This is a genomic window from Actinomyces sp. oral taxon 448 str. F0400, assembly GCF_000220835.1.
GTDB lineage: Bacteria > Actinomycetota > Actinomycetes > Actinomycetales > Actinomycetaceae > Actinomyces.
Genome location: NZ_GL985606.1, coordinates 2066909 through 2124358, shown reverse-complemented (window position 1 = coordinate 2124358; position 57450 = coordinate 2066909). Strand labels below are relative to the sequence as shown.

Below are 57450 nucleotides of genomic sequence, written 5' to 3'. Positions count from 1 at the left end.
GCCAGCTCGGATTCCTCATGGCTGCCATCGGCTCGGCCATCGGTCTGGGCAATATCTGGCGCTTCCCCGGTGTCGCCTACACCAATGGCGGCGGCGCCTTCATCGTTCCCTACATCGTCGCCCTCCTGGCCGCCGGCATCCCCTTCCTCCTGCTCGACTACGCCTTGGGGCACCGCTACCGGGGGTCGGCTCCGGCGGTCTTCCGCCGCCTGTCCCGGCGCTTCGAGTGGCTCGGATGGCTCCAGGTCTTCATCTGCTTCGTCATCATGACCTATTACGCGGTCATTGTGGCCTGGTCCCTGCGCTACACCGTTTTCTCCTTCACCACCGCCTGGGGGAATGATGCCAGCGCGTTCTTCTCCTCCTACATCGGGGTCGGCGAGCTGTCCGGCTCGAGCCCCGCCTACTTCGCGATGCCGGTGAGCGGGGTCGTCATTCCGCTGCTCATCGTGTGGTTCTTCGGCCTGTACACCATCGCGCGCGGCGTCTCCAAGGGGGTCGAGACGGCCAACAAGGTCTTCCTGCCGCTCCTGGTGCTCATGTTCCTCATCCTGGTGGTGCGCGCGCTTCTGCTGCCGGGCGCCACCGACGGCCTCAACGCCCTGTTCACGCCCCAGTGGGGTGCCCTGCTCGACCATCGCGTGTGGATGGCGGCCTTCGGACAGATCTTCTTCTCCTTGTCCATCGGATTCGGCATCATGCTCACCTACGCCTCCTACCTGCGTTCCCGCTCCAACCTCGTGGGAACGGGGCTCGTGGCCGCCTTCGCCAACTCCTCCTTCGAGGTGCTGGCCGGCGTCGGAGTTTTCGCGACCCTGGGCTTCATGGCCTGGGCCCGAGGCGTCGCGGTCTCGGATCTGTCCGGCATCTCCGGTCCATCCCTGTCCTTCGTCACCTTCCCCACCGTGATCTCCGAGATGCCCGGGGGCGCGCTCTTCGGCGTTCTGTTCTTCGGCTCCTTCTCGATGGCCGGCCTGACCTCCTTCATCTCCATCATCCAGGTTGTGGCGGCGGGCTTCTCCGAGAAGTTCGGCTGGTCCACGCCCAGGGCGACCCTCGTGTGCGGGCTGCCCTCCGCGGCGCTGTCCTTCGTCCTGTTCGGCACCTCCTCGGGCCTGTACGACCTCAACGTCGTCGACGCCTACATCAACTACATCGGTGTTGTCGGCGCTGCGATCGTCGCCTGCGTAGGCGTGGGGATCGTGCTGAACAGGCTCAAGGTCCTTCAGCGCCATCTCAACCTCGTCTCCGAGACCCGAGTGGTGGGCATCTGGTGGCGCGTCATGATCGCGCTGGTCGTCCCCGCCCTGCTGGGGGTCATGTTCGTCCAAACGGTGTGGTCCTACGCGACCGCGGGCTACACCTACTCCAGGAACTTCGAAGCGGTTTTCGGCTGGGGGATGCTCCTGCTCGTGGCGGTGGCGACAGCCGTCTTCACGCTCCTGCCCTGGAGGACGCCAGTGGACTCCCACGAGCCCGTGGACCTCGATGTGCTCGAGGGGGTGATGAGATGAGCGCACCCGCCATCATCCTCATGCTGGCCGCCATGATCATCATCTGGGGCGGGCTGGCGGTATCGGTGACCGCCCTCCTAGTGCGCGGGCGGCGGGAGGACAGCGAGGCGAGGGCTGAGGCCTTCGCTCGGGCCCACGCCAACCTGCGTGGGGATCCCGACCGGCCCTGAACCTGTCCCCGCCAGGCTCGCGGGGTCGTCCCTCCGACCGCCGCGGACGCTCTCGACACGCACGGGTGGCGGCGGCTCCACCACCGATCCGTGCGACACAATGCAGCCATGGTTGACACCGCAGACACCGTAGAAGTCCCTGACGCCCTGTCCACGGCCTCGTCCGACATGGTCCCCCGCCTGGTCGCCTTCGACCTCGATGACACCCTGGCGCCCTCCAAGTCGCCTATGCCCGCGCCCATGGCCGCCGCCCTGCGCGCTCTGCTCGACGTCGTGCCCGTATGCGTCATCTCCGGCGGAAGGCTCGGCCAGTTCCGCGATCAGGTCCTGGCCCGTCTCGACGCCACCGACGAGGAGCTGGATCGCCTCCACCTCATGCCCACGTGCGGGACGCGCTACTATGTCCACGCCGCGCCTGTTCCGGCGGTGAATGGGACCGGGGGCGTCCGGACCGAGCACTCCGAGGGGGAGGACGGAAAGGGCGGGATCTGGACACTCGTCTACGCCAACGATTTGACCCCCGCCCAGGTGGAGGAGGGCTTCGCGGTCGTCGAGGCCGAGGCTCGGCGCCTGGGCCTGTGGGAGGAGCGGACGTGGGGGCCGGTCCTGGAGGATCGCGGCTCTCAGATCACTTTCTCGGCGCTGGGCCAGGAGGCGCCGCTGGACGCCAAGAAGGCCTGGGACCCCACAGGGGAGAGGAAGGGGCGGTTGCGCGACGCCGTCGCCGCCCGCCTGCCCGAACTCGAGGTCCGCTCCGGCGGCTCCACGAGCGTCGACATCACCCTCAAGGGCGTTGACAAGGCCTACGGCATGACCCATCTGGCCGCTCAGACCGGCATCGCCTTGGAGGACATGCTCTTCGTGGGCGATCGACTCGACGCCGAGGGCAACGACTACCCCGTCAAGGCGCTGGGCGTGCCCTGCCATGCCGTGACCGGGTGGGAGGACACCTCCGCCTACACGACCGCCCTGGCTGCACGGATCGCTGGGTTCCACGGGAACTGAACCGTGCCCGGGGATCAGGCCAGGCCGATGACGGCGGCGCGCGCATGGCGGTCGGCGGTCGACGCCGTCAGGGCACCGGCCGCTCGGGCGCGCGCCGCCTGCTCGCGGTGGTGGACGGGGCGCACCGTGCGCTTCCGCAAGGTCGTGCGCGCGTCCGTGCTGCTCGCCGTCACCTGCCCGGCCTGCCTGTGCGTCGGCGCGGCGACGGCCACGGCTTCCAGCCCTGTCGGCCCCCATGAGGCCCAGTGGTCGACGACCCTCGACTCGACCGTCACCCTTGACCTGGGCCCCCTGGGACAGGTCGCCCTCGACTCGCCGGCCGGGATCCTGGGGGTGAAGGTGGTTCTAGGGCGGATCCCGGGAGGGGCGGAGCCCGACGCGGCCCGCCAATCCACGCTCGGGCAGGCGCTGAGTTCCGACGGCGCCGCCTATATCGCTCTGGTCACCCATCCCGACCTCACCATCGAGCGGGGAGTGCGGGCTCTCGTCGACGACGCCTTCAGACGTGCCGGATTGATGGAGTCGGTCGTGCTGTGCCTGGTGGCCGCCGGGCGTCTGGCCGCAGGCGGCCGGCTGCGCGACGCCGTACGCGTGACCCTGGCGCACAAGACCTCCTCCGCCCTGCTGACCGTCACGGGCGTTGTAACCGTCGTGGCGCTGCTCGTGCCGGCCCTGCGCTCCGAGCCGGTGACCGGTGGCCGCCTGGAGGTGCTGGCGGGCACCCCGCTGGAGCGGGCCCGCGTCTCCGGGCGCATCGCCGACGTCGTCCAGGCCTACGGCGGGAGGGTCACCGCGTTCCTGGAGGACAACACCGCCTTCTACGATGCCGCCGGCACCAACCTGCGCAACGCCTGGGACGCCTCTCAGGCCACTGAGGGGAGGGCGGGTGCCACGGCCGCGGACGGCGCCGTTGAGACCGAGCAGCTTCACCAACGGACCGGCGGGGCGTCCGCGGCGGCCACGGCGTCCCCCGACGCCTCGCCCCCGACTGATTCCGCGTCATCGGGCGGTGATCCGTCCGGCGGCCCGATTTCCCCGCCGCTCTCGACGACGGCTGCGGACGCCGTGCGCGACCGGGGCGCCATCACCGCGGCCCTGACCACCGATCTGCACTGCAACCTCGACGTCATCGCTTTCGCCGGGCTGCTCGATGCACTGGCGGGCGCTACCGTCCACATGGACGACGGCGACCTGACCATGACAGGTTCTGAGCCCGAGCAGGTGTGCGTCGATGCCCTTCAGGACGCGGTTCCCGACGGCATCGCCCGAGTGGCGACCATCGGCAACCACGATTCGACCTTCACCGCTGAGCGCTTGCGCGCCCTCGGTTGGACGGTGACCGACGGCGACATCGAGCAGGTCGGCGGGCTGCGCGTCCTGGGTGACGTCGACCCGGACCGCAGCCCTCCCGGCGGGACCTTCCAGCGCGGCGAGGAGGACGCCACCGATGTCGGAGCGCGTCTGGCCACCGTTTCCTGCCGGAGGGCGCGCAGGGGCGGGGGGAATGATGGAGCCGATATCGTCCTCATCCACCAGCCGGCGACCTTCGGCCCCCTCGTTGAGGACGGCTGCGCTCCGCTGCTCGTGGCCGGGCACGTCCATCAGGAGCAGGGGATGAGCGTGACTCGGGGCACGAACCTCGACGTCGCCCACCTCGTCTCCGGAGCGGGTAAGGGCGGAACCTCGTTGGGGCGAGTCACGCAGGACGCCTACCTGCACGTCCTGTCCTTCGACGCCGACGGTTCCCTGCTCGCATGGCGCGCAGTGGTGCTCCACCCCGACGCGTCGGTCACCGTGGGCGCTTGGAGGCCGGTGCCCGCCCTGGGTCCCGATGCGGTGGAGGGGACGACCATCGGAGGGGACGATGAGGCACAATGAGACAGCTGCGTTCCCGCCGCACCCGATAACCCGCTGAGACGACCCGGACCACGAGGAGGTACCGATGGCGCGCGTGCCCACCGAGGCGGAGATCGACGCCATGAGCGTCGATGAACTCGACGCCTACCTCGCCGACGCTCCCAGTGGGAGGGGGGCGGTTGACGACGCGACCGGGACCCGCGGGGCCGCGCAGGACGCGGCGCCCGACGAGGCCGGTCGGGCCGCCTGGTCGATCGCCACCGGTGCGGGACGAGGCTACGCCTGGCTGCTCATTATCGGCTCCCTCATCGGGATCGCGGCCTGCTGGGAGCTTATGACCAGTGAGCTGAGACTCATCAGGCAGCCGCTGGCGAATCTGTCGTGCGACATCAACCCGCTCGTCTCGTGCGGCGACTCCCTGAACGTATGGCAGGGCAACCTGCTCGGCGTGCCCAATTCGTTCATCGGTGCGATGGCCTTCGCGGTGCTCCTGTTCGTCGGTGCGCTGCTCGCCTGCGGCCAGCGCCTGCCCCGCTGGGTGTGGTGGGGCCTGACGGCGGGGACTGTCATCGGAATCGGTTTCGTCGTGTGGTTCCTGACTGTCTCGATCCTCGCCTTCGGCAAGCTGTGCCCTTTCTGCATGGTCATCTGGGCGGTGACGATCCCGATCGCCGCACTCACCTGGGGCGAGGCCGCGCAGGGCGGTCATCTGGGCCTGACCGCCCCGGCGGCCCGGCGCCTGCACGGAGCGCGCTGGTATCTGGCCGGCGTCATGTATGTGGCCGTCGTCGTCACGATCCTGATCGCCTTCCGGGACGGCTGGGCGGCGATGCTGCGATGAGTCCCGCCGACGCGGTTCAGACCCCGACGGAGGTCTCCGCTGTGACTCAGGACTACCTCAAGGCAGTGTGGGCCGCCTCCGAGTGGGGCGGGTCGGGGGCCTCGATCACCGGCCTGGCGCGACGGATGAGGGTCGCGCCGTCCACGGCCTCGGAGAACGTGGGTCGACTGGTCGAGGCGGGTCTGCTCGAGCACGAGCCCTACAGGGCCGTCACCCTCTCCCGGCTGGGGTACCGCCTGGCCATGGGGATGGTGCGCCGCCACCGACTCCTGGAAACCTACCTGGTCGAGCGCCTCGGCCTGAGTTGGGACGAGGTGCACGCCGAGGCCGAGGTCCTCGAGCACGCCGTCTCCGAGCGGCTCCTGCGGGCGCTCGACGAGGCCCTCGATCGCCCGGTCCGCGACCCGCACGGCGACCCGATCCCCACCCCCGAGGGCCGTGTCATTCAGCCCGCGCTGTACAGCGTCGACATGATGCCGGTGGGCCAAACCGGCGTCGTGGGTCGCATCAAGGATTGCCCGCGGACCCTGCGCCGTCTCGCCCGGGCGGGCATAGGCCTGGGCACGTCGGTGACAGTGACCGACCGCGGCACCATGTCCGCCGTCGTCCTGGGGGAGAAGCGCCGCAAGGCCACCGTGGTGCGCGCCGCTCGCCCGGCCGGGCAGTCCGCCGATGAGCCCGGCGACGTCGTCCTGCCGATGGGGCACATGTGGGTGCTGGCCTAGGCTAGGGCCATGGCTGCCCCCCGAACCCCCGAGACCTCCGTCTTCACCAGGATCATCAACGGCGACATCCCCGGGCGTTTCGTCTGGGCCGATGACGTGTGCGTCGCCTTCGCCACCATCGAGCCGCAGACCCCCGGCCACGTTCTGGTCGTGCCGCGTATCGTGTTCGACTCCTACGTCGATGCCAATGACGCGACCGTCGCTCATCTGTCGGTGATCGCCAAGCGCATCGCTGCCGCCCAGGTCCGCGTCTTCGACGCCCTGCGTCCGGGCATCGTCGTCCTCGGGCTGGACGTGCCCCACCTGCACATTCACGTGCTCCCGTTGCACGAGGCCGCCGACATCGCCCCGTCTGCCGCGCGGGCGGCCGACGACGCGCAGCTCGACGAGGCGATGACCCGTCTGCGCGAGGGGCTGCGCGAGGACGGGTGGGGCCAGTTCGTGCCCGTGCGGATGGACTCGCCCGCCCTCGCCTGAGCCCCCTCTCGCCGTTCTCTTCTTCTCCGCCTTCGTTCCCGCTCCGATGCCGGCGGCAGCGGCTGGCGGTTGGGTGCAGTTCGCCGTGATCCGTGCCTCACGCCCGCGCCTCGGACGGCGCGGGGCGACGACGCGGATCGGGGATAGGCTGGGCGGCGTCAGCAGGTGCGTTCCCACTCGTCCTGCGCGAAGTCTCGCGGATACGGGCGCACCGCCGGCGCTCGATGCATGTGCATTCACGACCACGGAAGAGAAAGCGCTCCTTCGATGACGGAGAACCAAACCCCCCAGGGCGACGACGCGATGCCGATGCGCTACACGGCGGCCCTGGCCGAGACCATCGAGACCTCCTGGCAGGACCGCTGGGAGGCCGAGGGCACCTTCCATTCCGACAATCCCGTGGGCGCGCTCGCCGGGCCCCGGGCGGCCGAGGACAAGTTCTTCCTGCTCGACATGTTCCCCTACCCTTCGGGCAAGGGATTGCACGTGGGGCACCCGCTGGGCTACATCGCCACCGATGTCGTAGCCCGCTTCACCCGCATGACCGGCAGGAATGTGCTCTACACGATGGGCTACGACGCCTTCGGCCTGCCCGCGGAGCAGTACGCGGTCGCCACTGGGCAGCACCCGCGCGTCTCCACGGAGGCGAATATCGCCACCATGCGCCGCCAGCTGCGGCGTCTCGGTCTGTCCCACGACCCGCGCCGCTCCATTCAGACCATCGACACCGACTACGTGCGGTGGACGCAGTGGATCTTCCTCAAGATTTTCGGCTCCTGGTTCGATCCGGCCGCACCGCGCCGCGACGGGCGCGGCCGTGGTGCCGCCCGACCCGTGAGCGAGCTGGTGGACAAGCTGAAGAGCGGCGAGGTCCCCACACCCGACGGGAGGTCCTGGGCGGAGCTGAGCGCCGGAGAGCGAGCCGATGTCATCGACTCCCACCGGCTGGCCTACGTCTCCTCCGCACCGGTCAACTGGTGCCCGGGTCTGGGCACGGTGCTCGCCAATGAGGAGGTCACGGCCGAGGGCCGCTCCGAGAGGGGCAATTTCCCGGTTTTCAAACGCAACCTGCGTCAGTGGATGATGCGCATCACCGCTTATGCGGACCGCCTGGTCGCGGACCTGGACACGGTCGACTGGCCGGAGAAGGTCAAGCTCATGCAGCGCAACTGGATCGGCCGCTCCGAAGGCGCCGAAGTGGACTTCGCCGTCGAGGGCGCCGGGGCCGGCGGCGCCGTGACGACCCTGACCGTCTACACCACGCGCCCCGATACGCTCTTCGGCGCCACTTTCATGGTCGTGGCTCCCGAGCACCCTCTGCTGGGGGGGCTTCCGGGGGCCGGGGTCGACAACGACGCCGCGGCATTGGCCGTCCCGGCCGCCTGGCCCGAGGGCACTCGCGAAGCCTGGAAGGGCGGCCATGCCACGCCCGGGCCAGCTGTTGCCGACTACAGGGCCGTTGCCGCTGGTGCGACGCAGGCCGAGCGCACCGACGAGAGCCGCGCCAAGACCGGTGTCTTCACGGGTCTGTTCGGCGTCAACCCGGTCAACGGGCAGCGCGTGCCGATCTTCGTGGCCGACTACGTCCTCATGGGCTACGGCACCGGCGCCATCATGGCCGTGCCCGCTCATGACGATCGCGACTGGGCCTTCGCTCGCGCCTACGACCTCGATATCGTCCAGACCATCGGCCCGGCCGATGACCCGCGCGGGGTCGACCTGGCCGCGGGCGCGTTCACCGGCGACGGCGTCGCCGTCGACTGCGCGAATGAGGAGATCAGCCTGAACGGGATGAGCAAGGAGGAGGCCAAGACCGCCATGACCGCCTGGCTGGAGTCCAAGGGCGCCGGCCGTGGTGCGGTGACCTATCGCCTGCGCGACTGGCTGTTCTCCCGTCAGCGCTACTGGGGCGAGCCCTTCCCCGTCGTGTGGGACGAGGACGGTCATGCCCATGCCCTGCCGGAGACCTCCCTGCCCGTCGAGCTGCCCGAGGTCTCCGACTACTCGCCGCGCTCCTACGACCCCGACGACGCGGCTTCCTCCCTTCAGCCGCCACTGGGCAAGGCGAAGGACTGGGTCGAGGTCGAACTCGATCTGGGGGAGGGGAGACGGACCTACTACCGGGAGACCAACACGATGCCTCAGTGGGCGGGCTCGTGCTGGTACGAGCTGCGCTACATCGACCCGACCGACGAGGATGCGCTCGTCGACCCGGCCAACGAGGCCTATTGGATGGGTCCGCGCCCTGAGGCCGGCAACGTCTCCGGGGGCACGGACCTGTACGTGGGCGGCGTTGAGCACGCCGTGCTGCACCTGCTGTACTCCCGTTTCTGGCACAAGGTGCTGTTCGACCTGGGGATCGTCTCCTCCAGCGAGCCGTACCACAGACTGTTCAACCAGGGGTATGTCCAGGCCTACGCCTACACCGACTCCCGCGGCCAGTACGTGCCGGCGGACGAAGTCGAGGAGTCTTCGGCCGGGGACGGCTCCGCCGTGTTCACCTGGCGGGGGCGACCCGTCGCCCGCGAGTACGGCAAGATGGGCAAGTCCTTGAAGAACATCGTCACGCCCGACGACATGTACGCCGCTTACGGCGCGGACACCTTCCGCGTCTATGAGATGAGCATGGGGCCGTTGGATCAGGACCGGCCCTGGGATACCCGGGCCGTCGCCGGGTCCCAGCGCTTCCTGCAGCGTCTGTGGCGCAACGTCGTCGACGAGACCACCGGTGAGACGATCGTCTCGGAGGAGAGCGCCGACGAGGAGACCCGTCGCCTCGTGGCGCGCACCGTCGTGGGCGTGCGTGAGGACTATGAGGGTATGCGGTTGAACACCGCGATCGCCAAGCTCATCGTGCTCAACAATCACCTGACGGGTCTGAAGAAGGTTCCCCGCGAGGCCGTCGAGGCGCTCACCCTCATGACCTCCCCGGTCGCCCCGCACATCAGCGAGGAGATCTGGAGGCGTCTGGGGCACGAGCACTCCCTGGCTTACGAGGACTTCCCGGAGGTCGCCGACGAATCGCTGCTGGTGGCGGAGAGCGTCACCTGCGTCGTTCAGGTCAAAGGAAAAGTGCGCGACCGCCTCGAGGTCGACCCCGGCATCGATGCCGCCGAGCTGGAGAGGCTGGCCCTGGCCGCTCCCGGTGTCGTGCGCGCCCTGGACGGGCGCGACGTGCGCAAAGTGATCGTCAAGGCCCCCCGCCTGGTCAGCGTCGTTCCCCAGTAGCCGCCCGGTGGCTGCGGCGGTCGGTTTTCTCGCCGCCGCGGTCCTCGCTCATTCTCCGCTCTCTGGCCGGGCGGGGTCGGTTCGGCTCCGCGTCATAACGCGGGGATCTCCCATCAGCGCTCGCTGCTGACGGGGGAGAGCGTCGAGCTGGTGGGCGGCGTCGAGGACGTTCTGCTCGCTCATGCCGTGGGCACGGGCCTCGGCCAGCAAGGTGCGCAGGCGCGCGTACCAGTCGGCGGCACGCTTAGCCCTGATGATCGGCAGGCGCACGAGAACCCAGCATGCCAGAGCCGCTCTGATTTGAACGACGACGACTAGGCTCGGCAGGCCGGGTCTGCGGGCGCCGACCTCGCTGAGATGGAACCAGATGAGGAGCGCGATCGCGGCGATCGTGACGGTCGCGCAGATGCGGTGCCAGAGGCGAGTGGCCCGGAGGACGACCGAGTGGTGGATACGGTCGGCGAGCACCGAGACCCCGAAGGGGACCGTATCCCTGGATATGGTCAAAATCGCCCAGAGCAGGACACCGATGACGATGGTCGTCACGACCATCAACGCGGTGCAGGCGAGCGTCGGAGGCCTCCTCACGGACGAGGGACGTCGACGCGACGGGCGGCTACCCCGGCGATGCACTCACCACTGCGTTACTTACATTGTTCACGATAACACAGATAGCGCGGGGCGTCGCCGAACCCTCCCCCGTCGATCGGCGGCGCTCTGTCCTGGGCGTGGAGTGCCATTAAGGACAATCCGATTGTCCTGTTAGTCGGTTTCGCCGTCTGGATGATCCTGTGCGGGATCGGGGTGAACGGCCACTACGAGCTCAACGGAGTGCAGCACAGCTACGGTTTCGCCTGGGGAGCTCCCATCACAATCGTCGCATCGCTGTTCTCCATGATCGCTCTGGCGCATGTCTGTCTGGCGGTCGCCTCGGGACGGCGCGTCACTTTCACGGACTTCGTGACCTTCCCGAACTTCGGCCAGGCCCTCCTGACCTCCTTCCTGACCTACCTGGCCGTGGTCATCGGATCCCTCCTGTGCATCATCCCGGGCGTCGCCGCCGCATTCCTGCTCTTCTTCGCCCGGTTCATCGTCGTGGACCGGGGGACGAGCGCTGGTGACGCGATGGCCTTCTCCTACCGGATCCTGTCGGCCAACGTAGCCGACCTCTTTCCATTCGCGCTTGTGGGGTTCGTCCTCATGCTTCTGGGAATCGTCACCGTCATCGGATGGATCCTCACCTTCCCGTTGACGGCTCTCATGTCCGTTTACGCCTACGTGCGCATCCAGGGGCGTGACGTCGTCCGCTACTGACCACCCCGGTTCGGGGTCGGCGGTCTCCCGCGTGTCCGGCCACCGGAGCGGCGCCGGACGCGCTGCCGGGACGCGCGGTTCGCACGCTCCGGGGCGCGGGGCGACGTAGGCTGAGCCAGCCCAGCGGCTCGTCGCCGAACTCGATCCGAGGAGACCCATGCACCTCCAGTGGTGGTCCGTCCTGCCCTTCGCCACGATGCTGGCCTGCATCGCCGTCCTTCCGCTCGTGCCCGCCACAACCCTCTGGTGGGAGCGCCGCACTAGCCAGTTCGCCGTCGCTCTGGTCCTCGGTCTGCCCGTGGCCGTGTGGATGTGGATCGCCGGAGGCTGGCGGGTCGTGTTCGCCTCCATCGTCGAGTACGGGCAGTTCATCGCTCTGCTCCTGGCCCTCTTCATCGTCTCCGGCGGCATCTTCCTCAAGGGCGACATCGAGGCCACGCCGCGCAGCAATACCGTTTTCCTGGCCATCGGCGCCGTTCTGGCCAGTTTCGTGGGTACGACCGGCGCGGCCATGCTGCTCATCCGGCCGCTGCTCAACACGAACGCCGAACGTCGCTACCGGGTCCACACGGTCCTGTTCGCGATCTTCATCGTGGCCAACTGCGGCGGATTGCTGACACCTTTGGGCGACCCTCCTCTCTTCCTCGGGTTCTTGCGCGGCGTACCCTTCATCTGGACCCTCCGCCTGCTGCCCGAGTGGCTGTTCGTCAATGCGATGCTGTTGGCTGCCTACTTCGCGCTCGACACCTACTATCATGCGCAGGAGCCCGCCGTCTCCGTGCGTCTGGATCGCGCTGAGATCGAGCCCCTCGGCCTGCGCGGGGCCACCAACTTCGTTTGGTTCCTCGTCATCATCCTGGCCGTGGCCTTCGCCCCGTCCATCGATGTCGAGGCCATCGAGGCCGGGAGCGCCACCGTCATGAACTGGGTGCCGCTGCGCGAGATCATCATGCTCGCGGCGGCCGGCGCCTCGTACGCTCTGGGCGACAAGCGGGCGCGTTTCAGGGACAACCAGTTCGAGTGGGGGCCGATCGTCGAGGTCGCCACCCTGTTCATCGGCATCTTCTTGACCATGATCCCGGCCCTGCACTACCTCGACGAGGTGGCCGGCTCGCTGCCGCTGAATCAGGTCACATTCTTCATCTTCACCGGGGGCCTGTCCTCCGTGCTGGACAATGCCCCGACCTACGCGACCTTCTTCGAGATGGCCGGGCAGGTGGCCCATCCCGGGGGAGGAACGGTCGCCGGGGTGCCCGAGGTCTACCTCGTGTCGATCTCGCTGGGCGCGGTGCTGTGCGGGGCGATCACTTACATCGGCAACGGTCCGAACTTCATGGTCAAATCGGTGGCGGAGGGGCGTCACGTGCAGATGCCCTCCTTCGGCGGGTACATCGTCCGGACCTTCACCTATCTCGTTCCCGTCCTGGCCGCGATGGTGTGCTTGTTCATCGCCGGGCCCGGCTGGGCCAAAACGGTCGGCGCCCTCGTGACGGTGGCGCTGCTGAGCAATGACGCGCGCCTGATCCGCGCCGGCCGGCGTCTGGCTCTCGTCGACGACTGAAGTCGGGGTCGTTCGGGCTCGCGCGGGCCCCGGCACCCCGCGGCCGGCCTTCGGCGAGGTCCATCGGGCGCCCGCTCCGGGCGGGCGGGCGGAGGACGATCGACCGCCCTCAGCGCGTGCCCGGAGCGGTGACGAAGTCGATGAGCTCCTCCATGCGCCCCAGCAGGTTCGGCTCGAGATCCTTGTAGGTGCGCACCCTTCCCAGGATCCGCTGCCAGCCGCGGGCGATGTCCGTTTGGGTCTCGTGCGGCCAGCCGAGCGCCTCGAGAGTGCCGTGCTTGATGTCGGTGCCGCGCGGCACGCGGGGCCAGGTCCGCAGCCCCATGCGCTCGGGCTTGACGGCCTGCCACACGTCGACGTACGGGTGGCCGAGCACCAGGACGTTCTCGCCTCCGGGCGCCTTGCGCACGCGCTCGGCGATCCGCGATTCCTTGGAGCCGATCACGAGGTGGTCCACGAGCACGCCCGCGCGCCGTTGGGGACCCGGGCTGAAGGACGTCATGACCTCGGGGAGGTTGTCGATGCCGTCGAGCATGAGGACGACGATTCCCTCATGGCGCAGGTCGTCGCCCCACACCTTCTCCACCAGTTCGGCGTCGTGCCTGCCCTCCACCCAGATGCGCGAGGCGCGCGCGACCTTCGCCCCGCCGTCCTCGACGGCGTAGGAGCCCGACGCCGTGAGCCTGCGCCCGGCGGCGCTGACCGGGCCGCGGGGCGCGCTCGGGAGCGCAGGGGGCGGGTCGACGATGACGGGGCGGCCCTCGAGCCAGAAGCCGCCTCCTAGCGGGAAGCCGCGGCGAGTCCTCCGGCGGTCCTCCAGGACGACAATGTGGCGTCCCCCGGACTTCTCGGCCGCGACGACCGCCCCCACGAAGCCGGTCTCCCGGTCCTCCAGAACCATGCCGCGCTCCAGGACCACATGCGTGGACTCGGGGCGGAGCGCATTCGGACCCACGCGGTGGGGGTCGACGTTGAGCACATCGCCCCCGTAACGGTTCGAACCCGATGGCCGGGCGGGCGGGGAGGCGGTCTGCGGGGCTGCCGAGGGCCGCCCGCCCGAGCTCCCGCGAGCGGCCCGGGCCCGCAGAGCCTTGCGTCGTTCAACGGTCGAGCCGGGCAGGGGGCGGGAGCGGTCGGGCGTCGTGTTCACCCTGGGCACGCTAGGGGAACTTCACGTCACCTGGGCGACTGACCCGCCGGACCTCGGCGTAGGATGGCACTCACACGCCGCGAGTGCTAACCGGTATCGCGGGTCCGCCGATGGGAAGAGAGGGCAGGGAGCATGACCATGGCCGATGATCGCCGCTTGAAGGTCCTCTCCGCCATCATCACGGATTACGTGCGCACCCGTGAACCTGTCGGCTCGCGCGCTCTGGTCGAGCGCTACCGTCTCGGCGTCTCCCCGGCCACGATTCGCAATGACATGGCCGCCCTGGAGGATGAGGGCTACATCCATCAGCCCCACACCAGCGCCGGGCGGGTGCCCACCGAGAAGGGCTATCGCCTCTTCGTCGACGAGGTCGCCCGGATCAAGCCCCTGTCCGCTCCCGAGCGGCGCGCCATAACGGCGCTGCTGGCGGGCGCGGTCGACCTGGAGCAGGTCGTGGCCCGCACCGTGCGGGTTCTGGCTCAGCTCACCGGTCAGCTCGCCGTCGTGGAGTACCCCAGTCTGCGGCGCACCGCTCTGCGCCACCTCGAGCTCGTCGCTCTGGGGCCCACGCGCGTCCTGCTCGTCATTATTACCGACACCGGCCGCGTCGAGCAGCGCACGGTGTCCATGCCGATGGGATGTGCGGTGGACCCGCTCGTCCTGGAATCCCTGCGCACTCGCATGAACGCGGCCCTGGCGGGCCGCGTCGCCGCCGATGTGGTCCCCGTCCTGACCCGCCTGGCTGAGCGTGTTCCCGAGGAGGAGCGGGCGCTGCTGAGCAGCGTGGCCGACGAGCTCATCGAGGCGCTGCGCCCCGACGGCGAAGAGCGCATCGTCGTGGCCGGTACTGCCAACCTGGCCCGTTCCACCCCGGACTTCTCCTCGCTCGGCCCGCTCCTGGACGCCGTCGAGGAGCAGGTGGTGCTGCTGCGCCTGTTCGCCGAGGCCCCCGCTCCCGGGCGGACGCCGTGCTCGACGACCGATGCGGAGATGCGCGTATCCATCGGCAGTGAGAACCACGATGACGCCCTGGCCGAGGCCAGCGTCGTTACCGCCGCCTACGGGGCGGGCGCGGGCACCGCCGTCGCGCACCTGGGCATCATCGGCCCCACCCGTATGGACTACCCGGCGACCATGGCGGCGGTGCGCGCCGTGGCGCGTTATCTATCCCGGTTCCTGACCGGCACCGCCGACACCGCCCCATGAGGCCCACCCCATGAGACGTACCCGAGGGCGCCGCCCGCGCCGGCCTTCGGCCGCGGCGTCAGCATCAGCCGGAGATCGCCCGGCACTCGAACCATCACCGACCAGGGAGCATCAGCAAGCGTGAGCGACTACTACGAGGTTCTCGGCGTGAGCCGCCAGGCCACCACCGACGAGATCAAGCGCGCCTACAAGAAGAAGGCCCGGCGGCTGCACCCCGATGTCGCCGGCCCGGGCCATGAGGACGAGTTCAAGGCCATCAACGTCGCCTACGAGGTTCTCGCCGACTCCGACAAGCGTCAGATGTACGACTTGGGCGGGGAGGAGGCCGTGCACGCGGACGGGGGATTCAACGCCGGGGGCTTCGGCGCCGCCGACTTCGGGGGCTTCGGCGACTTCCTCCAGCAGGCCTTCTTCGGGGGCGGAGCCGCCTCGCGCGGTCCTGCCTCCCGGGCGCGGCGGGGCCAGGATTCCCTGGTGGCCCTCGAAGTGGACTTGACGGACGTGGCCTTCGGGGCGACCAAGAGCCTTCCGGTCGACACCTACGTCACCTGCGGGACCTGCGGCGGGTCGTGCTGCGCCGAGGGGACCAGTCCGGTCACCTGCTCGCAGTGCGACGGGCGGGGCTCCGTCCAGCGCGTGCAGCGCTCTTTCCTGGGCAACGTGGTGACCTCCTCGCCGTGCTCGCGCTGCCAGGGGTTCGGCACCGTTATCGCCTCCCCGTGCCGCGACTGCGACGGGGAGGGCCGCAGGCACGTGCGCACCGCCATCGATGTCAATATCCCGGCGGGCGTATCCACGGGCACCCGCATCCGCATGTCCGGGCGCGGTGAGGCCGGCCCGGCCGGCGGTCCCAGCGGGGACCTGTACGTTGAGATCCATGAGAAGCACGACGACTCCCTCTCACGCACCGGTGACGACCTGTACACCGAGCTGCGCGTGCCCATGACGGCGGCCGCCTTGGGCGCCAGCTTCCCGTTGTCCACCCTTGACGGAGAGCGGATCGTGTCGGTCAAGCCGGGCACTCAGGGCGGCGATGAGGTGGTCCTCTCGGGCCTGGGCGTGGGCCGGCTGCGCCGTTCGGGCCGCGGCGACCTGCACGTGCAGATCGTGGTGGAGACGCCCAGCGGACTCGACGACCGCCAGCGTCAGCTGCTCACCGAGCTCGCCTCCCTGCGCGGTGAAGACGGGTTTGCGCCGGCTCGAGACGAATCCCTGGCGGATAAGGTCTCCAGCCGGTTCAAGGGCGGTAAGAGTCGGGGCAGGAAGCGCCGCTGAGAAGCGTGCGGGCGCGTGAGCGCCCGCACGCTTCTCCGGGTGGTCCCCGCGGAGCGCCCTACGATAGTGGCCGACGAGCGTTCTGCTCAGCTGGCGAGGCCTGCGCCGCTGTGCAGAATGTGCAGGCAGGTCGCCAGCGCCGGGTTGCGGTGACGAGAGAGGTGCACGGCCCGAAGGGTGCGGGGCGGCAGAACGGTCGCGGGAATGGGGGTGGCCGGGCAGCGGCTGACCATCGGTGCGGGGACGATGGCGTTTGCGAAGCCGACTGCGCTCAACCTGAGCAGGAGCCGGATATCGCTGACTTCGGCGGTGACCACCGCGGGGAGATGGAGGTCCTCCATAAGACGGTCGAAGATCTCGCGGAGCCGAGTCCCGCGGCGCAGGGCGACCCAGGTGCGCGCGTCGAGATTCGCCGGAGTAATCGGTTCGGATGGCAATGCCGGACCAGTGAGGCAGAAGGGCTCCTCGCCCACTGCCATGGAGGCCAGCGTCGGATCCGATGGGGGCGCGGTGTCCGCGATCGCCAGGTCGAGGCGGCCGTCGCGCACGTCCTCAACCATGGCGTCGGTGGCCTTCTGAACCACGGCGACCGACAGGTTCGGGTGGGCGCGGCGGACGCGTTCGAGCAGGGAGCAGGGATCGACCGCAGTGAGTGAGGCGATGATTCCCACCCGCAGTTCCACGTGCGTCCCGGCTGCGGCTGCGGTCGCACGCCTGGCTTCGCAGACGGTGGCGAGAGCACAACGTGCGTGAGGCTCGAGAGCCAGCGCCGGCGGCGTCGGGCGCACCGGTCGGCGTGTGAACAGCGTCGTGCCGAGGTCGCGTTCCAGGGCCTGAATCTGCTGACTGAGGCCCGACTGGGTCAGATGGGCGCGCTCCGCGGCCCGGGTGAAGGATCCCGTATCGAGAACCGCCAGGAAACACGCCAGGTGGCGGAGTTCCATGAACGCGAGATTAGAAGTACTGATGCTCGTCTGTCAAAACCGTTGTTGGTCTTATTCCGATGTGTTCGCAAGACTGTGATCGTGGGTTTCAGGAAACGGAGAGCAGCCGACACCGTTACGGGCCGAACCGGATCTTGCGGGGCGGCCCCCGTTCTCGTCGGCGTACAACTTCTTCTGGTCCTGGACACTACCGTTATCACATCGGCGTCCCCGGTCATGTCCCAGCAGCTGCACTCCGGGATCGGACGGGTCTCTCTGGCTCAGGGTGCTTATTCTCTGGTCTTCGGAGGGCTCCTTCTGCTCGGCGGGTGGTGCAGTGATCGCTTCGGGGCTCTACGCGTCCTACGGTGGGCGCTGTTCGGATTCGCCCTGGCCGGCGGGGCGGTGGTGGCGACGAACAGCATCGAGCCGGTCATCGTCGTGCGAGCCCTTCAAGGCTCGTGCGCGGCCCTGGCCGCCCCGGCGAGCCTGGCGCTCCTCATTAGCCTGCCCCCGCCGGCCAGGCGCCGCGGCTTGAGCTGGTTTTCCGCCGTAGGAGCCGTGGGCCTCGCCGCGGGGGTGGGGCTGGGAACCCCTCTGATAGCCTTCTTCGGGTGGAAGGCCGGGTTCATCGGTCCCACTATTATTGCGCTCGCACTTCTCGTTTTCTCCACGGTGATGGGTCGGTCGGGTGCTCGCAGGCGGCGTCCGCCGGCGGAGCGGACCGTCCATCCGCCATTGCTCCTGAGCGCGGCTGTAATTCTCCTTCTCGCTGCGGCGGAGACGACCCTGCTCGTCAAGGCCTGGTGGCCTCCCCTCGTGGCGCTGGCCGGGGCAGCGCCCCTGCTGGCGGCAGTCGTGCACGCCGATGCTCATCGGCCTCGCCCAGTCATTCCCCCGGCGATGTTCGATGACATGGTGACGAGGGGCGGGTTGGTGCTGATGGCGGCCTTCGGCGGTTGGCAGGCGGCCGAGGTCCTTCTTCTCGCCGTCCAGTTCGATTCCCTGCGGGCGTCGTCCCCCTGGCTGGCGGGACTGCCCTTCTGGGTCCAGGGCGCTGTAGCGCTCCTGTGCGCCCCCCTCATTCAGCGCATGTGCCGTGCGCCCGGGACGACGTGTTCCGTTATGGCGGTGTCCCCATGGCTCGCGGGGGCCGGATTCCTCGCCATCGGCGCGGGTCGCTCGACGGCGGTGGCCGGGGCCTGTCTGGCGACAGTCGTCTTCGGGATCTCCGCGGTGTCGGCGAGTACCGCAGCGACACTCACCACAGCGGCGGTCCCGGGCGCCCCGCCCGGTCGCGTAGGCGCCATCATGACCTCAGCCCGGCAACTGGGTACCAGCGCCGGGACCAGTGTCGTCGGCGCCCTGCTGAGCGTCCCCGTCGGGTCGCCCGGCGGAGTCGGTGCCCTCACGACTGGGGCGGCGACGGTTGCTCTCGGCTGCGTCCTCATGCGGGTGAGAAGACGGGGGACATGAGAGCGCCCGAGCCCGCGTCCCGTCCCCGTCTCCGGCCGGCGTTCAGCGCGAGGAACGCTCGGGCCAGTACGCCGAGTCGGGCGTCGAGCGCGCCCCGAAGATCGCCTGGCCCACGCGCACGCAGGTGCTTCCGCCCTCGATGGCGAGTTCGAAGTCCCCGCTCATCCCCATGGACAGCTGCCCATCGCTCAGAAGATCCTCCTGGAGAGCGGCTTCGCGCAAGGAGCGCATGATGCGGAAGCATTCGCGGATACGAGCCTCGTCGTCAGTGCGGGCGGCCAGCGTCATGAGTCCCACCACGCGCAGACAGGAGTAGGAGGGAAGCCTCCTCAGGATCCCCATGACCCCGTCGGGCTCGACACCGAACTTGGACGCCTCCCCCGAGGAGTTGACCTGCACGAAGACGTCCAGGCCGCGCCCGGTGGGCTGGAGACGGCGGTCGAGGGCCTCGGCGACGCGCAGGGAGTCCAACGCCTGGAACTCGTCGGCGAAGGCGACCACATCCTTGGCCTTGTTGGTCTGCAAGTGGCCGATGACGGACCAGCGGATGTCGAGGTCGGCCAGGGCGGCGGCCTTGCGCTTGGCCTCCTGCACCTTGTTCTCGCCCATCTGCGTGATGCCCGCGGCGCAGGCGGTGCGTATACGGTCCTCGGGGACGGTCTTGGACACCGGCAGCAGGCGGATTTCGGAGGCGTCCCGCCCGACGCGGTCGGCCGCGGCGGCTATGCGAGCGCGCACGGCCGCCAGGTTGCGACGGAAATCCTCGATGGTAACAGCGGTGGTGCAGGAGGAAGCGGGGCGCTGCGAGTGGGTCATACGTGCGACGCTAGCACCGGCTCCCTCGCGGGCATGCGCGCAACCGTAGGCTGGTCCTGTGAGCGCACCCGTCTTCATCCTCACCCCCGACACCCTCGAGCCGGTCGGCGCCGCGGGTGCGGCCGACCGCGGCGACCTGCTGGCGTTGACCGGTGCTGAGGCCCACCACGCCGTGACGGTGCGACGGCTGAGAGCGGGCGAGCGCGTGGACCTTGTCGACGGCGCGGGCCTGCGGCTGGTGTGCGAGGTGGAGGCCGCCGAAGGGGAGCGGGACCGTCTGATGGTGCGAGTGGCCGAGCGGATCGAGGAGCCGCCGGCGGCCCTGAGGCTCGTGCTCGTCCAGGCTCTGGCCAAGGGGGGCCGCGACGAACAGGCGGTGGAGACGGCGACCGAGGTGGGCGTCGACACAGTCGTGCCGTGGCAGGCGGAGCGATGCGTGTCGGTGTGGAGGGGGCCGAGGGCCGCCAAGGGGCGCGCCCGCTGGCGGGCGACGGCGCGCCGGGCCTCCAAGCAGGCGCGCAGGGCGCGAGTGCCGCGGATCGAGGCGGTCATGACGACAGGGGCGTTGATCGTCTGGGCGCGTGAGGTCGTGGAAACCGGGGGAGCAGTGCTGGTGCTCCACGAGGAGTCGACGGCGCCCATCGGCCGAACGGCCCTGCCGGAGGCCGATGGCGACGAGCCGCCGACGGCGGCCGTGGTGGTGGGCCCGGAAGGAGGGATCAGCGATGCGGAGACGATCGCCTTGGAGAATGCCGGGGCCACGGCGGTGCGGCTGGGCCCGCACGTCATGCGCACCGCCTCGGCGGGCCCGGTGGCGCTCGCGGTTCTGGCGCAGTGCGCCGGCCTGTGGGGGTGAGGCGGCCGTGGCGGGCGGAACCGGATCCGGCCTTACTGATCGCGGGACGCGCCGGGTCCGGCGTGAGAGAATGCCGGCATGTCAAGTCTCCCTGTGCTTCGCGTGTCCCGAGCCAAGGGGCGTTCCGTGTTCGTGATCGCCGGCTCCGCCTGTTTCGTGGTCATCAGCCTCGTTATAACCTACGACGGCCTGTCGTCCCACTCCTTCGGCCTGTGGGCCCTCCTCTTCTCCATCGTTGGTCCCATAGGGGTCATCGTCTTCGGCTTCTTTGGCGTCCTGGGCGTGCGCATGATGGGCCGGCCGGCTCTGGTCGTCGACGACCAGGGCATCTGGGACAACACGTCGGGCCTGTCGATCGGCTTCATCCCGTGGGAGCAGGCTCTCGGATTCCGGCCGGTGTCGTTCACGACGGCGGGGGTGACCAACGACTACATCGCCGTCATCTGGGCCGACGCGCAGTGGCCGTGGGATCACATGGGCTGGCGGGCGCGCTGGATGAACCGGGTCAATCAGAAGGCGGCGGGTGTGCCGACCGGTCCGATCAGCGCGGATCTCCTCCGGGTGACGGGGGAGCAGGCCGCGCTCGTGCTCCTGGCGCAGCGTCGCACGCGTTGTCCTGAGCTCCCCGAGGCGCCCGGTATGCCGTCGACGCAGGGTGTCGGTCTTGAGCTGTGAGTATTCCGCGCATCGGTGTCCCCCCGACCTCGACCCCGATCGGGTTCGCCTGTGCGAGAGGGGCCGCGCGGATTCGACGGGAGCCGCGGCATGAGCACACGCGGGCGACGTCCCGCCGGTAGCCCCGACGCGCGCGAGGCGATTCTCGTCGCCGCCCGCGTCGCCTTCGCCCGTGACGGCTACTCCGCCTCCCTGCGCGGCATCGCCCGCGCCGCCGGTGTTGACCCGGCGTTGGTCCACCACTACTTTCCCGACCGTTCCCGGCTGTTCGTCGAGTCCGTGCTGGGCACCCTGGACGGAGCGCTCGCGGACCCCTCACTGCTCGACGGGGTGCGACGGTTGCCCAAGGCCGAACAGGGAAGAGCCTTCGTTGAAGTCTTCATTACCCAATGGGATCGCATGGGTCAGGATCGCTTCACCGCCGTGATGTGGGCCGCACTCGGCGATCAGGAGGTGGTGGAGCGCATCCGCTCCATGCTCATCGGCGCTCTCGTCACCCCCGTCGTGACGTGCGTGGCTCCCGACCAGGTGGATCTGCGCTCCCAGCTGGTCGCCAGTCAGCTCGTCGGTCTGGGGATGGCGCGGTGGGTAGTCCGTCTCGACGCCGTCCGCGCTGCGGATGCGCAGACACTGGCCGCGGCCGTCGGCCCCACCATCCAGCGCTACCTGACTGAGGATCTGGACTGAGGATCTGGGGATCACCGTCCTCGAGAGCGCTTGAGCATCTCGAAGGGCTATGACGCGATCCTTGCGCAGGGGTTCCCCGCGTCATATATTCATCACATGATGAAAAGTGTGAACGACACCGATTCCGATATTGCGGTACGCGTTGAGAACCTGCGCGTGAGGCGCGGCGGCCACGAGATCCTCCACGGCCTCGACGTCGCCCTGTCCACCGGTACTGTCACCGGTCTGCTCGGCCCCTCCGGCTGCGGCAAGACCACGCTCATGCGCGCCCTCGTCGGCGTTCAGCGCTACGAAGGCGGGGTCGCCGTCCTGGGGCACGTTCCCGGCGCCCCCGACGTACGCGATCGCATCGGCTACGTCACTCAGTCCGCCGCCGTCTACAAGGACCTTACCGCCCGTCAGAATCTGCGCTACTTCGCCTCCCTGGCGGGTTCGCGCATGCAAGGCGTTGACGAAGCCTTGGAGGTCGTGGGTCTGACCGCGTTGGCCGACCGCCGGGTGAGCACCTACTCTGGCGGCGAGGCGAACCGCGTCAGCCTGGCCTGCGCCCTCGTCGCGAATCCCGAACTCCTCGTCCTCGACGAGCCGACCGTCGGCCTGGATCCCGTCACGCGCGAGGACCTGTGGGAGGCTTTCCGCGCTATCGCCGCCCGGGGCACCACGATCCTCGTCTCCAGCCACGTCATGGACGAGGCCTTCCGCTGCGATGCCGTTCTGCTCATGCGCGAAGGCCGCCTGCTCGCCACCACCACCGCGTCCGAACTGCTCGAGCGCACCGGGGGGACCACCCTCGACGACGCCTTTCTCCGCCTCATCCGCAGCGCCGAGAGGACGGCGCGGGCGCCCGACGCCGCTCCGATCATCTCCGGCCGTCAGGAGGTCGCCCGATGAACGCGCGCACCTATGCCGCCACCGTTCGCAGGGTCCTCGCCCAGCTCCTCGGCGACAGGCGCACCGTCGCCCTCATCCTGGTCGTCCCCGCGCTTCTGGTGATCCTGCTGTCCTTCGTCTATCGCGATTACCCGCACGGCGAGCAGCTCTTCGAGCGCATCGCCGTCATCATGATCGCGGTCCTCCCCATGGCTGTCATGTTTCTGGTCACGAGCGTGACCATGTTGCGCGAGCGCGCTTCGGGCACCCTTGAGCGCCTGTGGACCACATCCCTGCATCGCGCCGATCTTCTCACGGGCTACGCCACTGCCTTCACTCTCGTCTCCGTCGGCCAGTCGCTTCTTCTGGTCGCCGTGTGCGCCTGGGGTCTGGGCGTCACCATCGCCGGCTCGTGGGGGTGGATCCTTTTGACGGCCCTGCTCGACGCCTTCGTCGGCGTCGCCCTGGGATTACTGGTCTCCGCCTTCTCCCGCACCGAGTTCCAAGCCGTCCAGTTCATGCCCGTGGTCATCGGTGTCCAGATGTTCCTGTGCGGCCTGCTCGTCGCCCGCGATGAGATGCCCCGGGGTCTGGAGGTGACCAGCCGGCTGCTGCCGATGAGCTGGGCCGTCAACGCCGTCACCGAGATCCGCTCCACCGCGGAGACCACCGCTGGTCTGGTCTGCGACTTCGGCATGCTCGCCGTCATCGGCCTGGTCGCTCTCGCCGTCGCACCCATCACCATGCCCCGACGTACTCGGTGAGGCGGACGGGCCAGACCGCGTGCCCGTGTTTTGCTGACGCGGCGCTCCGCTGGCGTCCGACTGCGTCTAAGGTGACCCTCATGTGGATCCTGCTCGCCTGCGGCTCCGCGTTCTTCGCGGGACTGACCGCGGTGCTGGCCAAACTTGGAATTCGTCATACCGACTCCACCGTGGCCACCGCCCTGCGCACCATCGTCGTGCTGGCCGCCGCCTGGCTCATGGTGCTGATCGTCGGCTCCCAGGATCAGGTGGCCCGTATCGACGGCCGGACGTTTGTCTTCCTCGTTCTGTCCGGTCTGGCCACCGGCGCCTCCTGGTTGTGCTACTTCAGGGCCCTCCAGCTCGGCGACGTCTCCCGGGTGGTTCCCGTCGACAAGCTCTCCACCGTTCTGACCGTCATTCTGGCGGTTCTCCTCCTGGGGGAATCGCTGACCCGGGTGGGCCTGGGCGGGGTGGTCCTCATGACGACGGGCACGTTCCTCATGCTCGACGCCGCGGATCTGCGCGCCCTGCCCCGCGCCGTCGCCCACGGCGGCGGGTGGCTGCCCTGGGCCCTCGGCTCCGCCGTCTTTGCAGCACTGACCGCAGTGCTCGGCAAGATCGGAATCACCGATGTCGAATCCAACCTCGGTACCGCCGTGCGCACCGGCGTCGTCCTCGTCATGGCCTGGATGATGGTGCTCGTCACCGGGAAGCGGGAGCGGGTCCGCCGTGTCCCCCGCGACGAGCTCGGCTGGATCGCCGCCTCCGGTTTGGCCACCGGCGCCTCCTGGCTGTGCTACTTCAGCGCCCTCCAGAAGGGGCCGGCCAGCCTCGTCGTCCCGATCGACAAGCTGAGCGTCCTAGTCACGGTCGTCTTCTGCGTCATCGTGCTGCACGAGCGCCAGGGGAGACGCTCCTTGACCGGGCTCGCACTGCTCGTCATCGGCACTGCGCTCATGGTGGTCGCCTGATCGGCCGCCGGCGGGCGGGGTGGAACCGTCGCGCGTCGTGCCTCACGGCGGCGGTCCTGGGGCGAGACGTCGGACACCGGTAGGCTGATCGGCACGATGACCCAGCCTTTCGCCGCGGCAGCGGCCCACCGAGATGCTTCCGCTGATCTGCGTCGGCGCACTCCCGAGGACGTCGCCCGCAGCCTCGTCCTGCCCGCGGACCTGGCTCCGGTGAACCTGCTCGGTGTGCACGACGAGGTCCTGCGCACCGTCGAGCGAGGGTTCTCCGACGTCGATATCCACGTGCGCGGCGACACCGTCGTCATCACCGGCGAGGAGTCCCGAGTCGATCTCGTCGTCCTCCTGCTGACCGAGCTCATCGACATCGCCCGCGCTGGCGCGTCCCTGTCCCCCGCCGACGTCGAGCGCGCCATCGGCCTGCTGGAGGTCTCGGCCCGCCCCGCCGAGGTCTTTGCCGACGACGTCCTGACCTCCCACGGACGCTCCATTCGCCCCGCGTCGCTCGGTCAGAAGGACTACACCGACGCTATTGAGAGGGCCACCATCACCTTCGGCATCGGCCCGGCCGGGACGGGTAAGACCTATTTGGCCATGGCCAAGGCCGTCGATGCCCTGACGCGCGAACGGGTCAACCGCATCATTCTGACTCGGCCCGCCGTCGAGGCCGGGGAGAATCTCGGCTTCCTGCCGGGCTCGTTGACCGACAAGATTGACCCTTATCTGAGGCCCCTCTACGACGCCCTCCATGACATGCTCGAGCCCGAGGACCTGTCCAAGCTCCTGACCGCCGGCACCATCGAGGTCGCTCCGCTGGCCTACATGCGCGGACGCACGCTGAACGACGCCTTCATCATCCTCGACGAGGCTCAGAACACGTCTCCCGAGCAGATGAAGATGTTCCTCACTCGTCTCGGCTTCGGCTCCAGGATGGTCGTCACCGGCGACATCTCCCAGATCGATCTGCCCGCGGGCCGGTCCTCCGGGCTGCTTGTCGTGCGTCGCATTCTCGAGGGGGTCGACGGCATCGCCTTCTGCGAGCTGGGGTCCGCCGACGTCGTGCGCCACCGGCTCGTGGGCCGCATCGTCGACGCCTACTCCCGCTACGATGCCCAGCGCGCTGCTCAGTCGGCCTCCGCGCCCCGGCGCGACCGCGCTCATGGCGGTCGCCGCGGCCGCACCCCCCAGGACGCCCGTGAGAGGAACCACCCGTGAGCACCGAGGTCGTCAATGAGACCCAGACCGTCGTCGACGGCACCGAATTCGCCGCGCTGGCCGACCACGTCCTGCGCACCCTGCACGTCAACCCCTTGGCCGAGCTCAGCATTCTGTTCGTCGACCCCGAGCCCATGGCCGAGCTCCACGCGCGCTGGCTCGATCTGCCCGGCCCCACCGACGTCATGAGTTTCCCCATGGACGAGCTGCGCCCAGGCACCGCCGAGAACGAGACGCCCGCCGGGACCCTGGGCGACATCGTGCTGTGCCCGCAGGTCGCGGCCAAGCAGGCCATCGAGGCGGGTCACTCCGCTGTGGAGGAGATGCTGCTGCTGGCCACTCACGGCATCCTCCACCTCCTGGGGTACGACCACGCCGAGCCGCAGGAGAAGAAAGAGATGTTCGACCTTCAGCGCACCCTGCTGCTGACCTTCCTCGCGGAGCGGGGCCGGTGAGTGGGGCTCCCGTCGCCCTCCTGATCCTTCTGGCGGTCGTCGTCCTGGTCTTCGGAGCCGTGCTCTCCGCCGGTGAGGCGGCCCTGACGCGCATGACTCGCGCCGCCGCCGAGGACCTCGTCCAGGATGAGCGCCGGGGCGCCGGGCGCGTTCTGACCCTGGCCTCCCGGCGCGCCCAGGTGCTCGGCTCGGTCACGTCGATCCGCGTCGCCGTCGACATGCTCGCGGCCGTCCTGCTGACCCTGGCCGTCTCGGGCATTCTGAGCCGGTGGTGGCAGGTGCTCGCGGTCGCAGTCGTCCTCAACGTCGTTCTGCTCGGCCTGGTCGTCGGCTTCTCCCCTCGTTCGGTCGGGCGCCGCGATCCCGATGCCGTGCTTCTGGTTCTGGCGGGCGTCCTGCTCAGGGTCGACGCCCTGGGCGCCCCGTGGCGCTGGGTCGAGTCCCGCTGGGGGCGTTCGGCGGCCCTGACCGATGCCGAGGCCCGCGCCGAGGTCACCGAGGACCTGCGCGAGATGATCGACGAGATCGGTGAGGCCGAGACCATCGAGGATGAGGACCGCGAGATGATGCGCAGCGTCGTTGAGCTCGGCCAGACCCTGGTGCGCGAGGTCATGGTGCCCCGCACCGACATGGTGACCATTGATGCCGACGAGCCCGCCGCCGCCGCCATGCGCCTGTTCGTTCGCTCCGGCTACTCGCGGGTGCCGGTGGTGGGGGAGGACGCCGACGACGTGCGCGGAATCCTTTACCTCAAGGACGTTCTGCGGCGCCTGTCCGACCACCCCGACCATGAGGGGCGGCCCGCGGCGTCTTTCACCCGCGAAGTCGTCTGGGTTCCGGAGACCAAGCTCGCCGACGACCTGCTGCGTGAGATGCAGACCGATCACGTGCACATGGTCCTGGCCGTGGACGAGTACGGCGGCACGGCCGGATTGGTCACCATGGAGGACCTGCTGGAGGAGGTCGTCGGCGAACTCACCGATGAGCACGACCACGCCGAGCCCGAGGTCGAGGACCTGGGGGACGGCACCTACCGCGTGCCCGTGCGGCTGGGCCTGGACGAGCTCGGCGAGCTGTTCGACCTGGAGATCGACGACGACGACGTCGACACCGCCGGCGGCCTGCTGACCAAGGCCATCGGTCGCGTCCCTCTGCCCGGTGCCTGCGGGAGCGCCCAGGGCGTCGATCTGAGAGCCGAGGAGGCTGTCGGTAGGCGCCGCCAGGTCGCCACCCTCGTCGTCGGTCGCTCCTGCGCGCCCCGACCCACCGACCCCCAGGAATGAGGAGCACCATGACCGATATCCCCATCCGCCCTCCCGCCGACGCCGGACTCGTGGGCGGCTCCGACGCCTTCGCCGGACCCGATGCGCCCGATGGCTCCGGTGCGTCCGGTTCTCCCGATGAGTCCGGTGGCACCGGGGACCGGATCCTCGACGACGAGGGCGGTGCGGGACCCGACGGCGGCACCCCGCCCGCCTCCGTCCGCGCGAGGCTTGTCGTCCCCGCCTCCCAGGAGGACTTCCGAGCCGGTTTCGCCTGCCTGGTCGGACGCCCCAATGCCGGCAAATCCACCTTGACCAATGCTCTGGTCGGCACGAAGGTCGCCATCACCTCCGGGCGGCCGCAGACCACCCGTCACAACGTGCGCGGCGTCGTCCATCGGGAGTCCTCCCAGCTGGTGCTGGTCGACACTCCCGGCCTGCATCGCCCCAGGACCCTGCTCGGCAGGCGCCTCAACGATCTCGTGCGCGAGACCCTCGTCGACGTCGACGCCATCGTCTTCTGCATCCCCGCCAACGAGAAAGTCGGCCCCGGCGACCGTTTCATCGCACGCGACATAGCCGCCTCGCACGCCCCGATCGTCGTCGCGGTCACCAAGGCCGACACGGTCTCCAAGGAGACGCTGGCTGCCCAGCTTCTGGCCGTCGACGCCCTCGGCCGGTGGGCCGACATCGTCCCCGTCTCGGCCCGGGACGGCTACCAGGTCGATGTCCTGGTCGACGTCCTCGCCTCCCACCTGCCCCTGTCCCCGCCGCTGTACCCCACCGGCGATGTCACTGACGAGCCCCGGGCCGTCATGATCGGTGAGCTCGTTCGCGAGGCCGCCCTGGAGGAGGTGCGCGACGAGTTGCCCCACTCCTTGGCCGTTGTCGTCGACGAGATCCTCGACCCCGCCACGGACACCACCGGTTCGCGGGTCAAGGGCGCCGGAGGCCGCCTCCAGGTGCGCGTGAGCCTTGTCGTCGAACGCGATTCCCAGAAGGCCATCATGATCGGGCGCGGAGGCTCGCGCCTGAAGGAGATCGGCATCGTGGCGCGCAGAGGTATCGAGGAGCTTGTGGGCCGCAAGGTCTATCTCGACCTGCACGTGCGCACCGCCAGGGATTGGCAGTCCGACCCGAAGGCTCTGGCCAGGCTGGGATTCTGAGAGGCCTCATGGCCCGTCGTCATCCCCGAAGGGAGCCCGCCCGCCCGACTGCCGCGGAAATGCGCTCGAGCTGGTCCTGGGCGCGCAGTCTCCCTCGGCGCTCCGTCGAGCTCGTGTCCCTCCTGTGGCGCACGGAGCGGCGTCGCACCGTCCTGGGGCTGCTGGCCGTGCTCGTCGGAGCCGGCGTCCTGGCCGCCCTGGGAGCGGGCGGCGAGACGATCTGGGAGATCCTCGCGACCCTGGGTCTGGGCGCCCTCGTCGTGGCCCTGTCGGCTGGGCACCGCACCGTGGGCTCAGTAGTCGTGGCTCTGCTGAGCCTGAGTCTCATCGGCACTCTCGCCGGCCCGCGCTGGACGCCCGAACCCATGTCCGACCCGCTGGCGCCGACCACCGCCGATACCTCCATCGGGGGCGACGCGACCACCACGGTTCCGGGCGCTTACGACGTGGAGACTTCGACGGTCACCGTCACCCAGGCCGACGGGGAGCGGGTGGATGCCCTGTTGCGCCGTCCCGTCGGCGTTCGGGGACCAGCCCCGGGCGTGGTCTTCCTGCACGGCGCCGGCACGCAGACCATTGAGGGCTTCGCCGAGCAGGCCGGAGCTCTGGCCTCCGCGGGAGTGACGACGCTCGTGCCCTCCAAACCCGTGGAGGATTACTCCCTGACGTCCCGCGACTACCCGGCCATGGCCGCTGACTACGGGCGCAGCGTGGACTACCTGGCCGGCCTGGACGGGGTGGATTCGCGGCGGATCGGTGTTTACGCCGAGTCCGAGGGCGCCATCCCCGCAGTGGTGCTGACCGCCGAGGACGCACGCGTCTCATTCCTCGTGCTGGCCAGCGCCCCGGTGGTGCGGCTGCGCGAGCAGATGGCCCTGGCCGTGGACTCCTACATGCGCAACGTCGGTGTGCCCGAGCCCATGCTCACCATGATTCCGCGCGTCCTGGGATCCGCCGATATCCCCGGCGGCGGCTTCGACTACGCCGACTTCGATTCCGTGCCCTATTTGGAGCGGATCACCGTGCCCGTTCTCATGCTCTACGGCACGGCGGATGCCTCCATGCCGCTGGTCCAGGGGCCGACGACGGTGTGGCAGGCCCTGCAGCGCTCCGGCGACGACGATCTGACCGTGCGCTACTACGCGGGCGCCAATCACGGTCTCAAGTCCGGCACCACCACCGACGGCCCTCTGGCCCCCGGCGTCGCCCGCGACCTGACGCGTTGGGTGACCGGCCTGCCCGCGACTGCCGATGCCGCACCGCATGTCGCCGGCGCCGCTCCCACTCAGGCCTACTGGGCGCGCACCCCCGATCCGACCCGCTGGTACGCCTCGGGCGACCTCATGTTCGCCGCCTTCGTCCTGGGCTTCGGATTACTGGCCCTGGCGGTGCTCCTATGGGGGCTCGGGCAGATGCCGCGCCTGCGCGGCCGCCGGGGCCTCCATCTGCCCGATCCCATCGGTCGTTGGACGGTCTCCCTGGCTCTGAGCATCGTGGCCTCCTGGGTGATGTACGCCGCCTACATCCTGGGCGTGGCGTCCCTGGCGATGAGTTACCGCACCAATCATCTGTTCTCCTACGGCGGCTGGATGGTCGTCCAGGCCGTCGCCATGGGCACCGTTGTCCTGGAGGTCAAGCTCACTCAACGCGTCTGGCTCATGCGCGGTCATGTGCACCATGGGCGTGGGGAGGGCGGCCCCTGGCTGACCGTGCCGGCGGCCTGCGTCCTGGGCTCCGCTCTGACCGGCACGGCGATCCTCCTGGCCGCATTGGCCTACTGGGGTCTGTTCCCCATTCTGTACTGAACGTAAGTGGTCCTGCCGACAGTCCCGCATCGAGAGCCTGCGTCGGGTTCGGGAACCGGTCGGTTCCTGTTTCTTCCCACGAGGAAGGCGGCATACGGCACACTTGGAGACGTCCTGTTCTCGACCCAGGAGTGCTACGCATGCCAGCCACCGTCGATCATCCGCTGTCCCACGATATCGAGCGCGTCTGCCCCGAGAATCTCTGGGATCTCGGAGAGAAGGCGACTGCCCGCGCGCGTCACTGGGCCGACGAGTCCGCCTCCCAACCCGTGCCTCGTACCGCTCGACTCCTGGCGCGGATCCTGTCCGACCCCGATGGTCTGAGCTTCACCACCCGCTTCGTCGACGACGTCGTGCGGCCCGCCGACCTCGACGTCGCCAGCCGCGCCCTATCGCGTCTGGCCGCCTCGCGCACCGACTTTCTGCCGGCCTCGCTGGCCGGGGCCCTGGGACTGGGTGGCCGGGCGACCCGACTGGCCCCGCGCACCGTGACCACTGTGGCGCGCCGCGTCTTCCGCGAGCTCGTCGGCGATCTTGTCATCGACGCCACCGACAGGGGGCTGGGTCCCGCCCTGGCCCGGCTGCGCGCCAGCGGCAACCGCCTGAACGTCAACCTGCTGGGCGAGGCCGTCCTGGGGGACAGGGAGGCCGCTCGGCGCCTGGCTGAGGTCTCCCGCCTCGTGGTCCGCGACGACGTCGACTACGTCTCCGTCAAGGTTTCGGCCGTCACCGGTCCCCACAACCCGTGGGGCTTCGAGGAGGTCGTCGCCCATGGAGTCGAGGTGCTCACGCCCCTGTACCGCCTGGCCCGGGATCACGGCACCTTCCTCAACCTTGACATGGAGGACTACAAGGACCTCGATCTGACCATCGCCGTTTTCACCGCCATCCTCGACCAGGAGGACCTGGCCGGCTACGAAGCCGGCATTGTGCTGCAGGCCTACCTCCCGGACTCCCTGGCCGCCATGGAGCGTCTCCAGGACTGGGCCGCGGCCCGTGTGGACGCCGGCGGGTCGCGCATCAAGGTGCGTGTGGTCAAGGGCGCCAACCTGTCCATGGAACGGGTCGATGCCGCCCTCCACGACTGGCGACTGGCCACCTGGCCGACCAAGCGGGCCACGGATACGAGTTACAAGCGCATCCTCACCTGGGCCATGACCCCTGAGCGCACCCGGGCGGTCCGTCTGGGCGTAGCCGGGCAGAACCTGTTCGACATCGCTTTCGCCTATGAGCTGCGAGCCGCTCGGGGCGTGGAGGACAGCGTCGAGTTCGAGATGCTCGCGGGCATGGCCACCGACCTGCAGGAGGTCGTGCGTCGGGAGGTCGGCCGCCTCCTGCTGTACGTGCCCGTGGTCGACCCCGACGAGTTCGATGTCGCCATCTCCTACCTCGTGCGTCGTCTGGAGGAGAACGCGGCGCCGGAGAACTTCATGTCGGGCGTCTTCGATCTGGCTGCGGATGAGGCCGTCTTCGCCCGCGAGCAGAACCGCTTCCTGGATGCTCTAGCCGACCTGGCCCCCGACGCCCCCATCCCGGCGCCCAACCGGACCCAGGACCGGTGCGCCGAGCGCGAGGCGGGTGCGCCCGTCGAGACGACGATGTCCCCCGGGCCCGGCCGTCGGCCCTTCGCCTCGACCCCGGACTCCGACCCCTCCCTGGCCGCCAACCGCCGCTGGGCCCGCGACATCGCCGCCGCTGTCCCCACCTCCGAGCGGGGGATCGCTCAGGTCGAGGCGGGCGCCGCCCGTATGGAGACCGCCGAGGAGGTCGACGCGGTTGCGGAAACGACCGCGGCCGCCGCCGCGGTGTGGCGACGCCGCGACCCCGCGGAGAGGGCCGCCGTCCTGAACCGGGTCGGGGACGTCCTGGCCGCCCGCCGAAACGAGCTCATCGAGGTAGCCGCCTCCGAGACCGGCAAGACCATCGACCAGTCCGACCCCGAGGTCAGCGAGGCCATCGATTTCTGCCGCCACTACGCCGAGACCTCGCTGCTCCTGCACGATTCGGCGCACATGACGGGCGCCCGTTTCGTCCCGGTGGACCTGACCGTGGTCGCCTCCCCGTGGAACTTCCCGCTGGCGATCCCCACCGGGGGCGTGGCGGCGGCGCTGGCCGCGGGCAGTGCCGTCATCCTCAAGCCGGCGCCCCCGGCCAAGCGCTGCGCGGCCGAACTCGTGCGCGCCTTTCACGACGCCGGCCTGCCCGAGGACCTTGTGGTCCTGGCCCCGCTCGACGACGGCGATGTTTCGCGCCATCTGGTGACCCACGAGCGAGTCGACCGGGTGATCCTCACCGGCTCCTACGACACCGCACGGCTCTTCCGCTCCTGGAAACCGGACATGCATCTGCTGGGGGAGACCAGCGGCAAGAACTCCCTCATCATCACTCCCTCGGCCGATCCGGATCTGGCGGTGCGCGACGTCGTCGCCTCCGCCTTCGCCCACGCCGGGCAGAAGTGCTCAGCGAGTTCCCTGCTCATCCTGGTCGGCTCTGCCGGGGCCTCGGAGCGCATTGCCCGTCAGCTGGTGGATGCCACCGCCTCCCTGCGGGTGCGCAGCCCCGAGCACCTGGACTCCCAGGTCGGACCTCTCGTGGTCCCCGACGACGTCAAGGCGTTGCGGGGCTTGACGACGCTGGGCTCCGGCGAGCGGTGGGTGCTGACCCCGCGCGATCTGGGCGATGGCCTGTGGCGTCCGGGCATCCGTGTGGGCGTCACACCCGGCAGCGAGTTCCATCTCACCGAGTACTTCGCCCCCGTGCTGGGCGTCATGCGCGTGGGGACGCTGCAGGAGGCCATCGACGCCGTCAACGCCGTCGATTACGGCTTGACGTCCGGACTGCACACCCTCGATGCCGAGGATCTCGCCGTGTGGTTGGAGGATGTCGAGGCCGGGAATCTTTACGTCAACCGCGGCATCACCGGCGCGATCGTGCGCCGTCAGCCCTTCGGCGGGTGGAAGCGGTCGGCCATCGGGACGACGGCCAAGGCCGGAGGCCCCTCCTACCTGCTCGGTCTGGGCGAGGTCGTGCCGGCCGCCGGTCAGGATCACGAGACCGCCTACGAGGGCCACCACGTTCTGGCGACCACTCTGGATGGCCGTGTGTCCGCTCTCTACGATGCTGTGCGTACCCAGCTGGACCGGCACGACATGACCGAACTGCGTCGCGCCCTCGTAGCCGACGCCGAAGCATGGGACGTCCAGTACGGGGCGGCCCGGGATGTCACCGGGCTCGCCTGCGAGCGCAATGTGCTGCGCTACCGGCCCACGACGGTCGTCGTACGGGCCGGAAGCGGGACTCATCTGGCCGACCTGGTGCGCGTCATGGCGGCCGGTGTGCGCGCGAGCGGTTTCGTGAGCCTGTCCGTGGCCGCCGAGCTGCCGGTCGGATTGGCGGATGCACTGGTCGCCGCCGGCGTCGAGGTGAACGTCGAGGCGCCGGGGGTGTGGAACGCCCGACTGACCGATCTGGCGGCCTCCGGGGCTCTCGGGCTGCGCGTGCGCATCCTGGGCCCGCGCGGGCAGACCGCCGAGTCCCGGTGGCGCGAGGCGAGTCGCCTGATCGGCGGGAGTCCGGACGTTCGCCTGTACACAGGGGCCGTGACGACCTGCCCGCACACTGAGCTCCTGCCCTTCCTCCGCGAGCAGGCGGTATCCGTCACCGCCCACCGCTTCGGCACACCCCTCGACCTGGCCGAAGGTCTCCTGTAGACCGGCATGTGTTTATGGCACCCTGACGGAACCGGGTGACAGCGAGCGGACGTGTGGTGCCCTCTCCGCGTTCCCCGGGGCGTGGCCTGATCGCGTTTAGGACCCGGCCCGGTTCGCCTAGAGTATGAGCCAGGGGGTGACGACCGCTGCTCATGGGTCCGCGGGCGGTTGGCGGATGGTGATCATCGGGGGCGGCGGGTCCGGGCGTGGCCAGTGAGGCGATGCAGACGAGCATCACGGCTCGCCTGCCGATCCGCCTCGTTGCCGATCGACCACAGGCGGCGATCATGGACCTCAGTGCGGGGGCAGAAGCGTGGGCCCCGCCGAGTACGACGCGCATCCTCGGTCTTCAGACATGGACGCTCTGGTTCGGGGAACTCGTCGAGGGAGAAGATCGACTTCACGGGCGCGTCGAAGTGGCGGGCGGGGCCGGTTCGGCCGGCCGCCGTCATGACCGTGAGCCGGGCGAGACGGGCGGACTGAGCGCTCGGAGCGCGTTCGGTGTCGGAGATGTCCGCCGGCCGCGTGTCACCGACCTGCGCCCGGGCGTGGAACGCGGTAACGTCATCCCCGTGCGAGCGACCCCGCGACTCCAGGCGAGTCTGCTGCTTAGTCGCCGCGGCGGGGCCTGACCGGGCCGGCACCCCGACCGCGGCTCATTCGCGTTGCCAGCCACCGGGAGAGCACCCGCCCTGCGGTGCCTCTCGAGCAGACGCTCACCCCTAGGAGAACACCATGCGCACCGCTCACCCCGCACCCCAGCAGCCCTCCGGGATGCCTTTCGGCAAGTACGTGCCCTTCCTCGACACCGTCGACACGTCCCTGCCCGATCGCACCTGGCCGGACAGGCGCATCACCGCCGCCCCCCGCTGGCTGAGCACCGATCTGCGCGACGGCAACCAGAGTCTCATCGAGCCCATGGGGCCGACGGCCAAGCGCGCGATCTTCGACCTGCTCGTACGCATGGGCTTCAAGGAGATTGAGGTCGGCTTCCCCGCCGCCTCTCAGACCGATTACGATTTCGTGCGCTCCCTGGTGGAGGACGACGCCATCCCCGATGATGTCACCATCTCGGTGCTCACCCAGTCGCGCGGCGACCTCATCGACCGCACTCTGGACGCCTGCGTCGGTATGCCGCGCGCCACCGTCCACCTCTACAACGCCCTGTCGCCTCTGTTCCGTCGGGTCGTCTTCCGGATGAGCCGCGACGACATTCGCGAGCTCGCCATCGACGGCACTCGTCAGATCATGGCGCGGGCCGAGAAAGTCCTCACCGACGAGACGATCTTCGGCTACGAGTACTCCCCGGAGATCTTCATCGACACCGAGCGCGACTACACACTTGACGTGTGCGAGGCCGTCATGGGCGTGTGGCAGCCCGCGGACAACCGCGAGATCATCCTCAACCTGCCTGCGACCGTGGAGCGAGCCACCCCCAACGTTTACGCCGACCAGATCGAGTGGATGAATCGCTCCCTCTCCCACCGCGAGAACGTCTGCCTGTCCCTGCACAACCACAATGACCGCGGCTCCGCCGTCGCCGCCGCCGAGCTCGGTCTGCTGGCCGGAGCCGACCGCGTCGAGGGCTGCCTGTTCGGCCACGGGGAGCGCACCGGGAACGTCGATCTGGTCACGCTCGCCCTCAACCTTTTCAGCCAGGGCGTGGACCCCATGCTCGACCTGTCCGACATCGATGAGATCCGCCGCACGGTGGAGCGTTCGACTCAGATGGATGTGCCGCCCCGCACCCCCTACGCCGGCGAGCTCGTTTACACCTCCTTCTCCGGCTCCCACCAGGACGCCATCAAGAAGGGCTTTGCCGCCCGGGCCGAAGCCATCGAGGCCGCGAGGGCCGAGAATCCGGACGGTGCGGCCGCCGAGGCCGCGGTGCCGTGGACCATGCCGTACCTGCCCATCGATCCTCACGACGTGGGTCGCTCCTATGAGGCCGTCGTGCGCGTCAATTCCCAGTCTGGCAAGGGCGGGGTCGCCTACTTGCTCAAGCAGGCTCACAAGGTGGATCTGCCCCGTCGTCTCCAGATCGAGTTCTCCCGTATCGTTCAGCGTCACACCGACATTTACGGGGGCGAGGTGGACGCCGAGGGCATGTGGTCGATCTTCGCCGACGAGTACCTGCCTGCGGCGGCCGTGCCGGACGCCGAGCTCCCCGCCTGGGGGCGCTTCTCGCTCAGGGGCGCCACGTTGACCACCGCCAGCGAGGGCGAGTCGATCCTCACCGTGACGATCGCCGACGGCCAGGATCGCAAGCTTTTGACGGCCTCCGGCAATGGTCCGCTCGACGCCTTCGTCACTGCTCTGGAGCAGACGGGCGTGCACGTGCGGATTCTCGACTACGTCGAGCACGCGCTCAGCGAGGGCCGCGATGCGAGGGCCGCCTCCTACGTCGAGTGCGAGGTCGGCGGTCAAGTGCTGTGGGGCGTCGGTATTGACCCGTCGATCACGACCTCCTCCTTCAAGGCCGTCATCTCCGCCGTCAACCGCGCGCTGCGCTGACGGGGCGAGCTGGGCGTGCCCGAGCGGCTCTACCGGGATGAGGCCGTCATCCTGCGCACCTATAAGCTGGGGGAGGCCGACCGCATCGTGGTCATCCTCACCCGCGCTCATGGGCAGGTGCGCGCCGTCGCCAAGGGGGTGCGACGCACGACCTCGCGCTTCGGCGCCCGGCTGGAGCCCTTCTCCATGGTCGATCTCCAGCTGCATCACGGGCGAGCTCTCGACGTGGTCACCCAGGTCGAAACGCTTCATCCTTTCGCACGCTCCATCGCAGGCGACTACGCCGTCTTCACCTGCGCCTCCACCATGGTTGAGACGGCAGAGCGGCTTACGGCCGACGGCGGTGATCTGGGCACCGCCGATTCGCCCCAGCAGTACCTTCTGCTCTACGGCGCTCTGTACGCCCTCGCTCGGGCGCGCCATGCGCCTGGGCTCGTGCTGGATTCCTATCTCCTGCGCGCCCTGGCACTGGCCGGGTGGGCGCCGTCGTGCTACGACTGCGCCCGCTGCGGCGCGCCCGGGCCGCATGCGGCCTTCCACGTCCAAGCCGGCGGGGCGGTGTGCTCCGCCTGCCGACCCGCCGGAGCCGTCGACGTCGACCCTGGGACGATGGCTCTGCTGGGGGCGCTGCTCAGTGGGGACTGGGACGTGGCCGACGCCTCCACTGGGCGGGAGCGGGCGCAGGCGTCCGGGATCGTGTCGGCGTACGTGACCTGGCACCTCGAGCGCCGCCTGCGCTCCCTCTCCCTCGTCGAAAGGGTCTGATGTGACCGATCAGTCCTCCGCTGCGTCGGACGATCCGGGATCCGACGGCGCGGTCCCCCTGCATCGGCCGGGCCTGACTCCGCCCGAGCTGCCTGCCCGATCGATCCCCGCTCACGTCGCCTGCGTCATGGACGGCAATGGACGCTGGGCCAACGCGCGCGGTCTGCCGCGCACCGAAGGGCACCGCGTGGGGGAGTCGACCATGATGGACGTCATCGCGGGCGCCGTCGAGATCGGTGTCGGGGAACTGAGCGTGTACGCCTTCTCCACCGAGAATTGGAAGCGTTCCCCCTCCGAGGTCCGCTTCCTCATGGGGTTCACCCGCACCGTGCTGCGCGCCCAGACCGACGATCTGCTGGCGTGGGGTGTGCGCGTCAACTGGGTGGGGCGCGAGCCGCGCCTGTGGAAGTCGGTCCTATCCGAAGTGCGCCGCTCCGAGCGCATGACCGCGGGCAATGAGACGCTCGTGCTCAACATGTGCCTGAACTACGGGGGGCGCGCCGAGATCGCCGACGCCGCTCGGGCGATCGCCCGCGACGTCGATGCCGGACGGATCAAGGCCTCGGCGGTGACGGAGAGGACCGTCCGTCGCTACCTGTACTCACCGGCCATGCGCGACGTCGATCTGCTCATCCGCACCGGTGGCGAGCAACGCACGAGTAACTTCCTCTTGTGGGAGGCGGCCTACGCCGAACTGTACTTCTCGGATCTGCCCTGGCCCGAGTTCGACCGTGTCCAGCTGTGGCGGGCTTGCAAGGCCTACGCTGACCGTGACCGCCGCTTCGGCGGGGCGGTGGACGGCGTGCGGTCGTGAGTACGACGGTGCGACCGCGCGTCGACGCGGATCAGACGTCCTCGTCGGCCTTGGATGAGCACCGGGGGCACAGACCGAAGAATTCGGCGGTGTGCTCCATCGCCGTGAAACCGTGCTTCGCGGATACTCGCGTGATCCAGGCCTCGAGTTCTCCGCCGCTGACTTCGACGGTGCGCCCGCATGAGCGGCACACGATGTGGTGATGGTGCTCGGGGTGCTCGCAGGATCGGTAGAGGGTCTCCCCCTCGATGCTGCGCACCTGGTCGACTTCGCCGGCCTCGGCCATGGCCGTTAGGTTGCGGTAGACCGTCGCCAGGCCCACTTTCGTCCCCTCCGCCTCGAGGGCGGCGTGGATCTGCTGGGCGGAACGGAACTCCGCAGTGCGTGTGAGGATGTCGGTGACCGCGGCGCGCTGTCGGGTCGCCCTGGGGCGTGCCGAGGTGGAACCCGCGGTGCTGCGGCTCGTGGTCATGGCTGCGTCTCCTGGAGGATGGTGCTCATCGGCGGCAAGTGCGTGCGGGCGTGGTCCGCATGGGCGGACTGGAGAGTGTCTCACCCCCCTGAGGGGCTCAGCGCCTTGGGTGCGACTCGTGTCAGCAGGCGCACCAGCGCGGTGATGACGGCGACGACGGCGTAGCCGGCGACGAGGAGCACGACGATCATGGCTCCGGGGGAGGCGGCCACGATGTAGGTGATCGTCAGACCGGTTACACAAGCCAGGACGCCAATGGTCATGGCCAGGCGCATCGTCCGGGCGAAGGAGTGGGAGACCAGCTGGGCGATGGCGACCGGGACGATCATGACGGCCGAGACGAGCAGCGCGCCGACCACCCGCATCGAGACCGATACGGTCAGAGCGGCGACGACGGCCACGGTCACGTTGAGTGCGCCGGTGGGCAGGCCGCTCGCGCGGGCGAATTCCTCGTCGTGACTCAGGGCGAACAGCGGTCCGCGCAGTCCCAGGCCGATGAGGAGCACTCCGATGGCCAGCACGATGGTGAACCAGGTGTCGGAGACCGAGACGGTGGCGATCGACCCGAAGAGGTAGCTTGTGAGGTTGGTTGTCGTGCCGCCAGCGAACTTGATGAGGATGACTCCGCCGGCGATGCCTCCGTAGAAGAGGATCGCCAGGGCTACGTCCCCGCGAGTGCGGCCGCGGGCGCGGATGATTTCGATGAGGACGGCGCCGATGACGCTGATGACGATCGCGCCGGGGACGGCGAGCGCATCGTGCGGGGTGACGTTGGCGGCCGCACCGCCGATCCAGCCCAGCGCCACCCCGGTCAGGGCGATGTGGCCGATGCCGTCGCCCAGTAGTGCCAGGCCGCGCTGGACGAGGTAGGTGCCGACCACTGGTGCGGACAGACCGACGAGGACGGCCACGATGAAGGCGCGCTGCATGAGGGGGCTGGCGAACATGTCGCTGAGTGAGCTCAGGAGTGCGGTCATGAGACGATTCCCCGGTCGGGTGCGGAGGTCGATAGGACCGGCGCATGGTGGACGGCGGGTTGGTTCGCGCCGTGGCGGTGCTCGTGCTCGCAGTCCTCGCCGTGGTCATGACCGAGCTCATCGTGCCTGGCATGGTCGTGATGCGAGGGGGTCACCCCGGTGGCCGGGCCGTCGGAGATGATGCGCCCCTCGGACAGGACGACTGCGCGCGTGACGACGTCGGTCAGCTCTCCCATCTCGTGCAGGACCGTCACCAGGGTGAGTCCCCGGGCGTGCAGGTCGGTCAGGATGGCGGCCAGGGACTGGCGCGAGGCGCGGTCGATGCCGGCCAGCGGCTCGTCGAGCAGCAGCAACTGGGGTGAGCGCACCAGGGCTCGGGCGATGAGGACGCGCTGAGCCTGACCGCCCGAGAAGATCTGGACGTGGTCCTTGGCGCGGTGCGCCAGGCCGACGGCGTCCAGGGCGTCCATGGCCCGTGCACTCGCGCGGCGGCCGCGGTCGGCGAGGGGGTGCCTAGGGGACAGGAGTCCGGAGCGCACGACCTCCAGAGCGGTGGCGGGCACGCCCGAACCGGCGCCCACGCGCTGGGGCACGTAGCCGACCCGGTCCCAGGGCACATGGCGGCGTCGAGTGACGTCGTGGCCGAAGAGACGTACCCGTCCGGATCGAGTCGGGTGCAGACCGAGGACGGTCTTGATCAGGGTGGACTTGCCCGAGCCGTTGGCACCGAGAATGGCGACCGATTCGCCTTCGACCACGGTCAGGTCGACGGCGTCGAGAACGAGGCTGGCGCCCAGGACGACGCAGGCGTCCCGGACGGTGATGACCTCGACCCGGCTGGGGCCGGGCACGGCGGACGAAACGGCTGGGCCGGGCACGGCGGACGACGCCGCCCGGGTGGTTCCGGGCGGCGTCGGTGCGGGCCCGGTTGCGGCCGGGCGTGCGGGGGTGGCGGTCATGGGTTCCTTCAGGGTTGGCGCCTGGTGCGTTTACTTGCAGGACAGGGCGGTGCGCAGCTCGCCCAGGTTGGTCCTCATCGCTTCAGCGTAGTCACTGCTTTCGGGTTGGGACTCGATGGGGTTGAGGACAGCGGTCGTGGCACCGGTCTCGTTGGCGATGGTTTCGGCGGTTTCGGGAGAGACGAGCTCCTCGGTGAAGATCGTGGTGGTGCCAGTGGATTGGACGACTTCCTTGATGTCGGCGATCTCGGCGAGGCTGGGCTCGGCCTCGGGCTCGATGCCGGAGATCGAGGCCTGGGTCAGGCCGTAGCGGTCGGCGAGATACCCGAAGGCGGAGTGCGAGGTGACGAAGGTGGTGCGCTCGCAGCTGCCCAGGCTCTGGGAGTAGCTGGTGTCGAGGTCGTCGAGAGATGCGTCGAGGGTGTCGAGGTTGTTCTTGTAGGAGCTGGCGTGGTTGGGGTCGGCTGTGGCCAGGGCTTCCTCGATGGCGGTGGCGGCGGACTTCATGCGCACCGGGTCGAGCCAGAAGTGAGGATCGAGAGCCTCCGCGCTGTCGGCGCCGTGGTCGTGGCCCTCGTCGGTCGCCTCGGCGGTGGCGCCGTCGGTCTCCTCGCCGTCCTCGTGCTCCTCGCTGTCCTCGTGGTGGACAAGATCGATCGAGCTCGCGAGGTCGAGCACCGTGGGGCCCGAGACTTGGCTGATCGCATCGTCGAGGGAGGGCTGGAAACCCTGGACGTAGGCGACCAGTTGGCTGGAGGACAGGGCGGTCACGTCCTTGGGGGACAGCTCGTAGTCGTGCGGCTCGGTGTTGGTGGGGGTGACGCTGGTGACAGAGACGTAGTCGCCGCCGATGGCTTCGGTGAGGTACTGGATCGGATAGAAGGAGACGGCGACGGACAGGGCGCCCTCGGCGTCCGCCGGGGCGCTCGTGTCGGAGGAGTCCGAGGACGAGGACAGGGCGGAGCAGGCGGCCAGCGGCAGGGTCAGTGCCGCGACGGCGACGACGGACAGAGCACGGCGGACGGTGGGAGCGGTCATGAGCCCTATTCTCGAATTGAGAATTATTATCAGTCAAATTGTCCGGCCCTGCGATCCGAGAGTGTGGCGAGTCCAACTCCGCGTCACCTGATCGGTGGGCGGGGCCCTCGTGCCCGTAGGATGACCGCACTCGTTCCCACCGACCAGGTGCGGACAACGACGGCATGACAGTATCAGGAGAAACACGGTGGCACAGACCTCCTCCACGCTCGAACGCGTCATCAACCTGGCCAAGCGCCGCGGCTTCGTCTTCCCCTGCGGGGAGATCTACGGTGGTACCCGCTCCGCCTGGGACTACGGACCGCTCGGCGTCGAGCTCAAGGAGAACATCAAGCGTCAGTGGTGGCAGTCCATGGTCCGCTCCCGCGACGACGTCGTCGGACTGGATTCCTCCGTCATCCTGCCGCGCGAGGCGTGGGTCGCCTCCGGGCATGTGGGCGCATTCACCGACCCGCTCGTGGAGTCCCTCCATACGCACAGACGCTACCGCGCCGACCAGCTCATCGAGGAGTACGCCGAGCGCAAGGGTCTGGATCCCGCGACCATCGAGCTCGCCGACGTGCCCGACCCGGTGACCGGGCAGAGCGGCCGGTGGACCGAGCCGCGTGAGTTCTCCGGCCTGCTCAAGACCTACCTCGGTCCTGTCGACGACGAGGCCGGCCTGCACTACCTGCGTCCTGAGACGGCTCAGGGCATCTTCATCAACTTCACCAACGTCATGAGTGCCGCTCGAAAGAAGCCGCCCTTCGGCATCGGCCAGGTCGGCAAGTCCTTCCGCAACGAGATCACCCCGGGCAACTTCATCTTCCGAACCCGCGAGTTCGAGCAGATGGAGCTGGAGTTCTTCTGCGAACCGGGCACCGACGAGCAGTGGCATCAGTACTGGATCGACTACCGCAGGGCCTGGTACACCGACCTGGGGATTAGTGAGGGCAACCTGCGCCTTTACGAGCACCCCGCCGAGAAGCTCTCCCATTACTCCAAGCGCACTGTGGACCTGGAGTACCGCTTCGGCTTCGCCGGATCGCAGTGGGGCGAGCTCGAGGGCATTGCCAATCGCACCGACTTCGACCTGTCCACCCATGCCGAGCACTCCGGCAAGGATCTGTCCTATTTCGACCAGGCCAGGAACGAGCGCTGGGTGCCCTACGTCATCGAGCCGTCGGCGGGTCTGACTCGCTCCCTGATGGCCTTCCTGGTCGAGGCCTACACAGAGGATGAGGCCCCCAACACCAAGGGCGGGGTGGACATGCGCACCGTCCTGCGGCTCGACCCGCGACTCGCGCCCGTCAAGGCCGCCGTCCTGCCGCTGAGCCGCAAGGAGGAGCTCACCGGTCCTGCTCGGGAGCTCGCCGCGCGTCTGCGCCGGCGCTGGAACGTGGACTACGACGCCGCCGGCGCCGTCGGCCGTCGTTACCGTCGCCAGGACGAGGTCGGTACGCCCTTCTGCGTCACCTACGATTTCGAGTCGCCCGACGACGGCGCCGTCACCGTGCGCGAGCGCGACACCATGGCTCAGGAGCGCATTCCGCTTCAGGACGTCGAGCGCTACCTCGCCGAGCGCCTCATCGGTTGCTGAGAGGCGGTCCCCGCCGGCGCGAGTGCGGCGGCGTCGGGAGGAAACGGTGCCTCGCGCTTAGGGACGCCCCAGCGTCGCTCCTGCGGCTCGGGACCGGTGCGGGCATCATGGACCCATGAACGATGATGAGGTCCCTGCGCCCGTTTCCCCGGCGCCCGCGGGCACGAGCAGTCGCTCCCGCGGCCGGTTCCGCGCCTTTGGCGGGGCGAGCGCCCCCGCACCCGAGCGGCGGCGCGTGCGCGTCGTGCTGGCCGCGATCATGGGACCCATCGTGGTCGCCACGCTCGTCGGCCTCGTGGTGCTGTGGCCCGGCAAGAGCTCATTGGTCGGCTCCCAGCCCTTCGGCGCCGAGGGGACCGGCATGGAGACCGCGACGATCACGTCGACCTCGGTGGCGGACTGCGAGGGGGCCGCCAGACCGCTGGGCGGCTACTCCGATGACAGTCTGCTGGATGACGCCGTGTGCGCCCGCATTACTTCGGGCGACGGCGAGGGTCTCGTCCAGCCGGTGCACGTGCCCGCCGAGTTCAGGGACAGCGCGAACGTCGGCGACGGCCTGCGAGTCATGTACACCCCCTCGGCGCTGGCCTCGGGCACGCCTTACGTCTTCGTCGACTACCAGCGTCAGGTCCCCGTGCTCGCGCTGTCGATCGTCTACCTCGTGCTCGTCGTGGCGGTCGCCGGTCGCAGGGGCGCCCTGTCCGTCCTAGGCCTGATCCTGGCGACGTGCGTTCTCATGTTCTTCATGATCCCGGCCCTGCTCGACTTGGCCCCGCCGATGTGGGTGGCTCTCGTGGGCGCTGGCGCCATGATGCTGCTGGCGGTCTACACCGCTCACGGCATCTCGGTGCGCACGACGACGGCTCTGCTGGGCACCGTCGTCGGCGTGGTGATTATGGTCGTACTATCCCTGTGGGGCGTGAACGCGGCGAACCTGACCGGCGCGAACGAGGAGTCGGCTCTCACGCTGGCCTCACTCGTGCCGGGCCTGAGCCTGCGGGCGCTGTTGACCTGCGGGATGGTCGTCGCCGGCCTCGGCGTGCTCAACGACGTCACCATCACCCAGGCCTCGTCCGTATGGGAGTTGCACGCCGCCAACCCGTCGCTCGGTCGCGCGCGCCTGTTCACCGGCGGTATGCGCATCGGGCGCGACCATATCGCCTCGACCGTCTACACGCTCGCTTTCGCCTATGCGGGAACCGCCCTGCCATTGATCCTGGCGGCCTCGCTCATCGATCGAGGTGTAAGCGAGACGATGCTCTCGGGTGAGATCGCCGAGGAGATCGTTCGCACGCTCGTGTCCTCCATCGGGCTGGTGCTCGCGATCCCGGCGACGACTGCGATCGCCGCACTGCTGTGTCGCATTACTGCCGGTCCCCCCTCCGCGCCGATCAGATCCGCAGCCGCGGTCGATCGATGACCGCGATAGGACCGGCTCCGGCCCTTCTGAAGCCCCGCAGGTTCGGCACCTGCGCCCGGTCGCCGTGCATCTGACGTCTCAGCATGCGTATTAGCCGCCCGAGAGATCGGATTCGGCATCAAGCAGGAGCGCCTTCTGCTCCCGGGTCAGCCACGGCGTCTCCAACCAGCCGTCGGGCAGATGCGGACGCTTGGGCGCACCCGCCCGACCCCGGGGGCCTTCGACCGCCTCCCCCGGATAGGGCACTTCCTCGGGAAGCCGGCGGCGCATGGACATCAGAGCCTCGTGCAGGTCCGCCAGTGTGCCCACATGCATGAGCCTCTGGCGAGCCCGTCCGCCCACGGGGTAGCCCTTGAGATACCAGCTCAGGTGCTTGCGCAGGTCCCGCACGCCCCGGTCCTCGCCCATTTCGGCCGCCAGCAGTCTGCCGTGCTCCTCGATGACGGCCATGACGGCGTCCACGCCGGGGTGCGCGCGCGTCGCCGATCCGTGGAGGGCGGCGACGATGTCCGCGAAGAGCCACGGCCGCCCCTGGCAGCCGCGCCCGACGACGACGCCGTCGCAACCGGTGGTGCGCATCATCCGCAGCGCATCGTCCCCGGTCCACACGTCCCCATTACCGAGCACCGGCATATCGGTGGCCTCCTTGAGCCGAGCGATCGTTTCCCAGCTCGCCCTCCCCGAATAGTGCTGGCGGGCCGTGCGCCCGTGCAGGGCGATCGCCGCTACGCCCGCGTTCCGCGCCGCCCGTGCAACGTCCAGATAGGTTTCATGATCCTCGTCGATGCCGATCCGCGTCTTGACCGTCACCGGGACTGCCCGCTCGCGGTGGGCGGCACGCACGGCTCGCTCGCAGGCGCGCACGGTCTCGCGCAGGATCGCGGCAAGCAGGTCCTTCTTCCATGCGAGCGCGGCGCCTCCGCCTTTACGGGTCACCTTGGGAGCCGGGCAGCCGAAGTTCAGGTCGATGTGATCGGCCAGGTCCTCTTCGACCAGAATCTTCACCGCTCGGCCGGCGATGGACGGGTCCACCCCGTAGAGCTGGATAGAACGCACCCTCTCATCGGGGTCGGTGCGCACCATGGCCAGTGTCTTGTCGTTGCGTTCCACCAGGGCGCGGGTTGTGACCATTTCGGTGACGTACAGGCCCGCCGGTGCGAGAAGACGATCGCCATCACCGAGCGGACCTCCTCCGTGCGCGGGGCGCAGCGCCTCGGGCAGCGCCGATTCACCCGCCAGACGGCACAGGCGTCTGAAGGACGCATTCGTCACCCCCGCCATCGGAGCGAGCTCAACGGGAGTGGCCGCCTCAATCGGCCCGATGCGCAGCGGCGCGATCGCCGTCCGCTCGCCGTCCGGCGGCGCGTATCCGAGGGAATCGAGGGACGAGGAATGAGAGGTCACCATGCCATGCTGGCACACGACCGCGGCGCGGGCGAGGCCCCCACCCCTCTCGATGAGACGCCGGATGTCCTCTCCCGCATCGCACCAGCCCGGACCGGTGCCGTAAGGTTGCTTTTCGTGACGACTGAGAATCTCAGGAAGACTCTGGTCCTGGTCCGCCACTCCAAGGCGGCTCACGACGCTCCCACCGACCTCGAGCGTCCGCTGACATCCAGGGGCCGTGGTCTGGCCGATGAGCTCGCCCGCTCCCTGAGCAGGCGGATCGGCTGCCTCGACCTTCTGCTCGTCTCGCCCGCCGCACGCGCTCGGCAGACCGCCCGGCCGATGCAGGAACGCCTCGAACCGGTCGAGGTCCGAGTCGAACCCGAGATCTATCACAACGGCGCCCTGAAGGTCCTCGAACTGCTCACCCCTCTTCCCGAGGCCACGAGCACGGTGGTTCTCGTCGGGCACGAACCCACAGTTTCGATCCTCGCCCACATGCTCCATGACACCGATGACGACCTGGCCGCCCAGGTCTCCTTCGGGGTACCGACGGCCACGGCCCTGGTGCTTTCCGTGACCGGATCATGGACGCAACTCGCTCCTCAGGGGGCTCACATCACCGAGATCGTCACTGCGCCGCGCTGAGAATCGCCGGGGCTCTTTCAGAATGTCGTCGCGGTGCCGGCAGCGGCGTGGAGCTGCATGGCGGCGGTCGCCACGCACCCTGCGGCGGGCGGCCTCACAGCAGCTCGAGCACAGCCGTCAGGTCGCGCACGTGCACGGCCGCCGGTGCGGACTCGACCACGATCGGCTTGGCGCAGAAGGCCACGCCCAGGCCCGCAGCCGCGATCATGCCCAGGTCGTTGGCGCCGTCCCCGACGGCGACCGTGCGCTCCATGTCGACGCCGTCCGCACTCGCCCAGGCGCGCAGGCACTGGGTCTTGACCTCGCGATCGACAATGCGGCCCACCACGCGGCCCGTGAGCACGCCCTCCTCGACCTCGAGGCGATTGGCCGCCGCATGGTCGAGGCCCAGCTTCTCCGCCAGCGGGCGGACGACCTCTTCGAAGCCTCCTGAGACCACGCCCACTCGGCAACCGCGTTCGCGGAGATCGCAGATGAGGGCTTCGGCCCCCGGCGTGAGCCGCACCCTGCTGAGGACATCGGCGAAGACGGCTTCGTCCATCCCGGTCAGGGTGGCGACGCGTTCGCGCAGTGAGGCCGCGAAGTCGAGTTCGCCACGCATCGCCCGAGCAGTGATCCCCGCGACCCGCTCGCGCGTGCCCGCGCTCTCAGCGAGGAGCTCGATAACCTCTTGCTCGATGAGCGTGGAGTCCACGTCCATGACCAGCAGACCAGGACCGAGATCAGCCAGCCGCCCGGTGGCGCGGGCGCCGCGGACGCGTGCGAGTCTCGAGGAGGTCATGACGGGATGCTACCGACGGGCGCGTCTCCGTCGCGCCCGTCTCAACGGGTGACGACCTGTCCCTTGGCGACGACGGTGATGCCCGACTCGGTCACCGTGAAGCCCCGCTCACGGTCGTGCTCGGAGTCGATCCCGACCATGGCCCCCTCCTCGACCGACACGTACTTGTCGAGGATCGCGCGGCTGACCACTGTGTTGCGTCCGACGTTCACTCCGTCCATGAGGACCGATTCGCGCACCGACGACCAGGAGTTGACCCGTACTCCGGGGGAGAGCACCGAGGAGATCACCTCACCGCCGGAGACGATCACCCCCGGGGAGACGATCGAATCGACCGCGTGTCCGAGCCGCTCGTGATGACCGTAGACGAACTTGGCCGGCGGCATGGAGTTCGTGTATCCGGCGAACAGCGGCCACCGGTCGTTATACAGGTTGAACACCGGCGTGACCGAGATCAGATCCTGGTGGGCCTCGTAGAAGGCCTCGACCGTCCCCACGTCGCGCCAGTAGTCGCGATCCCGGTCCGTGGCGCCCGGGACGTCGTTGTCCTTGAAGTCGTAGACGCCGGCGGTCCCCTGATCCACGAACCATGGGACGATGTCGCCGCCCATGTCGTGCTTGGAGGACTCGTCGGCGGCGTCGACGGTCACCGCCCGCAGGAGGGCGTCGGCGTCCATGATGTAGTTGCCCATGGAGGCCAGGATCTCGTCGGGGGAGTCGGGCAGGCCCGGTGTATCCGTCGGTTTCTCCACGAAGGCCTTGATCCGGTCGCGGTCAGCGGGGTCGGATTCGATGACGCCGAACTGGTAGGCCAGGGAGCGCGGCTGACGGATCCCGGCGACGGTGCACGGCAGACCGGAGGCGATGTGGTGCTCCAGCATCTGAGAGAAGTCCATGCGGTAGATATTGTCCGCGCCGGTGATGACCACGTAGTCGGGGCGCTCGTCGTCGAGCAGGTTGAGTGACTGGTAGATGGCGTCGGCGGAGCCGAGGAACCAGTGCTTACCCACGCGCTGCTGGGCGGGAACGGGGGCGATGTAGTTGCCCAGCATGTCCGACATGCGCCACGTCTTGGCTATGTGACGGTCCAGGGAGTGCGACTTGTACTGGGTCAGGACGACGACCTTGAGGAAGCCGGAGTTGATCATGTTCGACAAGGAGAAGTCGATGAGGCGATAAATCCCGCCGAAGGGCACGGCGGGCTTGGCGCGATCGACTGTCAGAGGCATGAGGCGTTTGCCCTCGCCGCCGGCGAGGATGATTGCGAGAACACGAGGGGAGGCCATGGGATCACCCTACGTGACGCGGGCCACCGTGTGGGACTGATTGGTGAGATGATCCTCCCACGTGTGTCGTCCGGGCGGGAACCGGGCCTGTACCGCCCTCCCCGGGGGACCTAGGACCTAACCATGGGCGTCGTACCGCATACCGCGTCGAGCGCCGTCGCGGGTGCCGGGGTCGCAAACCGCCCCGTCGTCGGGACCAAGCCGCTACCGTCGGACGTGTGGCGGCTCACGCCCGACGAGCCCGCCACCCCGACCGCACATTTTGTTCCAATCGGTTTCAACCGCGCGCAGCGGCGCGAGCGAGGAGACGCACCCATGAGGGTCGACCTGCTGACCAAGGAGTACCCGCCCTTCATCTACGGCGGGGCCGGAGTGCACGTCAACGAGCTGGCCAAGGTTCTTCGTCCCCTGGCGGATGTTCGCGTGCGCGCCTTCGGAGGTCCGCGCGAGCCGGGTGCCGAGGGCGCCGACCCCGGGGTGATCGGCTATCCCGAGGTCGCCGAGCTCGACGGCGCCAACGCCGCTGTGCGGACTTTCGGCGTCGACCTCGAAATGGTCACGGGTGTCGCCGGCGCCGACATCGCCCACTCCCACACCTGGTACGCCAACCTCGCCGGGCATCTGTCGGGCCTGCTCTACGACATCCCGCACGTCCTGTCCGCCCACTCCCTGGAACCCATGCGGCCCTGGAAGGCCGAGCAGCTCGGCGGCGGCTACGCCTTGTCCTCCTGGGCGGAGAAACAGGCCTACGACGGCGCCGCCGCCGTCATCGCGGTCTCCGGGGGCATGCGCGCCGACATTCTGCGCTCCTACCCCGAGGTGGATCCCGAGCGCGTCAAGGTCGTTCACAACGGCATCGACCTGGAGGCGTGGGCACGTCCGACCGACGCCGATTTCGAGGCCCTGGCCGAGCGGGTCCGTACCCGCTACGGCATCGACACTTCCCGCCCCACGGTCGTCTTCGTCGGACGCATCACCCGTCAGAAGGGCCTGCCCCATCTTCTGCGCGCTATCGAGCAGCTCCCGGCCGAGGTCCAGGCGATCCTGTGCGCCGGTGCTCCGGACACCGCCGAGATCAAGGCCGAGGTCGATACCCTCATCGAGGGCCTCCAGGCCAAGCGCACCGGCGTCATTCTCATCGAGGAGATGCTGCCCCACCGCGAGTTGCAGGCAGTACTGGCGGCCTCCGACGTCTTCGTGTGCCCCTCGGTCTACGAGCCTCTCGGCATCGTCAACCTCGAGGCCATGGCCATGGGCCTGCCCGTCGTCGGCAGCGCCACCGGCGGCATTCCCGAGGTCGTCGACGATGGTGTCACCGGCCTGCTCGTGCCCATCGAGCAGGTCCAGGACGGTACGGGCACGCCGACCGACCCCGACCGCTTCGTCGCCGACCTCGCCGAGCGGCTGACCGCGCTGGTCACCGACCAGGCGCGCGCTCGGACGATGGGTGCGGCCTCGCGTCGTCGTGCCGAGGAGCACTTCTCCTGGCGGGCCATCGCCGAGCGCACCATGGAGGTTTACCGCTGGGTGCTGCGGGCGGGCTGAGCACAACCTGCTGCCGGACCATGGGGCGCCGCCGTGATCGACCCGTCTCACCGCCGCGGAGCCCACCAGTCGGTCGCCGCGGACACGCCCGTGCGCGCCACGGCCAACAGGGGGCGCAGAACCTGCGAGCGCCTGCTGGCCTGCAGCGCCGTGGCGGCCGCGCCGTCGTCCTGGAGCGCCAGCTCGCAGATCGCGCCCAGGCGCAGGGAGCGCTCGAGCAGCCCGCGGCGGCGCGGCTCCAACCACGGGGGTACGAGCGCCGGGTCGAGCGTGGCGGCGACCAGGTCGGTCAGGGTATCGGCGAGCTCGGGACGCTCGCGGGCGAGATCGAGCTCGGTGAGCGTTTCGATGGCCTTCTCGGTCGCCGTGTGAACGTCCCGACGCGCCTGGGCGGCGTCGAACGGGGTCAGGGCTGTGTGCATGTCGTGCACCCGCCACACACGGCTGGTCCCATTGGCCTGCGGCACCAGCGCCAGCCGCCGGCCCGAGAGCGTCTCGGCGACGACGCACTCGCCGACGTCGACGGCTCCGGGCAGCACCGCCGCCGGATCGGCGGGGGAGACGAGCACTGCGACGGCGCGGGTCAGCGGACCGGCCGCGGCGAGCCACATCGCCAACGACACCCGCCCCGCCCTCGAGGACGATGTCGGGTCGTCGACCTCGTGGGCTCCGTCGGCGCCCTCGACGACGGCGGCGCCGTGCGAGGAGGGCCTGGTCGCCCACAGAGCGAGGACGACGGAGACGGGAGGGTCGAAGGGGTCCACGGCGTCGACCCTAACCGACCCCGGTCGTCGATGGCGCGGATGGCGTGGCGGCGAGGGGAGCGCGAGGATGCGGCGAGTTCTCCCCTGTGCGGATCCGCGCGGATGATGCATCCGGTGTCACCTCAGCGCGATAAGGTGACGCCATGACCAGCGTGCTCCGCCTCGACGACGTCTCGCTCCATCGCGGGACCACCCATATCCTGACTCATGTGAGCTGGAGCGTCGACGAGGGCGAGCACTGGGTGCTGCTGGGCTCCAACGGAGCGGGGAAGACCACCATCTCACGCATCGCCGCAGCGAGACTGTTCCCCTCCTCGGGCGCGGTCGACGTTCTGGGCGAGCGAATGGGGCGCGTCGACATCGCCGAGCTCCACCCCAGGATCGGCCTGTGCTCCTCCGCGCTGGCCGGCCAGGTGCTGGGCGGGGAGTCCGTGCTGAGCGTCGTGCTGTCCGCGTCCTACGGGCGCATCGGCGTGTGGCACGAAGAGTACGACGACCCCGATATCGAGCGCGCCCGTGCCCTCCTGGAGGCTCTCGGCGCCGGCGAGCTCGTCGGACGGGCTTGGGCGACCCTGTCCTCTGGGGAGCGTAAGCGCGTCGAGATCGCCCGGGCTCTCATGCCCGATCCCGAGCTCCTCATCCTGGACGAGCCGGCCTCCGGTCTCGACGTCGCCGGCCGTGAGCAACTGCTGGCCGCCCTGACGGAGATCCTCTCAGCGCCCGGCTCGCCCTCGATGGTGCTGGTCACTCATCACCTTGAGGAGATACCGGTCGGTTTCACGCATGCGCTCGCGCTGCGCGGCGGTGCGGTCGTGGCCGCGGGACCCCTGAATGACGTCCTGACCGCTCCCGTCATGTCGACGACCTTCGGCCTGCCGTTGGAGATCACTCGGGACCGCGGACGGTATGCCGCCCGTGGAGCCTCCGCCGCTCCCTCCGGCCGTCATCTCGCCTGAGCAGCGGACACCGGAGCGCGCGAGGCCGACTGACAGGGGAGCGCGATGATCTGGCTATGGTGGCTCGGCGCCTGCCTCGTCCTGGGGGTCATCGAGGCACTCGCGGCGAATGTGACGTTCCTCATGCTCGCCGGCGGGGCGCTGGGCGGTACCGTAGCGGCCGCCGTCGGCGCCCCCTTCTGGGCCCAGACTCTGGTCTTCGTCACGGGGTCGGTCCTCCTTCTGAGCGTCGTCAGGCCTCGGATCGGACGCCGTCCGGGGGCGGCCGCCCCCGCGCTCACCCGTGCTGAGACCCTCATCGGGTGCGAGGCCGTCGTGCTGACGACCGTCGATGCCCGCGGGGGACGCGTCCACCTCGACGGCGAGAAGTGGTGCGCTCGCCTGGCCGAGCACGCCGGAGCGAGGGCCCTGCGCCTGGACGCGGGCCGCCTGGTGCGCGTGACCGACGTCGACGGCGCCGTGGCCGTGGTCGAACCCCGGTAGTTTCCGCCGGCCCGGTTCTCGCACGGCTTCGCCGACCGGATCGGACGTGAATCGCGTCTCAAAAGAGTTCTGTCGCCGAGGAGAACAGGACGGAGTTCGATGGACGGATTTAATCTCCCGGGCGTGCCACTGGAAGTTTCTCCGAGCCTCTGCGAGGACCCTTCGCCGCCGACCCCGGTGCGCAGCGGGGTCGTCATCGCCGCCGACCGCTTCGGGGAGGCTCCCCCCGTATCGCTCGGGGTTGTCGGCCGCGATAACACGGGCTGGTTCGGCTCGTGATCATTCGTCTGAGCGAGCACCCCGGTGCCGACAACGCCGGCAGTGCCGGTAGTGCCAGCGGCGGACTGGCCGGCGATGCCGTCACGGCCGGTCGGATGAGCGGCCCGGCGCTTCTGGCCGACTACACCCGTCTGACCGACGTCGCCCTGCGGCGCCGGCTGGAGACGGAACGGGGTCTGTACATGGCGGAGTCGACCAGGGTCATCGCCCGCGCCGTCGAGGCGGGCCACTCGCCCCGCTCCTTCCTCATGGCCGAACGCCACTGGGAGGAGATGCGGCCCGTCATCGCGGCCGCCCGAGGGTGCGAGGGGCGCGATGACGGCGGCCCCGTGCCCGTCCTGCTCGCCTGCGAGGAGCTGCTGGAGACGATCACCGGGTTTCACCTTCACCGCGGCGCTCTGGCCGCCATGAACCGTCCGGCTCTGGTCGACGTTTCCCGCCTACTCGCCTCGGCCCGCGGTGGACGGGGCGCCCGCCGCGTGGCCGTACTGGAGGACCTGGTCGACCACACCAACGTCGGGGCCGCATTCCGCTCGGCTGCGGCGCTGGGCGTCGACGCCGTCCTGGTCACTCCGCGGTGTGCGGACCCCCTGTACCGGCGCAGCGTGCGGGTATCCATGGGCACCGTCTTCCAGGTGCCGTGGACGAGGGCTCCCCGGTGGCCCGCCACGGACGAGCTGCACGACGCCGGCTGCAGTGTGGTCGCTCTGGCTCTGAGCGATGACGCGGTGGACCTCGACGACTTCGCTGCTCGGCCCGTATGCACCGCGCCGGACTCGAAGATCGCCCTGGTGCTCGGGACCGAGGGTGATGGTTTGAGACGACGCACCCTCGCCGCGGCCGACTACGTCGTGCGCATCCCCATGACCGGAGCAGTGGACTCCCTTAATGTCGCGGCCGCCGCAGCCGTCGCCTTCTGGGCGGTGCGCGTGGAGGACTGACGGTCGGGGAGCGCCGCGGATCGTCTTGAAGATCCTGTGCGTGAACGTGATCTGTGCGACACTTCCGCTATGGCGAAGAAACACCCCAAAATGGATCGTTCCCTGTATGAAGCCGAGCTGCTGCGTCTGCAGGCTGAGTTGGTTGAGATGCAGGAGTGGGTCAGGTCTACCGGTGCCCGAGTCGTAGTGGTCTTCGAAGGACGTGACGCCGCGGGCAAGGGTGGAGCGATCAAGCGGATCACCGAATATCTCAATCCCCGGATCGCACGGGTGGTCGCGCTGCCCGCGCCTACCGAGCGCGAGCGCACCCAGTGGTACTTCCAGCGCTACATCGCGCACCTGCCGGCAGCCGGCGAGATCCGGTTGTTCGACCGCTCCTGGTACAACCGCGGCGGTGTGGAGCATGTCATGGGCTACTGCACTCCCGAGGAGCACCAGCGTTTCCTGCGGCAGTGCCCGATCTTCGAGCGGATGCTCGTCGAGGACGGCATCCTGCTGCGCAAATACTGGTTCTCCGTGTCGGACAAGGAGCAGTACAAACGGTTCAAGTCGAGGCAGACCGACCCCATGCGCCGTTGGAAGCTCTCGCCCACCGATCTGGAGTCGATCACTCGCTGGGAGGATTACTCACGTGCCAAGGACGAGATGTTCGTGCACACGGATATCGAGACGGCGCGTTGGCACGTAGTCGAGTCCGAGGACAAGCGCAAGGCGCGCATCAACATGATCCATCATCTGCTCGGCTCCATCCCCTACGAGCACGTCGAGCGGCCCCCGATGAAGTTCCCGAAGCGCCCGCCGTCCACCGGGTACCAGCGCACCGCTCGCGCCTTGCAGCTGGAGGTCCCCGACTACGCGGCCACGTTGAGCGCCGCCGATGCCGGCGGGTCGAAAGAGCGCTATGTGGACGTGGAGGACGAGGGCGTCCACTGATGACCGCCGGAATCCGGATGCCCCGGCCCGCGTGCGCCCGGCCACGAGACGCTCTCTCGTGGCCGGGCGCACCTGAGTGATGCCGTCCGCGTTAACGCTTTGAGTTCGCCAGCGATCATCGACGGCCTCAGACCGGGGGCCGGGCGACGACCGATCGACGGTTGGCCGGCCGCGCGGGCTTAGCTCTCCGAGGCCTCCGGGGCGGTGACTCGGATGAGCGGGGCGCCCGTGTCGACCTCGCCCTCGCCGATGACCTCCACCGAGGAGAATTTGGGCGTGTTGGTGATGAGCACTGGCGTGGTCAGCGAGTAGCCCGCCTCCTCGACGACGGTGCGATCCACGCGGACCAGCTTCTGGCCGGCGGTGACACGGTCGCCCTGCTTGACCAGGACATCGAAGCCCTTACCCTCGAGGTTGACGGTGTCCAGGCCGACATGGATGAGGACCTCCACCCCGTTGTCCAGGTTGATGCCGTAGGCGTGCCCGGAGGCGGGGGCGACGACGACCGTGCCGTCTCCGGGGGCGGTCACGACGATCTCGCCGGTGGGGGCTACTCCGGCGCCCTGGCCGACAGCACCGGAGGAGAAGACCGGGTCGGGCACCTCGTCCAGCGGCATGACGGTGCCGGTCAGGGGCGCGACGATCTCGGTGACGGCGCCGGGCGCCAGTGCGGGTTTGGGCTCGTCGCCCTTGTCGTCCTCACCGGCGTCGTCGGCGGGGCCGCCTGTGCCGGCCGCCTCTCCCTCGGCGCTCACGGATGCGTCCGGGGCGGATGAGTCCTCCAGCGCGAGGTCGGCGGAGGTCTCAGCGGGGTCGGCCTCGACCGCGACGCCCGCTGCGGCGAGTGCCTTGGCCCTGTCCTCCTTCGTGCGGTAGCCGAAGGTGACGATGAGGAAGAAGGAGGTGGCGAAGGCCGCGGCGACGGCGATGGCGTAGAGGAGCATCGGGTCGAAGACCGGAATCGTCAGCAGCGAGGTGAAGACGAAGGTGTTGATTTGGACACCACCACCAATGCCCTCGACAATACCGCCGACGGCGCAGCCGACAAGCATGAACGGGTAAATGCGCTTGAAGCGCAGGTGGATACCGTACAGGCTCGGCTCGGAGATGCCGCCGAAGAGCCCCGCAAAGAGGGCGCCGGTGGCGGTCTGGCGCATCTCCTTGTCCTTATCTCGCACGGACCAGATGAGGACCGCCGCGGTGGCGCCGAAGCAGGCGAAATTCCACGCCCCCATGGGGCCCTGGATGAAATCGATTCCACCTGTAGCCGAGTTGGGGGCGATATTGGCCAGCATGAGGGCATTGAGCGGCCAGTGCAGACCCAGCGGCACCAGGAAGGGGTAGACCATGGGGATGATGATCGCGAAAACGATCGGAGCGTGGGAGTTGAGCCAGAACAAGGCCGTACCCAGGCCGGTGCCGATCCACACGCCCAGGGGGCCGATGAGGAAGGCCGTCACCGGCATCATAATGATGAAGGAGAGGAAGGACACGAAGACCATCTGGACATTGTTCGGGACGATCTTGACCAGCCCCTTGTAAACCAGGGCGAGCACCGCGACCATGAGCAGGGGAACGAAGACCTGGCCGCCGTACTCGTTGAGCTGCATGGGCAGGCCGAGAATGTGGGCGGTGCACAGGTCGGAGTTGAGGGTGTCGTTGTGGACGCAGGTCGTGCTCGGGTGATTGCTCAGATCGAGGAACTCGGGCGTGAGCAACGCCAACATGACGGCGGAGCCGACCCAGGGGTCGATCTTGAGCTTCTTGGAAGCGTTGTAGGCCACCATGATCGGCAGGAAGTAGAAGACGCTGCGGTACATGGCGTCGACGAACACCAGTAGCGCCGGCTTATCCATGTTGCTCTCATAGTGGGCCTCAATGATGTGGAAGGTTGCGCAGATCGCCTCCACCGCGATAATGAGCGAGGCGCCCAGCAGAACCGGCAGCAGCGGACGGAAGGAGTCGGACAGGTACTCGAAGAAGGCATCGATCCAGGCATTCTTGCCGCGTGTCTTCGCGCGGGCCTCGGCCTTGACCTCGGCGTCGGTCTTGGCTTGGGAGCCCGAGGTGCTCTTCTTCATCTCCGGCAGGTTGTTGATCTGCTCGTAGACGCTGGCGACCGCGCCGCCGATGACGATCTGGTAGCGGTCCCCGCCCTGGGGGACTGCGCCCATGACGCCGGGAATCGCCTCAACCGTTGCCTTGTCGACGACGGAGGCGTCGTTGAGCTCGAAACGCAGCCTCGTCGCGCAGTGTGTGAAATTGATGATGTTCTCGGGCCCGCCGACGGCGGCGAGAATCGCCTCCGGGGCGGAGGTTGTTGTTGTCATCGAGGGCCTTTCGTCGGTCCTGGACCCTCCCGCGACGCCGCGGGGACCCGGGGCCAGGGTTGGGACCGTCCCGAGGAGATGGGACTGAAGTGCAGGATAGCGCGATGATCGCTGCACGTGGTCAGATCCATTGACGGGACTACGACCACGGGTCCGTACAGTTGCGACGAGCGGTGCTTATAGCGCCGTTCTCGACCCGACGCGGCTCGTTGCGCTTACACGGGTCCGGAGCGCGGGCGGATCCACCGGGCTCCACACGCGCCGTCCGCGGTGCCCTCGGGAGCCGGTGTCCACAGGTGCTCAGCGGAGCGGATCCTTTCTCACCCACACTCGGACCGGGCGGCGAGGACGCCGCTGCAGACCGCGATACGCCGAGGAGCCTTGCCATGACCACGACGACCACCCCCGACATTGACCCAGCCCAGCTCCCCACCGGAACAGCTCGCGATACGAGCGATGGAACGAGAGAGGGGACGGTCGACGGGGCCGGCGGCGCCGGCCCCCGCGCGACTCCTCGGCAGGGCCGGGACCCCGACCGGGAGGCGGAGGACGGGCTGTACGGGCCCCGCGGCTGGACCGTGACCGTCGGCCTGTGGCGCGAGCTCGCCCGGTGTCGCGACGAGATGC

Annotated in this window: 50 protein-coding genes (2 of these 50 only partly in view); 37 read left to right on the top strand and 13 right to left on the bottom strand. The window is 69.2% G+C overall.

Annotation, left to right across the window (positions count from 1 at the left end; all coding sequences use genetic code 11):
• From HMPREF9062_RS09025 to HMPREF9062_RS08995, 8 genes are all read left to right on the top strand, one after another.
• Window positions 1-1514, top strand: the 3' portion of a protein-coding gene (locus tag HMPREF9062_RS09025; protein ID WP_009749807.1) for a sodium-dependent transporter. Its footprint begins 49 nt before the window's first position; only the last 1514 of its 1563 coding nucleotides appear in the window; its start codon lies off the left edge, out of view; it ends in the stop codon at window positions 1512-1514.
• The gene (locus HMPREF9062_RS12600; protein ID WP_009749806.1) at window positions 1511-1684 is read left to right on the top strand and encodes a methionine/alanine import family NSS transporter small subunit; all 174 of its coding nucleotides are present in this window, start codon (window positions 1511-1513) and stop codon (window positions 1682-1684) included. The genes HMPREF9062_RS09025 and HMPREF9062_RS12600 overlap by 4 nt, the downstream gene beginning before the upstream one ends.
• Before the next feature lie 168 nt (window positions 1685-1852).
• Window positions 1853-2689, top strand: coding sequence for an HAD hydrolase family protein (locus HMPREF9062_RS09020; RefSeq protein ID WP_034254909.1), 837 nt, complete (start codon window positions 1853-1855; stop codon window positions 2687-2689).
• 3 nt (window positions 2690-2692) lie between these two features.
• Entirely contained in the window at window positions 2693-4567 is a 1875-nt protein-coding gene (locus HMPREF9062_RS09015) for a metallophosphoesterase family protein (RefSeq protein ID WP_253270692.1), read from the top strand.
• 64 nt (window positions 4568-4631) lie between these two features.
• Complete coding sequence (locus tag HMPREF9062_RS09010; protein WP_009749803.1) at window positions 4632-5387, top strand: vitamin K epoxide reductase family protein; 756 nt, start codon at window positions 4632-4634, stop codon at window positions 5385-5387.
• Window positions 5384-6112: a metal-dependent transcriptional regulator gene (locus tag HMPREF9062_RS09005; protein WP_009749802.1), complete on the top strand. Its 729-nt coding sequence runs from the start codon at window positions 5384-5386 to the stop codon at window positions 6110-6112. The genes HMPREF9062_RS09010 and HMPREF9062_RS09005 overlap by 4 nt, the downstream gene beginning before the upstream one ends.
• Before the next feature lie 9 nt (window positions 6113-6121).
• Complete coding sequence (locus HMPREF9062_RS09000; RefSeq protein ID WP_009749801.1) at window positions 6122-6589, top strand: HIT family protein; 468 nt, start codon at window positions 6122-6124, stop codon at window positions 6587-6589.
• Window positions 6590-6856: 267 nt separating this feature from the next.
• A complete protein-coding gene (locus HMPREF9062_RS08995) occupies window positions 6857-9817 on the top strand; it encodes a leucine--tRNA ligase (RefSeq protein ID WP_034254088.1) in 2961 nt (986 codons plus the stop codon).
• A gap of 48 nt (window positions 9818-9865) precedes the next feature.
• On the opposite strand, the gene HMPREF9062_RS08990 is transcribed toward HMPREF9062_RS08995, so the two are convergent.
• Window positions 9866-10363, bottom strand: coding sequence for a hypothetical protein (locus HMPREF9062_RS08990; protein WP_156790012.1), 498 nt, complete (start codon window positions 10361-10363; stop codon window positions 9866-9868).
• A 258-nt stretch (window positions 10364-10621) separates the two neighbouring features.
• Between HMPREF9062_RS08990 and HMPREF9062_RS08985 the strand changes: the two genes are divergently transcribed.
• On the top strand, window positions 10622-11131 hold the full coding sequence (locus tag HMPREF9062_RS08985) for a hypothetical protein (RefSeq protein ID WP_253270691.1): 510 nt from the start codon (window positions 10622-10624) through the stop codon (window positions 11129-11131).
• Between the two features lie 157 nt (window positions 11132-11288).
• Window positions 11289-12692 carry a sodium:proton antiporter gene (locus HMPREF9062_RS08980; RefSeq protein ID WP_009749797.1) on the top strand — a complete coding sequence of 468 codons (1404 nt, stop codon included), beginning with the start codon at window positions 11289-11291 and terminating at the stop codon, window positions 12690-12692.
• 109 nt (window positions 12693-12801) lie between these two features.
• Here HMPREF9062_RS08980 and HMPREF9062_RS08975 read toward each other — a convergent pair whose 3' ends face one another.
• Complete coding sequence (locus tag HMPREF9062_RS08975; protein WP_009749796.1) at window positions 12802-13842, bottom strand: DUF3097 domain-containing protein; 1041 nt, start codon at window positions 13840-13842, stop codon at window positions 12802-12804.
• 138 nt (window positions 13843-13980) lie between these two features.
• On the opposite strand from HMPREF9062_RS08975, the gene hrcA reads away from it, so the two are divergent.
• Together hrcA and dnaJ are read left to right on the top strand one after the other, a co-directional pair.
• Window positions 13981-15048 carry a heat-inducible transcriptional repressor HrcA gene (hrcA, locus tag HMPREF9062_RS08970; protein ID WP_034254907.1) on the top strand — a complete coding sequence of 356 codons (1068 nt, stop codon included), beginning with the start codon at window positions 13981-13983 and terminating at the stop codon, window positions 15046-15048.
• A gap of 120 nt (window positions 15049-15168) precedes the next feature.
• A complete protein-coding gene (gene dnaJ / locus HMPREF9062_RS08965) occupies window positions 15169-16323 on the top strand; it encodes a molecular chaperone DnaJ (RefSeq protein ID WP_009749794.1) in 1155 nt (384 codons plus the stop codon).
• A gap of 86 nt (window positions 16324-16409) precedes the next feature.
• Here the strand turns inward: dnaJ and HMPREF9062_RS12185 are convergent, their stop codons facing one another.
• Window positions 16410-17267, bottom strand: a complete 858-nt coding sequence (locus HMPREF9062_RS12185) for a LysR family transcriptional regulator (RefSeq protein ID WP_009749793.1) — start codon at window positions 17265-17267, stop codon at window positions 16410-16412.
• Between HMPREF9062_RS12185 and HMPREF9062_RS08955 the strand changes: the two genes are divergently transcribed.
• Window positions 17190-18722, top strand: coding sequence for an MFS transporter (locus HMPREF9062_RS08955; RefSeq protein ID WP_083820104.1), 1533 nt, complete (start codon window positions 17190-17192; stop codon window positions 18720-18722). The two genes, HMPREF9062_RS12185 and HMPREF9062_RS08955, sit on opposite strands and share 78 nt — an antisense overlap.
• A 42-nt stretch (window positions 18723-18764) precedes the next feature.
• Here HMPREF9062_RS08955 and HMPREF9062_RS08950 read toward each other — a convergent pair whose 3' ends face one another.
• A complete protein-coding gene (locus HMPREF9062_RS08950) occupies window positions 18765-19538 on the bottom strand; it encodes a YggS family pyridoxal phosphate-dependent enzyme (protein WP_009749791.1) in 774 nt (257 codons plus the stop codon).
• A gap of 58 nt (window positions 19539-19596) precedes the next feature.
• On the opposite strand from HMPREF9062_RS08950, the gene HMPREF9062_RS08945 reads away from it, so the two are divergent.
• The 15 genes from HMPREF9062_RS08945 to uppS all read left to right on the top strand — a co-directional run bounded on the left by HMPREF9062_RS08945 (window position 19597) and on the right by uppS (window position 38046).
• Entirely contained in the window at window positions 19597-20394 is a 798-nt protein-coding gene (locus tag HMPREF9062_RS08945; protein ID WP_009749790.1) for a 16S rRNA (uracil(1498)-N(3))-methyltransferase, read from the top strand.
• Between the two features lie 78 nt (window positions 20395-20472).
• The gene (locus HMPREF9062_RS08940) at window positions 20473-21069 is read left to right on the top strand and encodes an STM3941 family protein (RefSeq protein WP_034254083.1); all 597 of its coding nucleotides are present in this window, start codon (window positions 20473-20475) and stop codon (window positions 21067-21069) included.
• A gap of 90 nt (window positions 21070-21159) precedes the next feature.
• Window positions 21160-21756 (top strand): TetR/AcrR family transcriptional regulator, encoded by a 597-nt coding sequence (locus tag HMPREF9062_RS08935; RefSeq protein ID WP_009749788.1) that lies wholly within the window; start codon window positions 21160-21162, stop codon window positions 21754-21756.
• Window positions 21757-21855: 99 nt separating this feature from the next.
• Window positions 21856-22647 (top strand): ABC transporter ATP-binding protein, encoded by a 792-nt coding sequence (locus tag HMPREF9062_RS08930; RefSeq protein ID WP_216584439.1) that lies wholly within the window; start codon window positions 21856-21858, stop codon window positions 22645-22647.
• Window positions 22644-23390: an ABC transporter permease gene (locus HMPREF9062_RS08925; RefSeq protein WP_009749786.1), complete on the top strand. Its 747-nt coding sequence runs from the start codon at window positions 22644-22646 to the stop codon at window positions 23388-23390. The genes HMPREF9062_RS08930 and HMPREF9062_RS08925 overlap by 4 nt, the downstream gene beginning before the upstream one ends.
• Window positions 23391-23470: 80 nt before the next feature.
• A complete protein-coding gene (locus HMPREF9062_RS08920; RefSeq protein WP_009749785.1) occupies window positions 23471-24343 on the top strand; it encodes an EamA family transporter in 873 nt (290 codons plus the stop codon).
• 96 nt (window positions 24344-24439) lie between these two features.
• Window positions 24440-25555, top strand: a complete 1116-nt coding sequence (locus HMPREF9062_RS08915) for a PhoH family protein (RefSeq protein WP_009749784.1) — start codon at window positions 24440-24442, stop codon at window positions 25553-25555.
• The gene (gene ybeY / locus HMPREF9062_RS08910) at window positions 25552-26010 is read left to right on the top strand and encodes an rRNA maturation RNase YbeY (protein ID WP_009749783.1); all 459 of its coding nucleotides are present in this window, start codon (window positions 25552-25554) and stop codon (window positions 26008-26010) included. The genes HMPREF9062_RS08915 and ybeY overlap by 4 nt, the downstream gene beginning before the upstream one ends.
• Window positions 26007-27293, top strand: coding sequence for a hemolysin family protein (locus HMPREF9062_RS08905; protein ID WP_009749782.1), 1287 nt, complete (start codon window positions 26007-26009; stop codon window positions 27291-27293). The genes ybeY and HMPREF9062_RS08905 overlap by 4 nt, the downstream gene beginning before the upstream one ends.
• A gap of 8 nt (window positions 27294-27301) precedes the next feature.
• Entirely contained in the window at window positions 27302-28438 is a 1137-nt protein-coding gene (era, locus tag HMPREF9062_RS08900; protein ID WP_083820044.1) for a GTPase Era, read from the top strand.
• Window positions 28439-28497: 59 nt separating this feature from the next.
• Window positions 28498-30243, top strand: a complete 1746-nt coding sequence (locus HMPREF9062_RS08895) for an alpha/beta hydrolase (RefSeq protein WP_009749780.1) — start codon at window positions 28498-28500, stop codon at window positions 30241-30243.
• Between the two features lie 140 nt (window positions 30244-30383).
• Window positions 30384-33953: a bifunctional proline dehydrogenase/L-glutamate gamma-semialdehyde dehydrogenase gene (locus HMPREF9062_RS08890; protein ID WP_009749779.1), complete on the top strand. Its 3570-nt coding sequence runs from the start codon at window positions 30384-30386 to the stop codon at window positions 33951-33953.
• Between the two features lie 735 nt (window positions 33954-34688).
• Window positions 34689-36467: a 2-isopropylmalate synthase gene (gene leuA / locus HMPREF9062_RS08880; protein WP_009749777.1), complete on the top strand. Its 1779-nt coding sequence runs from the start codon at window positions 34689-34691 to the stop codon at window positions 36465-36467.
• Between the two features lie 15 nt (window positions 36468-36482).
• A complete protein-coding gene (gene recO, locus HMPREF9062_RS08875; RefSeq protein WP_009749776.1) occupies window positions 36483-37232 on the top strand; it encodes a DNA repair protein RecO in 750 nt (249 codons plus the stop codon).
• A 1-nt stretch (window position 37233) separates the two neighbouring features.
• Window positions 37234-38046 carry a polyprenyl diphosphate synthase gene (gene uppS / locus HMPREF9062_RS08870; protein WP_009749775.1) on the top strand — a complete coding sequence of 271 codons (813 nt, stop codon included), beginning with the start codon at window positions 37234-37236 and terminating at the stop codon, window positions 38044-38046.
• A 31-nt stretch (window positions 38047-38077) separates the two neighbouring features.
• On the opposite strand, the gene HMPREF9062_RS08865 is transcribed toward uppS, so the two are convergent.
• The 4 genes from HMPREF9062_RS08865 to HMPREF9062_RS08850 all read right to left on the bottom strand — a co-directional run bounded on the left by HMPREF9062_RS08865 (window position 38078) and on the right by HMPREF9062_RS08850 (window position 41492).
• Window positions 38078-38518, bottom strand: a complete 441-nt coding sequence (locus tag HMPREF9062_RS08865) for a Fur family transcriptional regulator (RefSeq protein ID WP_009749774.1) — start codon at window positions 38516-38518, stop codon at window positions 38078-38080.
• Window positions 38519-38598: 80 nt separating this feature from the next.
• Entirely contained in the window at window positions 38599-39495 is an 897-nt protein-coding gene (locus tag HMPREF9062_RS08860; protein WP_009749773.1) for a metal ABC transporter permease, read from the bottom strand.
• Window positions 39492-40454: a metal ABC transporter ATP-binding protein gene (locus tag HMPREF9062_RS08855; protein ID WP_009749772.1), complete on the bottom strand. Its 963-nt coding sequence runs from the start codon at window positions 40452-40454 to the stop codon at window positions 39492-39494. Before HMPREF9062_RS08855 ends, HMPREF9062_RS08860 begins: the two co-directional genes overlap by 4 nt.
• A gap of 30 nt (window positions 40455-40484) precedes the next feature.
• Window positions 40485-41492: a metal ABC transporter substrate-binding protein gene (locus tag HMPREF9062_RS08850; RefSeq protein ID WP_009749771.1), complete on the bottom strand. Its 1008-nt coding sequence runs from the start codon at window positions 41490-41492 to the stop codon at window positions 40485-40487.
• Window positions 41493-41679: 187 nt separating this feature from the next.
• Here HMPREF9062_RS08850 and HMPREF9062_RS08845 point away from each other — a divergent pair, with 187 nt between their 5' ends.
• Window positions 41680-43071 (top strand): glycine--tRNA ligase, encoded by a 1392-nt coding sequence (locus HMPREF9062_RS08845; RefSeq protein WP_009749770.1) that lies wholly within the window; start codon window positions 41680-41682, stop codon window positions 43069-43071.
• A 115-nt stretch (window positions 43072-43186) separates the two neighbouring features.
• Complete coding sequence (locus HMPREF9062_RS08840; RefSeq protein ID WP_009749769.1) at window positions 43187-44491, top strand: YibE/F family protein; 1305 nt, start codon at window positions 43187-43189, stop codon at window positions 44489-44491.
• Between the two features lie 90 nt (window positions 44492-44581).
• On the opposite strand, the gene dusB is transcribed toward HMPREF9062_RS08840, so the two are convergent.
• A complete protein-coding gene (dusB, locus tag HMPREF9062_RS08835; protein ID WP_156790010.1) occupies window positions 44582-45898 on the bottom strand; it encodes a tRNA dihydrouridine synthase DusB in 1317 nt (438 codons plus the stop codon).
• A gap of 114 nt (window positions 45899-46012) precedes the next feature.
• Here dusB and HMPREF9062_RS08830 point away from each other — a divergent pair, with 114 nt between their 5' ends.
• Window positions 46013-46525 carry a SixA phosphatase family protein gene (locus tag HMPREF9062_RS08830; protein ID WP_034254078.1) on the top strand — a complete coding sequence of 171 codons (513 nt, stop codon included), beginning with the start codon at window positions 46013-46015 and terminating at the stop codon, window positions 46523-46525.
• A 94-nt stretch (window positions 46526-46619) separates the two neighbouring features.
• Here HMPREF9062_RS08830 and serB read toward each other — a convergent pair whose 3' ends face one another.
• Complete coding sequence (serB, locus tag HMPREF9062_RS08825) at window positions 46620-47306, bottom strand: phosphoserine phosphatase SerB (RefSeq protein WP_009749766.1); 687 nt, start codon at window positions 47304-47306, stop codon at window positions 46620-46622.
• A gap of 41 nt (window positions 47307-47347) precedes the next feature.
• A complete protein-coding gene (locus tag HMPREF9062_RS08820; protein WP_009749765.1) occupies window positions 47348-48592 on the bottom strand; it encodes a glucose-1-phosphate adenylyltransferase in 1245 nt (414 codons plus the stop codon).
• 315 nt (window positions 48593-48907) lie between these two features.
• Between HMPREF9062_RS08820 and glgA the strand changes: the two genes are divergently transcribed.
• A complete protein-coding gene (gene glgA, locus HMPREF9062_RS08815) occupies window positions 48908-50137 on the top strand; it encodes a glycogen synthase (RefSeq protein WP_034254075.1) in 1230 nt (409 codons plus the stop codon).
• A 47-nt stretch (window positions 50138-50184) separates the two neighbouring features.
• On the opposite strand, the gene HMPREF9062_RS08810 is transcribed toward glgA, so the two are convergent.
• Window positions 50185-50901, bottom strand: a complete 717-nt coding sequence (locus HMPREF9062_RS08810; protein WP_034254072.1) for a hypothetical protein — start codon at window positions 50899-50901, stop codon at window positions 50185-50187.
• A gap of 143 nt (window positions 50902-51044) precedes the next feature.
• Here HMPREF9062_RS08810 and HMPREF9062_RS08805 point away from each other — a divergent pair, with 143 nt between their 5' ends.
• The 4 genes from HMPREF9062_RS08805 to ppk2 all read left to right on the top strand — a co-directional run bounded on the left by HMPREF9062_RS08805 (window position 51045) and on the right by ppk2 (window position 54493).
• A complete protein-coding gene (locus HMPREF9062_RS08805; protein WP_009749763.1) occupies window positions 51045-51857 on the top strand; it encodes an ABC transporter ATP-binding protein in 813 nt (270 codons plus the stop codon).
• Between the two features lie 45 nt (window positions 51858-51902).
• Window positions 51903-52340 (top strand): NfeD family protein, encoded by a 438-nt coding sequence (locus HMPREF9062_RS08800; RefSeq protein WP_009749762.1) that lies wholly within the window; start codon window positions 51903-51905, stop codon window positions 52338-52340.
• 374 nt (window positions 52341-52714) lie between these two features.
• Window positions 52715-53560: a TrmH family RNA methyltransferase gene (locus HMPREF9062_RS08795; RefSeq protein ID WP_034254902.1), complete on the top strand. Its 846-nt coding sequence runs from the start codon at window positions 52715-52717 to the stop codon at window positions 53558-53560.
• Window positions 53561-53650: 90 nt separating this feature from the next.
• Window positions 53651-54493 (top strand): polyphosphate kinase 2, encoded by an 843-nt coding sequence (gene ppk2, locus HMPREF9062_RS08790; RefSeq protein WP_009749760.1) that lies wholly within the window; start codon window positions 53651-53653, stop codon window positions 54491-54493.
• A gap of 179 nt (window positions 54494-54672) precedes the next feature.
• On the opposite strand, the gene HMPREF9062_RS08785 is transcribed toward ppk2, so the two are convergent.
• A complete protein-coding gene (locus tag HMPREF9062_RS08785; RefSeq protein WP_009749759.1) occupies window positions 54673-56823 on the bottom strand; it encodes a glucose PTS transporter subunit IIA in 2151 nt (716 codons plus the stop codon).
• 386 nt (window positions 56824-57209) lie between these two features.
• Between HMPREF9062_RS08785 and HMPREF9062_RS08780 the strand changes: the two genes are divergently transcribed.
• Window positions 57210-57450 carry the 5' end (the start) of a hypothetical protein gene (locus HMPREF9062_RS08780; RefSeq protein WP_009749758.1) on the top strand. 473 nt of this gene lie beyond the right edge of the window, so 241 of the gene's 714 nt are visible here — the first part of the coding sequence; the start codon lies at window positions 57210-57212; its stop codon lies off the right edge, out of view.

Coding starts and splice junctions, on each gene's coding strand:
- HMPREF9062_RS08930 (WP_216584439.1), top strand. CDS start 21,856: ATGAAAAGTGTGAACGACACCGATTCCGATATTGCGGTACGCGTTGAG.
- HMPREF9062_RS08795 (WP_034254902.1), top strand. CDS start 52,715: ATGAGCGGCCCGGCGCTTCTGGCCGACTACACCCGTCTGACCGACGTC.
- HMPREF9062_RS08950 (WP_009749791.1), bottom strand. CDS start 19,538: ATGACCCACTCGCAGCGCCCCGCTTCCTCCTGCACCACCGCTGTTACC.
- HMPREF9062_RS08855 (WP_009749772.1), bottom strand. CDS start 40,454: ATGACCGCCACCCCCGCACGCCCGGCCGCAACCGGGCCCGCACCGACG.
- HMPREF9062_RS08940 (WP_034254083.1), top strand. CDS start 20,473: ATGTCAAGTCTCCCTGTGCTTCGCGTGTCCCGAGCCAAGGGGCGTTCC.
- HMPREF9062_RS12185 (WP_009749793.1), bottom strand. CDS start 17,267: ATGGAACTCCGCCACCTGGCGTGTTTCCTGGCGGTTCTCGATACGGGA.
- HMPREF9062_RS08860 (WP_009749773.1), bottom strand. CDS start 39,495: ATGACCGCACTCCTGAGCTCACTCAGCGACATGTTCGCCAGCCCCCTC.
- HMPREF9062_RS09005 (WP_009749802.1), top strand. CDS start 5,384: ATGAGTCCCGCCGACGCGGTTCAGACCCCGACGGAGGTCTCCGCTGTG.
- HMPREF9062_RS08995 (WP_034254088.1), top strand. CDS start 6,857: ATGACGGAGAACCAAACCCCCCAGGGCGACGACGCGATGCCGATGCGC.
- HMPREF9062_RS09000 (WP_009749801.1), top strand. CDS start 6,122: ATGGCTGCCCCCCGAACCCCCGAGACCTCCGTCTTCACCAGGATCATC.
- HMPREF9062_RS08895 (WP_009749780.1), top strand. CDS start 28,498: ATGCGCTCGAGCTGGTCCTGGGCGCGCAGTCTCCCTCGGCGCTCCGTC.
- HMPREF9062_RS08920 (WP_009749785.1), top strand. CDS start 23,471: ATGTGGATCCTGCTCGCCTGCGGCTCCGCGTTCTTCGCGGGACTGACC.
- HMPREF9062_RS12600 (WP_009749806.1), top strand. CDS start 1,511: ATGAGCGCACCCGCCATCATCCTCATGCTGGCCGCCATGATCATCATC.
- HMPREF9062_RS09010 (WP_009749803.1), top strand. CDS start 4,632: ATGGCGCGCGTGCCCACCGAGGCGGAGATCGACGCCATGAGCGTCGAT.
- HMPREF9062_RS08785 (WP_009749759.1), bottom strand. CDS start 56,823: ATGACAACAACAACCTCCGCCCCGGAGGCGATTCTCGCCGCCGTCGGC.
- HMPREF9062_RS08890 (WP_009749779.1), top strand. CDS start 30,384: ATGCCAGCCACCGTCGATCATCCGCTGTCCCACGATATCGAGCGCGTC.
- HMPREF9062_RS08840 (WP_009749769.1), top strand. CDS start 43,187: ATGAACGATGATGAGGTCCCTGCGCCCGTTTCCCCGGCGCCCGCGGGC.
- leuA (WP_009749777.1), top strand. CDS start 34,689: ATGCGCACCGCTCACCCCGCACCCCAGCAGCCCTCCGGGATGCCTTTC.
- HMPREF9062_RS08820 (WP_009749765.1), bottom strand. CDS start 48,592: ATGGCCTCCCCTCGTGTTCTCGCAATCATCCTCGCCGGCGGCGAGGGC.
- hrcA (WP_034254907.1), top strand. CDS start 13,981: ATGGCCGATGATCGCCGCTTGAAGGTCCTCTCCGCCATCATCACGGAT.
- serB (WP_009749766.1), bottom strand. CDS start 47,306: ATGACCTCCTCGAGACTCGCACGCGTCCGCGGCGCCCGCGCCACCGGG.
- HMPREF9062_RS08865 (WP_009749774.1), bottom strand. CDS start 38,518: ATGACCACGAGCCGCAGCACCGCGGGTTCCACCTCGGCACGCCCCAGG.
- HMPREF9062_RS08805 (WP_009749763.1), top strand. CDS start 51,045: ATGACCAGCGTGCTCCGCCTCGACGACGTCTCGCTCCATCGCGGGACC.
- era (WP_083820044.1), top strand. CDS start 27,302: ATGACCGATATCCCCATCCGCCCTCCCGCCGACGCCGGACTCGTGGGC.
- HMPREF9062_RS09020 (WP_034254909.1), top strand. CDS start 1,853: ATGGTCCCCCGCCTGGTCGCCTTCGACCTCGATGACACCCTGGCGCCC.
- HMPREF9062_RS08850 (WP_009749771.1), bottom strand. CDS start 41,492: ATGACCGCTCCCACCGTCCGCCGTGCTCTGTCCGTCGTCGCCGTCGCG.
- HMPREF9062_RS08955 (WP_083820104.1), top strand. CDS start 17,190: ATGGGCGCGCTCCGCGGCCCGGGTGAAGGATCCCGTATCGAGAACCGC.
- HMPREF9062_RS08980 (WP_009749797.1), top strand. CDS start 11,289: ATGCACCTCCAGTGGTGGTCCGTCCTGCCCTTCGCCACGATGCTGGCC.
- dusB (WP_156790010.1), bottom strand. CDS start 45,898: ATGGTGACCTCTCATTCCTCGTCCCTCGATTCCCTCGGATACGCGCCG.
- HMPREF9062_RS08800 (WP_009749762.1), top strand. CDS start 51,903: ATGATCTGGCTATGGTGGCTCGGCGCCTGCCTCGTCCTGGGGGTCATC.
- ppk2 (WP_009749760.1), top strand. CDS start 53,651: ATGGATCGTTCCCTGTATGAAGCCGAGCTGCTGCGTCTGCAGGCTGAG.
- HMPREF9062_RS08935 (WP_009749788.1), top strand. CDS start 21,160: ATGAGCACACGCGGGCGACGTCCCGCCGGTAGCCCCGACGCGCGCGAG.
- glgA (WP_034254075.1), top strand. CDS start 48,908: ATGAGGGTCGACCTGCTGACCAAGGAGTACCCGCCCTTCATCTACGGC.
- HMPREF9062_RS08925 (WP_009749786.1), top strand. CDS start 22,644: ATGAACGCGCGCACCTATGCCGCCACCGTTCGCAGGGTCCTCGCCCAG.
- HMPREF9062_RS08915 (WP_009749784.1), top strand. CDS start 24,440: ATGACCCAGCCTTTCGCCGCGGCAGCGGCCCACCGAGATGCTTCCGCT.